Genomic DNA, 56,864 nt, shown 5'->3' with positions numbered 1-56,864 from the left:
CCTGCGCGACGAGCGGGCCACCGCCGAGGCGTTCGAGCGCACCTTCGAGATCCCGTACCCCTCCGTGGAGGACAAGGACGGGGGCGTGCTCATGGCGCTGAGCGCCTACGTGCCGCCGCAGGCCGTGCCGACCACGCTCGTGCTCGACGCCCAGGGGCGGGTGGCCGCCCGCATCCTCGGCATCGCGGACCGCTCCGTGCTCGAGACCCTCCTCGAGGACACGGTGGCCGAAGCGGCATGACGGCTGGCAACCCCTTCGCCGAGATCGTCCTCGACGGCTCCCTCCTCGTCGCGCTGCCCGTGGCGCTGCTCGCCGGCCTCGTCTCCTTCGCCTCCCCGTGCGTGCTGCCCCTCGTGCCCGGCTACCTCGGCTACGTCACCGGCCTGACGGGAGCGGACCTGCAGGAGCAGCGGCGCGGCCGCGTGCTCGCGGGGATCACGCTGTTCGTCCTCGGCTTCTCCGCCGTGTTCCTGGTCATGTCCGTGCTGCTGGCCCAGCTGGGCGCCTACGCCTGGTTCCTGGGGCAGAACTGGATCACCGTGGTCCTCGGCGGCCTCGTGGTGCTCATGGGCGTCGTGTTCCTCGGCGGGGTGTCCTTCTTCCAGCGGGACCGCAAGATCGAAAGCCGCCCACCGCCCGGGCTCTGGGGCGCCCCGCTGCTCGGCGTGACGTTCGGCCTCGGCTGGGCGCCCTGCATCGGCCCCACCTTCGCGGCCGTGCAGGCGCTCGTCTACGTGGACGGCGCCTCGACCGGCAAGGCGGCCGTCCTCACGGTCGCCTACTGCCTGGGCCTGGGCGTGCCGTTCCTGGTGCTCGCCCTCGCCCTGCGCCGGGGCATGGGCGCCATGGGCTTCTTCCGCCGGCACCGCCTCGGCATCCAGCGCGCCGGCGGCGGTCTGCTCGTCCTCGTCGGCCTGCTCATGATGACCGGCGCGTGGACCGCGTTCGTCTCCTGGGTGCAGGCCGAGCTCGTCACCGACTGGGTGATGCCGATCTGAGCACCTCCGACCCGCGAGCCCGCACCGGCAGCAGAAAGGCCGCCATGAGCACCGCAGCGTCCCCGTCGTCGTCGGGCCCCTCGTCCCCGGACCCGTCCGGACTGCGCCCCCCGGACGTCGAGCTCCCCGTCCTCGGGCCCCTCGGGCTGGCCCGGTGGGCCTGGACGCAGCTGACCAAGATGAACACCGCCCTGTTCCTGCTGCTGCTCCTGGCGGTCGCCGCGGTGCCGGGATCGATCTTCCCGCAGCGGATCCAGGACCCGGCGGCGGTCCAGGACTACATCGACAACAACCCCGCCCTGGGGGAGTGGCTGGACCGGGTGCAGCTGTTCGACGTCTTCTCCTCGGCGTGGTTCTCCGCGATCTACATCCTGCTGTTCGTCTCCCTCGTGGGGTGCGTCCTGCCGCGCGCGGCCAAGCACTGGCGGGCGTGGCGGGCCGAGCCCCCGCGCACCCCGCGCCGGCTCGAACGGCTGCCCGAGCACCGCTCCCTCGCCCTGGGCGGGCGCGACGGCGCCGGGGCCCCGGTCCCGGACGACGTCGTCGCCGACGCCGCCCGGCTGCTCAGGAAGCGCGGCTACCGGGTGGCGGTGCGGGACGCCGGCACGGCCGCCCCGTCGGTGGCCGCCGAGCGCGGCATGTGGAAGGAGGTCGGCAACATCGTCTTCCACCTGGCCCTGCTGGGCGTGCTGGTGTCCGTGGCCGTCGGCTCCCTCTTCGGCTACAAGGGCCAGCGGGTGGTCGTGGAGGGCGAGTCCTTCGTCAACACCCTCATCGGCTACGACTCCTTCACCCCCGGCCCCAACTACGACGCCGACTGGCTCGACCCCTTCTCGGTGCGGCTCGACAGCTTCGAGGCCGTGTTCAACCGGGACACCACGGACCCGCGCAGCTACGGGGCGCCCCTGGACTTCACCGCGGAGGTCACGGTGCAGGACGAGCCCGGCGCCGAGCCGCGGCAGGAGGTCCTGAAGGTGAACCAGCCGCTGAACGTGCACGGTGTGAAGAGCTACCTCGTGGGCAACGGCTACGCCCCGGTGGTCCGGGTGACCGACGGCAACGGGGACGTCGCCTTCGAGGGGCCGGTCGTGACCGTGCCCTCCGACGGCGTCTACACGTCCTCGCTCGTGCTCAAGGTCCCGGACGCCCGTCCCGACCAGCTCGGTCTCGTGGGGCTGCTGCTGCCCACCGCCGTGGGCGGGGAGGGCGAGATGCCCCGCTCGGTGGATCCCGGCCTCGCCAATCCCCGGCTGATCCTCTCCGCGTACCACGGGGACCTCGGCCTGGACAGCGGTGAACCGCAGAACGTATACGTGCTCGACGTCGAGCCCCTCACCGAGCTCAACGCCATGACCAACGAGAACGGCGCCATCACGCTCGACGCAGCCAACCCCGTGCACGAGCTGCCCGACGGGAAGGGCACCGTGGAGTTCCTGGACGTCAAGCGCTACGTGGGCCTGGACGTCCACTACGACCCCGGCAAGACGGGCGCGTTCGTCTCCTTCGTCGCGGCCTTCACGGGCCTGCTCATGTCCCTGTTCATCGCCCGGCGCCGCGTCTGGGTGCGTGCGGCGGAGGGCGTCGACGCCGACGGCCGGCCGTGCACGGTGCTGGAGTACGGGCTGCTGGCCCGCGGCGAGGACCCCCGGCTCGCCGCGGAGGCCGAGCGGCTGGACCGGCTCTGGACCGAGCAGTGGCAGGACGCCGGCGTCCGGGACACGGACACCACGACGGCGACCACGGCAGCCACCACGGCAGCGACCACGGCAGCCACCACGACGACGGCATCGACAGGGCCGACGGAATCGACCACGACGACGGCGGCGACCGGAAGCACCGTGCGCGCCGGCGGCCGGTCGGACGCCCGGCCGGACGCCCGGCCGGACAACGAGTGAGAGGATGGGCGGCATGACCGTCAACGAGACACTGGGCGCCTGGAGCGATCTGTTCATGCTCCTGGCGGCCATGACCTACCTGGTGGCCTTCGTGGCCTTCGCCTGGGACCTCGCGTCCCACTCCAAGACCCTGCGCGGGGCCGAGGGCACCGGCGAGCGCGAGCTCGTGGGCGCCGCCGCGGGAGCCTCCGCGGCGGCCTCGGGGGACGCCGCCGAGCCCGCCGACTCCCGGGCGGGCCACGGCGCGGGCCACCGCGGGCGCGGCTACCGCACGAGCGCGCGCTCCGCCCTCGCCGGGCACGTGGCGGACGAGGAGATGCGCTACACCGGTGAGCGCCGTCCCGCCGCCCGCGTGGCCGTGGCCGTCATGGTCCTGGGCTTCGCCGTGCACACCGCCGCCGTGCTCAGCCGGGCCTTCGCGGCCGGACGGGTGCCGTGGGGCAACATGTACGAGTTCTGCACCACGGGCGCCCTGGTCGTCGCGGGCGTGTTCCTGCTGGCCCTGCTGGCCCGGGACCTGCGCTTCGTGGGCTCCCTGGTGGCCGGGCTCGTCGTGATCATGCTCTGCGCGGCCACCATCGGCTTCCCCACCCCGGTGGGGCCGCTGCAGCCCGCCCTGCAGTCCTGGTGGCTGGTGATCCACGTGTCCATCGCCGTGGCTGCCTCCGGGGTCTTCACCATCACGTTCGCGATGGCCGTCCTGCAGCTCCTGCAGGCCCGGCGGGAGCGGGCGATCCTGTCCGGCGACCGGCGCGGCATGGGCTTCCTGGCGATGGTCCCGTCCTCCCAGGCGCTCGAGAACCTGTCCTTCCGGCTCAACGCGGTGGGGTTCGCCTTCTGGACCTTCACCCTCGCCGCCGGCGCGATCTGGGCGGAGCAGGCCTGGGGCCGCTACTGGGGCTGGGACACCAAGGAGGTCTGGACCTTCGTGATCTGGGTGGTCTACGCCGCCTACATGCACGCCCGCGCCACCCGGGGCTGGACCGGCAACCGGTCGGCGTGGCTGTCGATCGTCGGCTACCTCTGCGTGCTCTTCAACTTCACCGTGGTCAACACGGTCTTCGCCGGCCTGCACTCCTACGCCGGGGTCTGACCCTCCGGCCGCCCGCGCCGGGCGACGACGAACGCCCCGCACTCCTCGGTGCGGGGCGTTCGTCGTGGTCGGGTCGCCGGTGGGCCGGTGAGCCGGTTCCACGGTGCGGGTCGGCCGCGCAGGTCGGCTGTGCGGTCGCGTCGTGTCATCGAGCCGTACGGCCGGGCCGTGCGACGAAGCCGTGCGGCGGCCGGTTCCCGGGGGAGCCGTGCGGCTCAGGCGTGCGGCGGCCGGTTCCCGGGGGAGCCGTCGGTGGGTCCGTCGCTGCGGCCGGCGGACGAGCCGCCGGAGGGCCCGTCGTCGGGGCGGTCGCCCGGACTGTCCTGCGGCCCGGTGCCGCCGGCCGCACCCGGACCGCCGTTGCGCCGCAGATCCTCCTCCCACCGCCGGAGCTTCTCGGCCTTCTCCTGCTGCCGGCGGCGCTCCTCGAGGTTGCGCAGGAACTGGGGGTCGTCGTCGGGCCCCCTGCCGCGCACGGCGCGCGACGACTCGGCGGTGCCCTTGGGACGCCCGAAGAACAACCACAGGAGGGCGCCGACGAGCGGCAGGAGGAGGATCACCGCGATCCAGCCGCCCTTGCGGAGACCGCGCATGTCGGTGCTGTCGGTCCGGGCGCACTCGATGAGGGAGTAGACGATCACGCCCACCGCCAAAGCGGCCGCGCCGATGATGAGGATGGCTCTGCCCATGCCGACAATCGTAGGGGAGTTGCCTGGATGCCAGCTCAGCGCCCCGGGAGACCTGTCAGGCGGTCCCGCTAGACTGGGCGCGTGAATTTCCTGAAGTACTCCCTGCTCCGGTTCGCGCTGCTCGTGCTGGCCTTCCTGCTCTGCATGTGGCTGGGCGTCGGGCTGGTCCTGTCCGGGGTCGCCGCGGTGGCGATCTCCTTCGCGGTCTCCTACCTGTTCTTCCCGCGCCTGCACGCCGCCGCGGGGGAGGAGGTCCACCGGTGGGTCGCGCGGGCGCCGAAGCCCCGCAACCGGGTGGCGCTCGAGGACCAGGAGGTCGAGGACGCCTACGTGGACCGGAGGCTGCGCGAGGACGGCCGCGAGGTCTGAGCCCCTGGCCGCTGATTCCTCAGCGGGGGCTCACCACCACTGCCGCAGCAGCACCGCCAGCAGGAAGAGCACGGCCCAGCCCACGTTGAGCACCCCGCACTGCCGGAGCACGGGGATGAGCTGGCGGCGGTCCCGCACCCGCAGCACCGTGGCCACGGGCGCCCACGCCAGCGGCAGGAGCAGCAGCACGAGCAGCATCCACGGGTTGTAGGGCACGAGGAACAGCACCAGTGCGAACGCCACGGCGATCTCCGCGGTGAACACCACCCGGCCCAGCGGGTCGCCCAGCCGCACGGCCAGGGTCCGCTTGCCGACCTCCCGGTCCCCGGGCAGGTCCCGGAGGTTGTTGGCCATCAGCAGGGCGGTGGCGATCAGGCCGGTGGACAGCGCCGCGACGAACGCCTCGAGGTTCAGGGTGCCGGCCTGGGTGAGCGTGGTGCCGAGCACGGCCACGAGCCCGAAGTAGACGAACACGAACACATCCCCGAGCCCGCGGTACCCGTACGGGCTGCGCCCGCCGGTGTAGCCCCACGCGGCGAGCACGGCCGAGAGGCCGACGGGGATGAACCACCACTGGCGGCTCAGCACCACCAGGACCGCGCCGGCCAGCGCGGCGAGACCGAAGCACAGCAGCGCCGCCGCCAGCACCCGCCCCGGCGCGGCCGCCCCGGAGCCCGTCAGCCGCAGGGGCCCCACGCGGTCGTCGTCGGTGCCCCGGATGCCGTCGGAGTAGTCGTTGGCGTAGTTCACGCCGATCTGCAGGAAGAGGGCCACCAGCAGCGCGAGCAGCGCGCGGACGGGGTCGAAGGAGTACAGGGCCTGGGCCGCGGCGGAGCCGGCCACCACGGGGGCGAGGGCCATCGGCAGCGTCCGGAGCCGGGCTCCCTCGATCCACTGGGCTGGCGTGGCCACGGGCTACCTCCGTCGAGAACGACCCGCGCGGGGTGCGGGGTGCGGGATGCGGGCCGCGGTGGGGGTCCGTGGCCGCGAACCATTGTGTCACGGTCCTGCCCCGGCTCCGGGCCGGGCGGGAGCCTCAACCGAGCAGGCGGCCCACGGCGGCGCGGTCCGGTTTCCCGGTGGGCAGCAGGGGCAGCTCGTCCGGCCAGGCCCAGCGCCGGGGCACCGCGGCGGCGCCGTGCCGGGCGCGCACCTGCTCCTCGAGCTCGGCGCGCAGCCGGCGGCGGTCCGTGCCGGGGGCGGCGACGACAGCGGCGCCGACCGCCTGCCCCCACTCGGCGTCCGGCACACCGAGCACCAGGGCCTGGCGCACCGCGGGGTGCTCCGTCAGGGCGGCGGTCACGAGCCCCGCGGCGACCTTGACCCCGCCGGTGTTCACGACGTCGTCGACCCGCCCGTGCACCGTGAGCACGCCGTCGGCGGAGAGCTCGCCGAGGTCGTCCGTGCGGTACCAGCGCGTCCCGGCGGTCTCCCGGAAGTGCCGTGCGGTCTGCTCCGGGTCCCCCGCGTAGCCGGCGGCGACGACGTCCCCGCCGAGCCAGATCCGGCCCGGCCCGGGCCCGCCGCGGCCACCGGGGCGCGGGGCGTCGTCGGCCGCCGCCACGTGCACGGTGACGCCGTCCAGGGGCACGCCGTCGTAGACACAGCCCCCGCAGGTCTCGGACATCCCGTAGGTGGAGACCACCCGGACGTCCGCCGCCCGGGCGGCCGCCAGCAGGCGCGACGGAGCGGCCGAGCCGCCGAGCAGGATCGCGGAGAAGCTCTTCAGCGCGGAGACCGCGTCCCCGTTGCGCACCCCGGACGCCGGCTCCAGGATCCGCTGCAGCTGGGTGGGCACGAGCGACGTGTAGCGCACGGGGTCCTCCAGCTCCTCGGCCGCCGCCGCGAAGGCCTCCGGGGTGAAGCGGGCCGCCGGGTCGAGGACCACGGGGTCCGTCCCGGCGTAGAGGGAGCGGACGAGCACCTGCACCCCCGCCACGTAGTGGACGGGCAGCGCGAGCAGCCACTGGCCCACCCCGCCGGTGCGCACCGCGGTGGCCATCGAGGACGCCGCGAGCGCGTCCCGGGTGAGGACCGTGCGCTTGGCCCGGCCGGTGGACCCGGACGTGCGCACGACGACGGCGGGGCCCTCCCGGCCCAGCGCGCGGGTCAGCGGGGACAGCAGCCGCAGGGGGTCGCCGGCCACGGGCCCGTCGAGGACCACGGCGTCGCCGGGGACGATCAGCTCGGCCATCACGGCCCTCCTCCTCGCGCCGCCGGACGGGTCGTGACCCGCAGCACTGGTCACGGCCCGGCGGCAGGCGGCCTAGAAGTAGTAGGGGAAGCCGGACCAGTCCGGGTCGCGCTTGCCCAGGAACGCGTCCCGGCCCTCGACGGCCTCGTCGGTCATGTACGCCATGCGGGTCGCCTCGCCCGCGAAGACCTGCTGGCCGACCATCCCGTCGTCGGGCAGGTTGAACGCGAACTTCAGCATCCGGATCGCCTGCGGCGACTGGGCGGCCACGTCCCGGGCGGCGTCGATCGCCGCGTTCTCCAGCTCCGCGTGCGGGACGACCTCGTTGACCGCCCCCATCTCGAGCATCCGCTGCGCGTCGTACTCCCGGGCGAGGAAGAAGATCTCCCGCGCCGCCTTCTGCCCCACCTGCCGGGCGAGCAGCGCGGAGCCGTAGCCGGCGTCGAAGGAGCCCACGGTGGCGTCCGTCTGCTTGAACCGCCCGTGCTCCCGGGACGCGATCGTGAGGTCGCAGACCACGTGCAGGGAGTGCCCGCCACCCGCGGCCCAGCCCGGGACGGCGGCGATGACCACCTTGGGCATGGTGCGGATCAGGCGCTGCACCTCGAGGATGTGCAACCGCCCGGCGCGGGCCGGGTCGATGCTCTCGGCGGTCTCGCCCTCGGCGTAGCGGTAGCCGTCGCGGCCGCGGATGCGCTGGTCCCCGCCGGAGCAGAAAGCCCAGCCGCCGTCCTTGGGGGAGGGGCCGTTGCCGGTGAGGACCACGGCGCCCACGTCGGAGCTCATCCGGGCGTGGTCGAGCGCGCGGTAGAGCTCGTCCACGGTGCCCGGGCGGAAGGCGTTGCGGACCTCCGGGCGGTGGAAGGCGATCCGTACCCACGGCAGGTCCCGCAGCACGGCGCCGTCGCCGTCCCGCTCCACGCCGCGGTGGTAGGTGAGGTCCCGGAGGTCCTCGAAGCCCTCGACCGTGCGCCACTGCGCCGGGTCGAAGAGCTCGGAGACCCGCTCGGGGAGGTGGCTGCTGGCGGGGGTCGGGGTCGCGTCGGTCACGGGTCCGAGTCTACGGGGACTTCTCCGTCGGTCTCGAGCAGGGCCCCCGGACCGTCTGCGACGGTGCCGTGGAGGGCGGCCGGGATCGGACCCGAGCCGCGGCCGCGCACGGGCGACCGCTGCCGGCGTCCCGACCGGTCCGCGCCCGCAGCGTCCGCCAGCAGCGCACGCACCTCGTCGGCGGACCCGCACGCCAGGGCCTGCCGTGCGAGGTCCTGCGCACCGGCCAGCGTCACGTCCCGCAGCCGTGCCTTGACGAGGGGCACCTGGGTGGGCAGCACGCTGAGCTCCTCGACGCCCAGCCCGGCGAGCACCACCGCCGCGGCCGGGTCACTGGCGAGGTTGCCGCACACCGCGACGTGCGTGCCCTCGGGCACCTCGGCGCACACCCGCGCCACCAGGTCGAGCACGGCGGGCTGCCGGGCGTCCGCCAGCGCGGAGACCGCGGTGTTGCCCCGTTCGGCGGCCATCGTGTACTGCGCGAGGTCGTTGGTGCCGATGCTCACGAAGTCGAGGCCCTGGGCCACGCGGCGGACGGCCAGGGCCGCGGCCGGGACCTCGATCATGACGCCGACCCTCATCCCCGCCGGACGGCCGCCGATCGCCGCGGAGGCCTCGTCGAGCCGCTCCAGCGCCCACGCCACCTCCTCGGCGGTGCTGACCATGGGGAACATGACGTGCACGGGGTGGTCCCGGGCCACCCGACAGATCGCGGTCAGCTGGTTGCGGAGCACCTCCGGTGCCCGCCGCATGAGCCGGAGCCCGCGCTCGCCGAGGAACGGGTTCGCCTCGTGGGGCGCCGGCAGGAAGGGCAGCGGCTTGTCGCCGCCGACGTCCCAGGTGCGGATGGTCACCGGCCGCCCGGCGAATGCCTCGGCGATCCCGGCGAACGCGGCCGCCTGCGCCTCGACCGACGGGGCGTCGTCCAGGTGGCCGAACAGGACCTCGGTGCGCAGCAGCCCGCACCCCTGCGCGCCGAACGCGACGGCCCGGCCGGCGTCGGCCGGCGTCGTGACGTTGGCGAGCACCGGCACCGGGTGGCCGTCCGCGGTCGCGCCCGGTTCGCGGGCGGTGGCCAGGACGCGCTCGGCCTCGACGGCCCGGGCGGCCGACAGCTCGCGGAGGGAGTGCCGGGTGCTCTCGTCGGGGTCGAGGACGAACCGCCGGGCCCGTGCGTCGAAGCCGACGACGGTGCCGGGTGCCACGGCGGCCGCGGCCGGCCCGGCGTCGTGGTACACCGGGATGCCGCGTGAGCGGGCGACGAGGACGCCGTGACCGGTGTCCCCGCCCGCCAGCGTGACGACGCCCGCGACCCGAAGCGGGTCCAGCGTCGCCGCCGTCGCGGCGTCGAGCTCCGGCACGACGAGGACCACGGGCGGACCCCCGGCCGGGACGGCGTCCTCGGGCGCGCCGGTTCCCGCCAGTGCGGCAAGCACCCGCTGCCGCACGCTGCGGACGTCCTCGGCGCGCGCCCGCAGGTAGGGATCGTCCATCGCCTCGAGCTCTCCGCCCAGCGCGGAGAGCCGGTCCTGCCACGCCGTGGGCGCGGGCGCGCCGGCGGCGATGCCGGCGGAGACGGCGCCGGTCAGCCCGGGGTCGACGAGCAGGGCCTCGTGGGCCTCGAGGACGGCGCCCATCGGGCCGGGGGCTCCGGCGGCGGAACGGCGCAGCGCGGCCAGCTCGGCGAGCGCGCGGGCGACCGCCGCGTCCGAGCGCCGCTGCTCCTCGGCGGGCTCGCCCGGCCGGTAGCCGGAGAGGTCGATCGCGCCGCCCCGCACGACCGCCGGGCCGAGGGCGACATCGACGCCCGACCCGGCGGCGGGCGAAGTGGGCACGACCGTCGGACCGGCTGACCCGGGGGCCGCAGGAGGCGCCGGCCCGGAGGGCCCGTCGCCCCAGGAGTCCGCGGCCAGCGCCCGCACCGCCTCGGTCAACGACTCGGCGCCGGGTCCGGACGCCTCGAAGCGCAGCCGGTCGCCCTGCCGGACGGCGAGCGTCACGAGCCCGGACAGGCTGCGGGCGTCGACCGGACCGCGGCCGGTGCGCAGGTTCGTGACCACGGCGGCCGCGTCGGCGGCCCGCACGAGCCCGACCAGCCGGGCGGCCGGGCGCGCGTGCAGGCCGTGCGGAGTGTCCACGGGCAGCTCGGCGACGACCTCGGGTGCCGCGGGCGGCGCCCTCGTGCCGGCCCCCGTCGGGTCCGTCGCCTCCCCCAGGTGATCCAGCTTGGCGGCCAGTCCGCGGCCGGCCTCCTCGAGCACCGCGTCCAGCGGCGCGCCGGTCGCGGCCGTCACCACGGCCGCGACCAGTCCCTCGACGAGCGGAGCGGGTGACAGGCGGACCCGCTCGGCGACGTCGGGCGGCACGAACTCCCGCGCCATCTCCGCGCTGAGCACGGCGCTGCCGAGGTCGAGGAGCACCAGCACGCCGTCCGGTGAGTCGACGGCGGTGATGGCATCGGCCACCGCGGCGGCGTCCGTGCCGAACCCGTCGCCGGCGCCCGCCGCCACGGCGATCGGCGGGCGCTCCACGACCATCTCGCAGGCCAGCTCGACGGCCGCCTCGGCCAGCGCGCGGCTGTGCGAGACGACGACGATGCCGATCACGGCAGGCTGTCGGCGGCGGACCGCAGCAGCAGCGCCGTGCTGGTGGCGCCCGGGTCCTGGTGTCCGGCGCTGCGCTCGCCCAGGTAGCTGGCCCGCCCCTTGCGGGCCACGAGCGGGATCGTCGCGGCGCAGCCCGCCTCCGCCGCGTCGGCCGCCGCGGACAGCGCGTCGGCGATGCCGGCGCCCCCGGCCACCGCCGCGTCGTACGCGTCGAGTGCCGGCACCAGGGCGTCCACCATCGTCTTGTCGCCCTGCTGGGCCTTGCCCCGGGCGACCACGCCCTCCAGCCCGGCCCGCATCGCCCCGCCCAGCGTGGCGGCGTCGACGGACTGCCCACCGGTCAGCCCACCGCCGACCCGCAGGAAGAACGTGCCGTACAGCGGGCCGCTGGCCCCGCCGACGGTGCTGACCAGGGTCATGCCGGCCTTCTTCAGCATCGCGCCGGCGTCGCCGGCGTCGCCCGCGTCCAGCGCGCCGACGACCGCCCGCATGCCACGGTCCATGTTGCTGCCGTGGTCGGCGTCGCCGATGGCGGAGTCGAGCTCCGTCAGCTCGGCGGCGTGGTCGTGGACGACCTCCGCGAACCTCCGCAGCCAGCGGTCGAGACCCTCGGCGGTGACCTCCGGCATCACATGCCCCAGCGCAGGCCGGGGGTGTTGACCGGCGCGTCCCACAGGCGGACGATCTCGTCGTCCGCGCGCAGCAGGGTCACGGAGCAGCCGGCCATGTCCAGGGAGGTGATGTAGTTGCCGACCAGGCTGCGGGCGACCGGGATGCCGGCCTTCTGCAGCAGCTGCTGCACCTCGGAGTACATGATGTACAGCTCGATCAGCGGCGTGCCGCCCATGCCGTTGAGGAACGCGATCACCGGGGCGCCGCCGGCCGCGGGCAGGTCGGCGAGGACCGGCTCGACGAGCATGGCCGCGACCTCCCGCGCGGGAGCGATCGGCCGCCGTTCGCGTCCGGGCTCGCCGTGGATGCCGATGCCGACCTCGATCTCGTTCTCGTCGAGCTCGAACGTCGGCCGGCCCGCGGCCGGGACCGTGCACGAGGTGAGCGCCATGCCCATGCTGCGCCCCTGCTCGTCGACCCGCCGCGCGATCTCGGCGACCTCGGAGAGCGGACGGCCCTCCTCGGCGGCCGCACCGGCGATCTTCTCCAGCAGCACGGTGACCCCCACGCCGCGACGTCCGGCGGTGTACAGGCTGTCCTGCACGGCGACGTCGTCGTCGGTGACGACCGAGACCACCTCGACATCGTTCTCGGCGGCGAGTTCGGCGGCCATCTCGAAGTTCATGACGTCGCCGGTGTAGTTCTTCACGATGTGCAGGACGCCGGCGCCGCCGTCGACGCCGAGGGTCGCGGCGAGCATCTGGTCCGGCACCGGGGAGGTGAACACCTCGCCGGCGCAGGCCGCGTCCAGCATGCCGGGGCCCACGAACCCACCGTGCATCGGCTCGTGTCCGGAGCCGCCGCCGGACACCAGGCCCACCTTGCCGCGCCGGGGCGCGTCGGCGCGGAAGACGACGCGGTGGGAGTGGTCCACGCGCAGACGGTCCCCGTGCGCCGCCTGCATGCCGAGCAGGGCCTCCCGGACGACGTCGGCCGGGTCGTTGATGAGCTTCTTCATGTGCCCTATCCGATCACTCCGCCGGTGGTCGTGACAACAGTTCCGGACGACTGTGGGGCATTGAGTCCTCGGCGCGCGACGAGAGCACCGTCCCACGGCCGGCCGGCCCCGCGCCCCGGCCCCCGGGACGGCTCCCCGGACGCCGCGCTGACCCCCGCAGTGCCGTCCTCCGGCGGCCGAGACCCTAAGCTCGGAGGATGGCTGACTTCCGGACGAGCACCCTGCACACCACCGCTGTCGGGGACGACGGCGACCGCGTCGTCTTCCTGCACGGCCTGTTCGGCCGGGGCAAGAACTTCACCCGGATCGCCAAGGACCTTCAGCCCGACTTCCGGAGCCTGCTGGTGGACCTGCCCAACCACGGCCGGTCCGAGTGGACGGACCGGGTGGACTACGAGCAGATGGCGGACTCCGTGGCCGAGACCCTGCGGGACGACTTCGCCTCGGAGGGACCGGTCGCCGTCGTCGGGCACTCCCTCGGCGGCAAGGTGGCCATGGTGCTGGCGCTGCGACACCCGGTTCTCGTCTCCCGGCTCGTCGTGGTGGACATCGCCCCCGCCCGGGCCGGGGGCGGCGAGGGCGAGTTCGCGCACCTGCTGGACAGCCTCGCGGCCGTGGACCTGACGGCCGTCGAGCGCCGCTCCGACGCTGACGAGGCCCTCAAGGAACCCATCCCGTGGGACACCACCCGAAGCTTCCTGCTGCAGAACTTGCGCAGGGGCAGGGAGGGCCTCTCCTGGGAGCCGAACCTCGAGCTGCTGCGGTCGAGCCTGGACACCATCGGCGGCTTCCCCGACACCGGGGACGCCGTCTACGAGGGGCCGGTGCTCTGGGTCGCCGGCGGGCGCTCGGACTACGTCCGCGACGAGCACGCACCGGCCATGCGCGGCCTGTTCCCCCGCACGCACCGGGTGACGATCCGCGAGGCCGGCCACTGGGTCCACTCGCAGGAGCCGGAGAAGTTCGCCGAGGTGCTGCGCGGGTTCCTGGCGCGCACCGGGCGCTGACCGCCCTCCCCGCGCGGGCCATGGCCGTTCCGGGGTGTGGCCGTCGCGCGCGGCGGCCGCCGGACCACCAGGAGCGGGCCCCGGACGGCGGTGGGAGACTGGAGACCATGAGTTCCGTCCCCTTCGACCTCGCCCGGATCGGCGCCGGCCTGCCGGTCGCCGGGGTGCTCGGCGAGCTCCGCGCGGCGCTGGCCGGCGGCGTCGCCGTGGTGCAGGCCCCGCCCGGCAACGGAAAGACCACCCTGGTGCCCCCGCTCGTCGCCGACCTGCTGCACGAGCGCACCCCGGACCCCGGGCCCGGCCGGGTGGTCGTCACCCAGCCCCGCCGGGTCGCCGCGCGCTCGGCCGCCCGCCGGCTGGCGCACCTGACCGGGACCCGCGTGGGGGAGCTCGTGGGCCACACGGTGCGCGGCGACCGGCGCACCGGGGCCCGCACGCTCGTCGAGTTCGTCACCCCCGGCGTGCTCCTGCGCCGGCTGCTGCAGGACCCCGGCCTGCCCGGCGTGGGCGCCGTGGTCCTCGACGAGGTCCACGAGCGCGGTCTCGAGTCCGACCTGCTCGTCGGCATGCTGGCCGAGGTCCGGCAGCTGCGCGAGGACCTGGTGCTCGTCGCGATGTCCGCGACCCTCGACGCCCCGCGCTTCGCCGGCCTGCTGGGCGAGGGCGCCCCGGCCCCGGTGGTCGACTGCCCGGCGGCCCTGCACCCGCTCACGGTCCGGTGGGCCCCGGCCCCCGGCCGGCGCACCGACGACCGGGGGGTCACCCACCCGTTCCTCGACCACGTCGCCCGGACCGCGGCCGACGCGCACGCGCAGGCCCTGGCCCGGGACGGCTCCACGGACGCGCTCGTGTTCGTCCCCGGGGCGTGGGAGGTCGCCCAGGTCACCCGGCGGCTGCGGGAGACCTGCCGCGGGACCGAGGTGCTCGAGCTGCACGGCCGGGTCGGGGCCGCCGAGCAGGACCGGGCGACCTCGGGACGCCGGCCGGGGGACCCGCCGCGCGTGGTCGTCTCCACGTCCCTGGCCGAGTCCTCCCTGACGGTGCCGGGCGTGCGCCTCGTGGTCGACTCCGGGCTCTCCCGCGAGCCCCGGCGCGACGCCGGCCGCGGCATGACGGGCCTCGTCACCGTCGCGGCCTCCCGGGCCTCGGCCGAGCAGCGGGCGGGCCGCGCCGCCCGGCTCGGGCCCGGGGAGGTGGTGCGCTGCTACGACGAACGTACCTGGGCGGCGATGCCTCCCCACCTGACGCCCGAGCTCGCGGCCGCCGACCTCACGGGCGCCGCCCTGCTGCTCGCCTGCTGGGGCGCCCCCGGTGGACGGGGCCTGCCCCTGCCGGACCCGCTGCCCGCACCGGCTCTGGCCGACGCCGTCGCCGTCCTGCACGGGCTCGGCGCGCTCGACGACGACGGCCGGGCCACCGCCACCGGCCGGCTGCTGGCGGCGGTGCCCGTGGACCCGCGCCTGGCCCGCGGCCTGCTCGACGGCGCCCGCACCGTCGGCGCCCGGCCGGCGGCCGAGGTCGTCGCGATGGTCTCCGACGACCACCGCCCGCCCGGCGGGGACCTGTCCCGCCTGCTCGCCGAGCTACGCTCCGGGCGGGTCCCGGACGCCCGCCGCTGGGCCGACGAGGCCCGTCGCCTCGAGCGGATCGCCACGGACCCGCCGGCCGCCGGAGCGCTCGGGCAGCCCGTGCCGCCGGCGGCCGGGGACGTCCCCGCCGAGCTCGTGACCGGTGCCGTCGTGGCCCTGGCCCTGCCGGAGCGGGTCGCCCGGAAGGTGGGGGACACGTACCTGCTCGCCTCCGGGACCCGCGCGGGCCTGACTCCCGGGAGCGGCCTCGCGGGCCACGAGTGGCTCGCCGTCGCCGATGTCACCCGGGCGTCCGGGCAGGCCGCCGCCGGGACCGGTGCGCTCGTGCGCGCCGCGGCGGCGCTCGACCGCCCTCTCGCCGAGCGCTGCGCCGAGCACCTGCTCACCGACGAGGTCCGCACCCGGTTCGAGAACGGGCGGGCGAGCGCCCGCCGGGTCCGCGCGCTCGGGGCGATCGAGCTGTCCTCGACCCCCGTGCGGCCCGCCCCGGAGGCCGCCCGGGAGGCCGTGCGCGCCGCCCTGGCCGAGCAGGGCCTCGGCCTGCTCGGCTGGTCGGACGGCGCCGACCGGCTCCGGCGCCGGCTCGCGCTGCTCCACCACCGGCTCGGGGACCCATGGCCCGACGTGGCCGACGCCGCCCTGCTCGACCGTCTCGACGAGTGGCTCGCGCCCGAGCTCGGCGCCCTCGCCGGCGGTGCCCGGGTCGATCTCGCCGCGCCCCTGCGGCGGCTGCTCCCGTGGCCGGAGGCCGCCCGCCTCGACGAGCTCGCCCCCGATCGGCTGGCCGTGGCCAGCGGCTCCCGGGCCCGGATCGACTACCCGGCCGCCGACGACCCCGCCGGCCGGCCCGTGGTCAGCGTCAAGCTGCAGGAGTGCTTCGGGTGGGCGGCGTCCCCGACGGTCGCCGCCGGCCGGGTCCCGGTCCTCTTCCACCTGCTCTCCCCGGCGGGGCGGCCGCTGGCCGTGACCGACGACCTCGCCTCGTTCTGGTCCGGCCCCTACGCCCAGGTGCGCGCCGAGATGCGCGGCCGCTACCCGAAGCACCCCTGGCCGGAGGACCCCTGGACGGCGCCGGCGACCGCCCGCACCGCGCGCCGCTCCTGAGCCCGGTCCCCGAGCCCGGCGTCCGGTCCGTCCCTGAACACCCCCCCGGGCCTCGTGACGGGACCCGTGACGGGGCCTCGTCAAGCCGTCCTGTCACCGGGCCCCGTGCCTGCGGGGGTGGGTGGCGTCCTCCTGTGATCTGGGTTACGGTGGAGCCACCGCACTTGCCGAGCGCGTTGATCCAGCGCGCACGGACCGGCTCGCCCACCTCGCGATCCCCGGCCCGAGGCACGCACCGGCCGGACCCCCGCGACGCGATCGTTCCCGCGGGCCCGGCACCGGTCACGGTTCCGCCGGGCAGCACCTGCCCTCCCCGCACAGGTGCCCCGGCACATCTGTCACACCGCAGCTCGCTGCACCTCACGGAGAACGGGTACGCCCTCATGACTGCCACCTCGATCGAGACCTCGACGACGCCCCCGACCACCTCGTCCCTGCCGCTGGTTCCCCAGGCCGCCGCTCCCGCGGTCGGCCCGGAGCTCGCCCGCTCCTGGCTGCTCGTCAACGGCGCCCAGGCCGAGCGGTTCGCGGCGGCCCGGGCGAGCGCGGCCGACGTCGTCGTCCTGGACATCGAGGACTCCGTGGCGCCCAAGGACAAGGAACGGGCCCGCCGCAACGTCATCAGCTGGCTGGACGCCCAGGACGAGCACGGCGAGCAGCACCACGCGTGGGTGCGGGTCAACGGCTTCGGCACCCAGTGGTGGGAGGAGGACCTCCGGGCCCTCGCCGGCGTCCGCGGCCTCGACGGCGTCATGCTGGCCATGGTCGAGTCCCCGGAGCACGTCACCCGCACCGCGGAGCTGCTCAAGGACACGAGGATCGTCGCGCTCGTCGAGACGGCCCGCGGCGTGCAGCACCTGCAGGCCATCGCCGGCGCCCGCTCCACGTACCGCCTCGGCTTCGGCCTGGGCGACTTCCGGCGCGACACGGGCTTCGGCGAGAACCCCATGACGCTGGCCTACACGCGCTCGCAGTTCACCATCGCCTCCCGGGCGGCCAACCTCCCCGGCCCCATCGACGGGCCCGCCGTCGGTGCGCTCGGCCCGAAGCTCGCCGAGGCCACGTCCGTGACCCTCGAGTTCGGCATGACGGGCAAGCTGTGCCTGATGCCGGAGCAGACCGCCACGGTCAACGAGGGCCTGAGCCCGTCCCTGTCCGAGCTGTCCTGGGCCACCGAGTTCCTCCAGGAGTTCGACGCCGACGGCGGGGAGATCCGCAACGGCTCCGACCTGCCGCGCCTCGCCCGCGCCAAGAAGATCCTGGGCCTGGCCGGCGCCTTCGGCCTGAGCATCCCCGAGGGCTACGACGTCCACTTCGAGGCGCCGACCGACACGTACCACTGCTGATCCGGTGGTGAGGGGCCGGCACCCGGCCCCGCCCCCGCGCGGGAGCGCACCCCCTCCCGGCGCGGCCGACGGACCGGTGGGTGCCGTGCAGACACGGCGCCCACCGGTCCTTCCGTCTCCGGATCCCTCCGCCGGCCTGGGCGGGGCGGGGCTGCCGGACTAGATTCGACACCGTGCAGACTCACCGCCCCGCCCCGCAGCCCGCCGCGTCCCGGCCCCTCCGCCGGTGGCCGAGGACGGCCGTCCCGATCGCCCTCTCCGCAGCCCTCCTCGCCACCGGCTGCTCGGTGCTCGCGCCCGACGACGGACGCGAGACCGCCGAGCGGGTCGCCGCCGCCCTGAGCGCGGGCAGCGCCGAGGAACTGGGTTTCGGCGACGTCGAGGGCCCCTCCGCCCAGGAGCAGTACGAGCGGATCACCGCGCGGCTCGGGGAGGCCGCCCCGGCCGTCGAGGTCTCCGCGGTCGAGGACACCGGGGAGGAGGGACGGCACGAGGCCACCCTGTCCTGGTCCTGGGACCTCCCGGGCGTCGATCAGGACTGGGCGTACGACTCGAGCCTTCCGCTGGTCCGCTCGGGAAGCGGGGAGTGGGTCCCCGAGTGGTCGGCGGGCGTGGTGCAGCCGGGCCTGGAGGAGGGCGAGGCCCTCCGCGCCCGGACCGTGGCCGCGGACCGCGGCGACATCCTCGGCGCGGACGGCGAGGTCCTGGTGACGGAGCGCCCGGTCCGCCGGGTCGGGATCGACCGGTCGCAGCTCGACGGGGCGGACCCGGGCGCGGCGGCCCGCCGGCTCGCCGCGGCCGTGGACATCGACGCCGACGCCTACGCCGAGTCCGTCGAGCAGGCCGGGCCCGAGGCGTTCGTCGAGGCCGTCCCGCTGCGGCTGGAGGACTTCCGGGAGCTGGACGCGCAGGAGATGGAGGCGGTCCCGGGCCTGCTCGTGGTCGAGGACGAGCTGCCGCTGGCACCCTCCCGCGGTTTCGCCGCCGACCTGCTGGGCGGGGTGGCCGAGGCGACCGCCGAGGACCTGCAGGCCTCCGGCGGGGAGCTGGCGGCCGGTGCGCTGGTCGGCCGCGGGGGCGTCCAGGAGCGCTTCGACGAGCGGCTGCGCGGCGCCCCCGGCGTGGTCGTCGAAGAGGTCGTGCCGGGCGACGACGGCGTGCGGCCGTCCACCGGCGAGCCGCTGTTCGAGGTCCCGGCGGAGGCCGGCGAACCGGTCACGGTGAGCCTGGACCGCGGACTCCAGGCCACCGCCGAGGAGCTGCTGGCCGGGATCGAGTCCCCGTCCGCCGTCGTGGCGATCCGCCCCTCCACGGGCGAGCTCGTCGCCTCGGCCAACGGGCCGGGCTCCGAGGGGTACTCCACCGCGCTGCTGGGCCGGTACGCGCCCGGCTCCACCTTCAAGGTCGTCACCGCCCTGGGGATGCTCCGGGAGGGCGACACCCCCGGGACGGTCGTGCAGTGCCCGCCGTCCACGACCGCGGCGGGCGTGCGGATCGACAACGTCGAGTCCTATCCGGCCGAGTTCACCGGGTCGATCACCCTCACCGAGGCCCTCGCCCACTCCTGCAACACCACCTTCGTGGACCAGCACGACCGGATCGACCAGGCGGAGCTGGCCGGGGCCGCGGCCGCGCTCGGGCTCGGGGTGCCCACGGAGCTGCCGGTGCCCGCGTTCTGGGGCGAGGTCCCGCAGGAGGAGCCGCCGGCCCAGCACGCCGCCGCGATGTTCGGGCAGGGCCGCACGCTCGTGTCCCCGCTGAGCATGGCCAGGCTCACCGCCTCGGTCGCCGCCGGAGAGCTCGTCACCCCCCGCCTCGTCAGCACCGAGGGCCTGCCCGAGGACGGGGCCACGGCCGGGCCCGGCCCGGAGGAGCCCCTGACCGCCGAGGAGGCGGAGCAGCTGCGCACCATGATGCGGGCCGTCGTCTCCTCCGGGCACCTGGGCGTGCTGCAGGAGCTCGAGCCGGACACCGCGATCGGCAAGACCGGCACCGCCGAGTTCGGCGACGAGGACCCGCCCCGGACCCACTCGTGGGTGATCGCCGAGCACGAGGACCTCGCCGTGGCCGTCTTCGTCGAGGACGGCGACCTGGGCTCGGTCACCGGGGGACCCCTCATGCGGGACTTCCTGGCGGCGGCCTCCGCGTCCCGCGCCGGCTGAGGCGCGCCGCGGACACGGTGTCCCAGGCCCTTCCCCGCCCCGCGCCGCTGGCCCAGGATGGAGACGTACCGTCCGCCGCCGCGGACCGCCGAACCCGTCAGGAGCTCCCCGTGCCCGAGACCGTGCTCACCACTCCCACGAGGACCAAGATCGGCGTGGTCGGCGCCGGCTCCGTCGGCTCGTCCCTGGCCTACGCGGCCCTCATCAAGGGCGTCGCGCAGGAGGTGGCCCTCTACGACCTCGCGGGCGACCGGGTCCGCGCCGAGGGCCTGGACCTGGCCCACGGGGCCATGTTCACCCCCAGCTCCCGCGTCACCGGCTCCGACGACGTCGCCGTGCTGGCCGGCTCGGACATCGTCTTCGTGACCGCCGGGGCCAAGCAGCGGCCCGGACAGACCCGGATGGAGCTGGCGGGCGCCAACGCCGCGATCCTCGAGCAGCTGATGCCGCGCCTGGTGGAGCAGGCGCCCGAGGCCGTGTACGTCCTCGTGACCAATCCGTGCGACGTGCTCACGGTCATCGCGCAGAAGCTCACCGGCCTGCCCCCGGAGCGGGTGATGTCCTCCGGGACCGTGCTGGACACGTCACGGCTGCGGTGGCTGCTGGCGGAGGAGGGCGGGGTGTCCACCACGAGCGTGCACGCCACGATCGTCGGCGAGCACGGGGACACCGAGTTCCCCCTGTGGTCGAACGCGAACATCGGGCAGATCCCGCTGCGGGACTGGACGGTGGAGGGACGCCGGCCCTTCACCGACGAGCGGCTGGACGAGATCACGCACCGGACGATCAACGCGGCGTACACGGTGATCCAGGGCAAGGGCGCCACCAACTACGCGATCGGCCTGGCCGGGGCGCGCGTGGCCGAGGCGGTGCTGCGGGACGAGCACGCCGTGCTGCCGGTCTCCACGGTCCTCGAGGACTACCGGGGGATCAGCGGGGTCGCCCTGTCCGTGCCGTCGGTCGTCGCGCGGCGGGGCGTCGTCGAGCGCCTGGTCGTGCCCATGGACGAGCAGGAGCTGGCCATGCTGCACCGCTCGGCCGAGGCGATCCGGGCCACCCTGGCCTCGATCGGGTACTGACCGCCGAGCAGGCGCCGGCCCGCGAGGAGTGAGCGGTCCGTGAACGGCGACGGGGCCCGAACCGGTGTGCGGAACGGGCCCCGGTGCTGCGGCGCGACAGGTCAGCGGGCGGCCATCTCGTCCTGCGCCGCGTGGGTGAGGCGCACGGCGTCGTCGAACTCGCGCTCGACGTCCTCGTCGCGCCGGTAGGTGGCCTGCGAGACCAGCACGGCGGACACGAGGCTCACGATGAAGCCCGGGATGATCTCGTAGAGGTCGGCCCACGGGGTCACGGTCCACACGAACACGGTGACCGCGCCCAGGACCATGCCCGTGATCGCGCCCAGGTCGGTCAGCCTGCGCCAGAACAGGGACAGGATCACGATCGGGCCGAACGAGGCGCCGAAGCCGGCCCACGCGAAGGCCACGAGACCGAGGATCGTGTTGTTCTGCTCCCAGGCCAGGAACACCGCCACGAGGGCGACGGCGGCCACGCCCGCGCGGCCCATCCACACCTGCTTGCGCTCGGACGGGGACTGCTTGACGGTCAGCTTGTACAGGTCCTCCACCAGGGCGGAGGAGGAGACGATGAGCTGGGAGGAGACCGTGGACATGATCGCCGCGAGCACGGCCGCCAGGACGAAGCCGGCGACGAGGGGGTGGAAGAAGAGCTGCGCGAGGTCCAGGAACACGGACTCGGGGTCGGTCGGGCTCTCGTCCGGGCGGTTGCCGTAGTAGGCGACGCCGACCAGGGCGGTGGCGATCGCCCCGATGACGCTGAGCACCATCCAGGCCATCCCGATCCGGCGGCCGGTCTTGGCGTCGGAGGGGGAGCGCATGGCCATGAAGCGGACGATGATGTGGGGCTGGCCGAAGTAGCCGAGGCCCCACGCCAGGGCGGAGATGACACCGATGGCCGTGGCCCCGGACACCATGGAGAGGGCGTCGGGCTGGACGGCGCGGATGCTCTCGGCCATCTGCCCGAAGCCGCCGACGTTGATGATCCCGACGACCGGGACCATGACCAGGGCGACGAACATGAGCAGACCCTGGGCCACATCGGTGTAGGTCGCGCCCAGGAAGCCGCCGAAGAGGGTGTAGGCGATGGTCACGCCGACGACCAGGAGCAGGCCGGCGTGGTACGTCGAGCCGAAGGACGACTGGAAGAACAGCCCGCCGGCGACCATGCCGGAGGAGACGTAGAACGTGAAGAACACCAGGATGATCAGCCCCGAGGCGATGCGCAGCAGCCGGGTCCCGCCCTTGAGCCGGTTGTCCAGGAAGGACGGGATGGTGATCGAGTTGTGCGAGACCTCGGTGTAGGAGCGCAGCCGGGGCGCGATGAACTTCCAGTTGACCCACGCGCCGATGACCAGCCCGAAGGCGATCCACGCCTCGACCAGACCGGAGAGGAACACCGCGCCGGGCAGGCCGAGGAGCAGCCAGCCGGACATGTCGGAGGCCCCGGCGCTGAGCGCGGCGACGCCCGGCTTGAGGTTGCGCCCGCCGAGCATGTAGTCGTCGAGGTTCTTCGTCCTGCTGTTGGCGTAGAGGCCGATCGCTATCATGGCGGCGAAGTAGATGACGATCGCGAACGTCTGGGGCAGCTGGTCGGGCATGGATTCCTTTCCGCCCGGCGCCGGCCGGGTGGAGCGCAGCGTCCAGGAGGGTGGGTGGGACAAAGGACCCACAGGACCTTACGCGCGCTCCCGGGCAGTGGCCAGCCACGACGGGTGCAGGGAGCCCGGACCGGCGGCCCGCGGGGCCGGCTCAGGCGTCGTCGTGCGCCTGCAGGAACTCGTAGACCTCGCGCTCGTCGACACCGGGGAAGGCGCCCTCCGGCAGGGCCGCGAGCACGTGCGAGTGCGCCCGGGTGTTGGGCCAGGCGTGGCCCGCCCACACCCGGCTGAGCTCCTCGGGCGGGCGCCGGCAGCACGAGGGGTCCGGGCACGTCGACACGGTGCGGTGCGGGGTGTCGCGGCCGCGGAACCAGCGGGCGTCGGTGAATGCGACGCCCACGCCGATCGAGAACACGCCCTGGCTCGAGAGCTCCGTGCGCGTGGAGCACCAGTACGTGCCGGAGGGCGTGTCGGTGTACTGGGCGAACGCCGTGAACTGGTTGGGCTGGTCGAAGACGGTGCGCCCGGACCACTTGCGGCAGGAGATCTGGCCCTCGATCGCCCCGGTGTGGTCCGTGGGGAACGCCAGGCCGTTGTTCTCGTAGGCCTTGTGGATCACCCCGGACGAGTGCACCTTGTGGAAGTGGGTGCGGATGCCCAGGTGCCGGGTCGCGAGGTTCGTGAAGCGGTGGCCCGCCGTCTCGTGGGAGACGGCGAAGCGGTCCTTGAGGTCCTCCAGGAACAGGTCCCGGTTCCGCTTCGCCTCGAGCAGGAACGGGACGGTCTTGTCCTCCGGCAGCATCACCGCCGCGGCGAAGTAGTTGGTCTGCACCCGCTGGGCGAGGAACTCGGCGTAGTCCTTGGGCGGCTCGTGGCCCAGCACCTGGTGCCCCACGGCCTGGAGCAGCACCGCGCGGGGGTCGTGGTCCGCCCGCGGGCTCTGCACCAGGTAGATCCGCCGGTTGAGCAGGTCGGTCACCGAGCGGGTCGAGTGCGGGAGGTCGGTGACGTGGTGGATGCTGTAGCCGAGCTTGCCCACCATCTCCGAGATCACGGAGTTGGACACGGGGCCCGAGGAGTAGCCGCCCAGCGTCAGCAGCTCCTTGGCGGCCTGCTCCAGGTCCGGGAAGTAGTTGTCCTGCTCCCGCATGAGCCGGCGCAGCTGCACGTTGGCCCGGCGGGCCTCCTCCGGGGTGGCCGAGTTCTTCTCGAGGGCCTCGGCCAGCCGCTCCTGCAGGGCCACGAGCGCCTCGAGCACCTCGGTGGACAGGGCGGAGCTGACCCGGACGGTCGGCAGCCCCAGCTGCTCGTAGAACGGGGAGCGCTGGGCGCGCTCGAGCTGGATCTCGAGCGCCTCGCGCCGGGTGCCGGGCTCGGCCCCGAGCAGGGCGTCCACGCTCGTGCCCAGCACCTCGGCGAGGCGCCGCAACAGGCTGAGCCGGGGCTCGCGCCGCCCGTTCTCGATCACGGACAGCTGCGACGTGGCCGTGCCGGCCCGGTCGGCGAGCTCGGCGAGGGTCAGCCCCCGGTCCTTGCGCAGGGACCGGATGCGCCGGCCGAGACCGATGAGATCGGTGCTGCCGGCGGGCTCGGTCGACGTCGGTCCCTCGGTGCCCCAGGCATTGGTCGTCATTTCTTCACCATATGCGAAGAACATCGAAAATTCACCCAGAAATGTGGGTTCACCCGGTCTGAACTGGGGCAAAGTGGGATGTGTCACCACGGAGGAGTGAACTTCCCGGTGACCCCGCAGCCGAAGCACCCGTTCTCGGACAACTCAACGAGGAGCCGACATGTCCTACCCCAACGCCCCCAAGACCGCCGACGAGATCCGCCACGAGTGGGACGCCGATCCCCGCTGGGCGAACATCACCCGCGAGTACACGGCGGAGGAGGTCGTCCGCCTGCGCGGGTCGGTGCAGGAGGAGATGACCCTGGCCCGACGCGGCGCGGAGCAGCTGTGGGAGAAGCTCCACACCGAGGACTTCGTCAACTCCCTGGGCGCCCTGACCGGCAACCAGGCGGTCCAGCAGGTGAAGGCCGGTCTCAAGGCCATCTACCTGTCCGGCTGGCAGGTCGCCGGCGACGCGAACCTCGCGGGCCAGACCTACCCCGACCAGTCGATCTACCCCGCGAACTCCGTCCCCGCGGTCGTGCGGCGGATCAACAACGCCCTCATGCGCGCCGACCAGATCGAGCACTCCGAGGGCATCAGGACCGTGGACGACTGGCTGGTCCCGATCGTGGCCGACGCCGAGGCCGGCTTCGGCGGCTCGCTCAACGCCTACGAGCTCATGAAGTCCATGATCGCGTCCGGCGCGGCCGGCGTGCACTGGGAGGACCAGCTGGCGTCCGAGAAGAAGTGCGGCCACCTGGGCGGCAAGGTGCTCATCCCCACCCAGCAGCACGTCCGCACCCTCAGCGCGGCCCGGCTCGCGGCCGACGTCGCCGACGTCCCCTCGCTGATCATCGCCCGCACCGACGCGGAGGCGGCCACCCTGATCACCTCCGACGTCGACGACCGCGACAAGCCGTTCGTCACCGGCGAACGCACCGCGGAGGGGTACTACAAGGTCCGCAACGGCCTCGAGGCCTGCATCGCCCGCGGCAACGCGTACGCCCCGTACGCCGACCTGCTGTGGATGGAGACCGGCACCCCGGACCTCGAGCTGGCCAAGAAGTTCGCCGAGGGCATCCACGCGGAGCACCCCGACCAGATGCTCGCCTACAACTGCTCGCCGTCCTTCAACTGGAAGAAGCACCTGGACGACGACACGATCGCCAAGTTCCAGCGGGAGCTGGGCGCGATGGGCTTCAAGTTCCAGTTCATCACCCTGGCCGGCTTCCACGCCCTGAACTACTCGATGTTCGACCTGGCCCACGGCTACGCCCGCAACCAGATGACGGCCTACGTGGAGCTGCAGGAGCGGGAGTTCGCGGCCGAGGAGCGCGGCTACACCGCCACCCGGCACCAGCGCGAGGTCGGCACGGGCTACTTCGACCTGGTCTCCACCGTCCTCAACCCGGAGTCCTCCACCACGGCGCTGGCCGGGTCCACGGAGACCGCCCAGTTCTGAGCCGGACGGCCGCGACCGGCCGGGGGCCCGAGAGGGTCCCCGGCCGCGCCGCATCCGACGACGACCCGCTCCGGCCCGCTCCGGAGCCGCTCCACCCGATCTCCCAGGACACTCTTCAGGCGAGGAACCAGCCATGATGACCATGACCAGCAACCCCGTGACGATCAACGGCGTGACCCTCACCGGTCACCACGTGCCCCGGCAGAACAGTGTGCTCACCCCGGACGCGCTCGGCTTCCTGGCAGCCCTGCACCGCGAGTTCGAGCCCCGCCGGCGGGAGCTGCTGGCCGCCCGCGAGGAACGGCGCAAGGCGATCGCCCGCGGCACCGACCCCACCTTCCTGCCGGAGACGCGGAAGATCCGCGAGGACGACTCCTGGCGCGTGCCGCCGCCCCCGCCCGGGCTCGAGGACCGCCGCGTGGAGATCACCGGCCCCACCGAGCGGAAGATGACCATCAACGCGCTCAACTCCGGGGCGAAGGTGTGGCTCGCGGACATGGAGGACGCGAACACCCCGCACTGGACGAACGTGGTCACCAACCAGCTCAACCTGATCGACGCGCTCGAGGGGACCATCGAGTTCACCAACCCGGACGGCAAGAAGTACGCACTGAAGAACAAGGACGCCCGGGCCAACCCGACCATCGTGGTGCGCCCCCGGGGGTGGCACTTCGAGGAGAAGCACCTGTCCGTGCGGGACGAGCCCATCGCGGGCGCCATCGTGGACTTCGGCCTCTACTTCTTCCACAACGCGCGCCGGCTCAAGAAGCTCGGCCTGGGCCCCTACTTCTACCTGCCCAAGACCGAGTCCCACCAGGAGGCGCGGCTGTGGCACGACATCTTCAGCCGCGCGGAGTCCCTGCTCGGGGCGGACCGCGGCACCATCCGCGCCACGGTGCTGATCGAGACGATCACCGCGGCCTTCGAGATGGAGGAGATCCTGTACGAGCTCGGGGAGCACGCCGCGGGACTCAACGCGGGGCGCTGGGACTACATCTTCTCGATCATCAAGAACTTCCGGACCCGCGGGCCCCGCTTCATCCTCCCGGACCGCAACGCCGTGACCATGACGCAGCCGTTCATGCGGGCCTACACCGAACAGCTCGTGCGGGCCTGCCACCGCCGCGGGGCGATGGCCATCGGCGGGATGGCCGCGTTCATCCCCTCCCGCCGGGACGAGGAGGTCAACCGCACCGCCTTCGAGAAGGTCCGCGCGGACAAGACCCGCGAGGCCGACGACGGCTTCGACGGGTCCTGGGTGGCCCACCCCGACCTGGTCCCCGTGTGCCGCGAGATCTTCGACGCGGTGCTCGGCGACCGGCCGAACCAGCTGGACCGGCTCCGCGAGGACGTGGTGCCCGACGACAAGGCGCTCATCGACATCGCCTCCGCGACGGGCAAGATCACCGAGGCGGGGATCCGCGGCAACATCGAGGTGGGGATCCGCTACATCGAGGCGTGGCTGCGCGGCAACGGCGCGGTGGGCATCCACAACCTGATGGAGGACGCCGCGACCGCGGAGATCTCCCGGTCCCAGATCTGGCAGTGGGTGAACAGCCGCGCCATCACGGACGAGGGCGAGGAGATCACCCGGGACTGGGCGCAGGAGCTGCTGGAGGAGGAGTTCGCGAAGATCGAGCGCACCGAGGGCGACCGCTTCGACGACGCCCGCTCCATCTTCGAGGAGGTGGCCCTGGGCGACGACTACCCCGCGTTCCTGACCACCCCCGCCTACGAGCGGTTCCTGGCCGAGCCCGAGGACCCGCACACCCCCGAGGAGGCCGGGACCTCCGCGCCCTCGCGCGCCTGAGCGGCCCACCGGGCCGGGTCCACGACCCAGGGCTCCCGGGGCAGGACGTCCTCGTCGAAGACGGCGAGGACGTCCTGCGCCGTCCGGACCGGGCCCGGGAGGCGCAGCGACGCGGCCATCCAGCCCAGCACCTCCTCGACGCCGTGTCCCGCCGCCGCGAGCTCGGCGAGGGTCACGGCGCCGTCGCGCTTGGCGAGGCGCTGCCCGTGCGCGTTGAGCACGAGCGGGACGTGCACCCACTCCGGCTCGCCCAGACCGAGCACCGAGACCAGGTACGCCTGCCGGGGGGTGGAGGCCAGCAGGTCGTCCCCCCGGACCACCTGGTCCACGCCCTGGTGGGCGTCGTCCAGGACCACCGCGAGGTTGTAGGCGGGGCGGCCGTCGTTGCGCAGCAGCACGAAGTCGTCGACGAGGCCCGTGTACTCCCCGGCCCAGCGGTCCACGACCGTGCGGGAGCGCACGTCCGCGCGCAGCCGCACCGCGGGGGGCCGCTCGCGCCGGCGCCGCGCCCGCTCGGCGTCGTCGAGGTCCCGGCACGTGCCCGGGTAGGCGCCCGGGGCCCCGTGCGGCGCGCTCGCGGCCGTCCGGATCTCCCGGCGCGTGCAGTAGCACTCGTAGGTGCGCCCCGCCGCGGTGAGACGCGCCACCACGGCCCGGTGCTCGGCCTCCCGCGAGGACTGCAGCAGCGGCGGGCCGTCCCAGTCGAGGCCCAGCCGGGCGAGGTCCGCGAGCTGCCGCTCGGCCGCCCCCGGCCGCACCCGGTCGATGTCCTCGACGCGCAGGACGAAGCGCCGGCCCGTCGAGCGCGCGAGGGCCCACGCGAGCAGCGCCGTGCGGAGATTGCCGAGGTGGAGGTCCCCCGAGGGGGACGGAGCATAGCGGCCGGCGCCTCCGACCGCACGGTCCGAGGACGGAGTGGTCATGGTGGTCAGGATAGCCAGCGGCGGTCGGTACCCTGGTCGGGTGGCGCGCATCAACGAACTCCGCGACGGCGTCTTCGCCGTGAGCACGGACAACTGGAGGCTGAACTCCGGTGTCGTGCTCGGGACCCGCCGCGCCCTGGTGATCGACACGGGCGCGGGCCCGCGCCAGGCCCGGGAGATCCTGGAGGCGGTCCGCTCGCTCACCGGCCTGCCGCTGACGGTGGTGAACACCCACGCCCACTACGACCACTTCCTGGGCAACGCCGTGTTCCAGCGCGCCGGAGCCGAGGACTTCTGGGCCCACCGCGGCTGCGCGGCGGCGATCCGGGCGCACGGCGACTTCCAGCGCTCCTTCGTGGGCACCCACGAGCCCGAGATGGCCGCGGCCGAGGGACCGGACACCCGTCTCGTCGTGCCCAACCGGCACCTGCCGGGCACGGGCAGGCGTCCCGCCCTGACCCGGGTGGACCTGGGGGAGCGGGCGGCGGTGCTCTTCTCCTTCGGCCCGGGACACACCGACAACGACCTCTGCGTGGGCGTCGACGACGTCGTCTTCACCGGGGACCTCGTGGAGCAGGGCTCCGACCCGGACTTCGACGACTCGTACCCGCGGGGCTGGGCCACGGCCCTCGAGAGCCTGGCCGCCCTCGACCGGTACCAGGTCTTCGTCCCCGGCCACGGCAACCCCGTGGAGCGCGGCTTCGTGCTCCAGCAGGCCCGGCTCATGCGCACGGCGATCGAGCGCGTGGACGCGAGCGAGGCCGCCGCGGCGCAGCCGGACGGCATGCGCCCCGTGACGGCCTCGATGTTCCGCCTGCCCTACAACGCGGGGGCGGCGCGGATCCTCCTGGACCGACTCGAGCGGATCAGGGCCGAGGACGCCGCGACCGAGGAGCTTGCAGCGCTGTCAGTGCCGCTGCCGCCAGCAGACTGACGCCGAGGATCGCCGCGCACGCCGCGACCGCCGCCCAGCCCCCGCCCGGGACGCGCAGGGCCGCCCACAGCGGCAGCAGACCGACCAGCAGGGCCCCCGCGCCGGAGACGGCCAGGAGGGCGGTCAGGCCCCCGCCGGGCACGGGGCGCTCCACCGGCCCGGTCAGGCGCAGCACGAGGCCGCCCAGGGCCGCCCAGCCCGCCACGACCAGCAGGGCCGCCACGACGTCCGAGGGCCGGTGCCAGCCGTTCAGCAGCGTGGCCACCCCGGTCGCGGTCGTGGCCCCCGCCCCGAGCAGTGCGACGAGCGGCCGGGACGGGGCGGGCGCCGCGAGCAGCACCACCGCGACGGCGGCGGCGGCGGCGGCCGTGTGCCCGGACGGGAAGGAGTTCACGGCGGCCTCCTGGATCCCGAGGTCCGGCTTCTCCAGCAGCACGCGCTTGAGCAGCTGGACCGTGAGGTTGGACAGCACGACCACCGCCGCCCCGACCACCGCCGGGGCGAGGCGCCGGGAGCGCGCGGCCAGGACCGCGAGGCACACGGCCGAGACCGCGCCCACCACCCACGGGACCGAGTCGAGCAGCTGGGCGGCGCGGTCGGAGAGGTCGGGGAAGGCGCGGCTCGCCTGGCGCAGGGCCAGCTCGTCGAGCCACTGCCCGGTAGCGGTGGTCAGCGCCACGACCCCGACCAGCGCGGCCGACGCCCACAGGGCGGCGGCGCCGAACAGGTGGCCCAGGACCTGCAGGACGGTGGGGACGGGACGGCGGGCGGTCGTGGTCATCGAGCTCCTGGGCGGTGGTGCGGATCGTCGGGGTGCCGGCAAGGCCGCGGCCGTGCCGGCACCCGCGGAGCCCTCATCATTCCACGCACGGATCGGAGCGCGCTGAGAGGCGCCCTCTAGGCTGGGAGCATGCTCCCCGCCGTGGCCCTGCCCCCGCTCGACGACCTGCTCGCGCACGCGCACGTCGTCGCCCTGCCGATGCGGGTGCGCTTCCGCGGCGTCGACGTGCGCGAGTCGGTGCTCCTGCGCGGCCCCGCGGGGTGGGGGGAGTTCGGCCCGTTCCCCGAGTACGGGGACGCCGAGGCCGGCGCCTGGCTCCGCGCCGCGGTCGACGCCGCGTGGCACGGCTTCCCGGCGCCCCGGCGCACGAGCATCCCCGTCAACGCGACCGTGCCCGCCGTGCCGGCGGCCCGTGTCCGGGAGGTGCTCGCCGGGTTCGGGGGCGGGGTCCGCGCCGTGAAGGTCAAGGTCGCCGAGCGCGGCCAGGACCCGGGGGACGACGACGCGCGGGTCGCGGCCGTGCGGGCCCTGCTGCCGGAGGCCGAGCTGCGGGTGGACGCCAACGGCGGGTGGGACGTGCCCACGGCCCTCGCGGCCCTGGAGCGGCTCGGGCGGCACGGACTCGCGTACGCGGAGCAGCCCGTGCCCACGATCGAGGGCCTCGCCGCCGTCCGGGAGGGCCTCGCCGACCGTGGCGTGCCGGTGCTCGTGGCCGCGGACGAGTCCGTGCGCAAGGAGGACGACCCGCTCGCGGTGGCCCGGGCGGGCGCCGCCGACCTGCTCGTGGTCAAGGCCGCCCCGCTGGGCGGCGTGCGCCGCGCCCTGGACGTGGTCGCCCGGGCCGGCCTGCCGGCGGTGGTCAGCTCCGCCCTGGACACCTCGGTGGGCATCCGGGCGGGGCTCGCGCTCGCCGCCGCCCTGCCCGAGCTCCCGTACGCCTGCGGGCTCGGGACCGTGTCCCTCATGCGGGCGGACGTCCTGCGGGACCCGCTGCGGCCGGTCGGCGGGATGCTCGAGCTGCGGGACGCGGTCCCGGATCCGGCGCTGCTGCAGCGCCACGCCGTGCCCGCGGACCGGCGCCGGTGGTGGCTGGCGCGGCTGCGCCGCGTGCACGCCCTGGCGGGGGCCGCCCCTCAGCCCTGAGCCACGTCCCCCAGCACCTCGGCCCGGAGCCGGTCCAGGTCCACGGGCTCCCCCTCGTGCAGGTCGTGGCGCCGGACCCACGCCCGGGCGGCGCGCCACACGTCGTCGCAGCCGAGCTCCATGTCGGGGTGGGCGGCGCCGATCCGCGTCTGGGCCGTGTGCTCGGGGTCGTCACCCGTGAAGGAGAAGACCGCCACGGGGCTGCAGGCGAGCCCCACGACCCCGCGGACGGAGGCGATGATCCGTCCGTGCAGGCAGTCCCCCGGGTGGAGGTCCCACGCGCGGCGGACGCTCAGGCAGTCCACGCCCGCGCGCCGGTACCGGCGCGCGCCGGGCTCGTGCGGAGCGGGTTCCCCGTGGTCCCGCGGGGACAGCAGTCCCACCTCTGGTTCCGTGTGCATCGCGCGCCTCCTTCGCCCGTGACCGGACCGGCACTGCCGCCGCGGCGGCACGGCCCGTGGGCGGACGGTGCAGAAGGAGGGGGGTCTTCCGAAAGTTCCCGGTCACGGTCCGGGCGCTGGACGGATGGGACGGCCTGACGGCACGAGCATCCCAGAACCGGGGCCGCCGCGGAATCCGCCGGCACATTGTTTCTTCGAGTGAACACGCCCGGCTCCCGGGCACGCCGGCCGCGGGCCAGTCGCCGCCGGCCGTCACACAGAGGCAGCCCCTGACCCGGTCGGCGCGGCGCCCTCCCCGGCCGGTCACCGTCCGTTAACGTGTGCTTCACCTCGGCGCCCCCCGGGCCCCATGCGGCGGTGGTGCAGTGGACTCGCATCCGATACCTGCGGCCGCGGACGTCCGTGGCCCCGACCGTCCGGGAGAGCCATGACCGACACCGCCAAGCGCCCCTTCCTCCCGCTGCTGGGCCACACCCGTGGCAAGCGCAGCCCCGTCACGTGCCGGCTCAAGTGCGGCAGCGCCTGCGCCGGTCCGGAGTGCAACACCTCCGGCAACGTCTACTTCCGCGACATCGCGAGCGCCGCCCTGTCCCGGCGCTCCGCCCTGGGCCTGGGCGCCGCGGCGGCCGTCACGGTCGGCGTCGTCGGCGCCACCCCGGAGGCCGCCCAGGCCCACGGTCGCGGACGCTCCGGGCTGTCCTTCGCGCCCATCGCCCCCGTGCCGAACACCGTGGACGACCTCACGGTCCCCGAGGGCTACGACTGGTCCCCGATCATCCGCTGGGGCGACCCCCTGTTCGCCGACTCCCCGGAGTTCGACCCCTACGCGCAGACCCCCGAGGCCCAGGCACGCCAGTTCGGCTACAACTGCGACTACCTGGACGTCCTCCGGGACCGCGGCGGGCGCAGCGGGGTGCTCGTGAACAACCACGAGTACACGAACGAGAACCTCATGTTCCCCGCCGAGCAGCAGGACGACGTCCAGCGGGTGGCCCGGGTGGCCATGGCCGCCCACGGCATGTCCGTCGTGGAGATCGCCCGCACCGGTCCCGGCCGGCCCTGGTCCTACGTGCGCGGCGGCGCCCGGAACCGGCGCATCACGATGAGCACCCACTTCCGGGTGGACGGGCCCGCGGCGGGCTCCGACCTGATGACCACGGAGGCCGACCCCACCGGAGCCCTGGTGCTCGGCACCCTCAACAACTGCGCCGGCGGCACCACCCCGTGGGGCACGGTCCTCTCCGGCGAGGAGAACTTCAACCAGTACTTCAGGGGCAACGGCTCCGCCGAGCAGAAGCGCTACGGGATCGCCGCCGAGGCGCCGAGCAGGCGCTGGCACGAGGTGGACCCGCGCTTCGACTCGACCCTGCCGGGCTACGAGAACGAGCCGCACCGCTTCGGCTGGATCGTGGAGATCGACCCCCAGGATCCCGGGTCCACCCCCGTCAAGCACACCGCCCTGGGCCGCTTCAAGCACGAGGGCGCCAACGTGCGCGTGGCCGAGGACGGCACCGTGGTGGCCTACTCCGGCGACGACGAGCGCTTCGACTACCTCTACAAGTTCGTCTCCGCCCAGAGGTACGTCGAGGGCGACCGCGCGCACAACATGACGCTGCTCGCCGAGGGCAACCTGTACGTCGCGAAGTTCACCGGGGACACCGAGGCCGAGATCGACGGCTCCGGCCGGCTGCCCTCCGACGGCGCGTTCGACGGCTCCGGCGAGTGGCTGCCGCTGGTCGTGGACGGGGAGTCGGCCGTGGACGGCATGTCCGCCCAGGAGGTCCTGGTGTTCACCCGTCTGGCCGCGGACCGGGCGGGGGCCACCAAGATGGACCGCCCCGAGGACGTCGAGCCCTCCCCGCACACCGGCAAGGTCTACGTGGCGCTGACCAACAACACCGACCGCGGCACTCCGGGCAAGGCCGGCCCGGACGAGGCCAACCCGCGCACCCAGAACCGCGACGGGCACGTGCTCGAGCTCACCGAGCGGAACAACCGCGCCGCCGCCCTGGAGTTCGACTGGAACCTGCTGATCGTGGCCGGGGACCCCTCGAAGAACGCCTCGGCCTACTTCTCCGGCTTCCCAGTGGAGAAGGTCTCGCCGATCTCCTGCCCGGACAACCTGGCCTTCGACTCGGAGGGCAACCTGTGGGTCTCCACCGACGGCGCCCCGGGGACCATCGGCTACGACGACGGACTGTTCAAGGTGGGGCTGTCCGGGCGCGAGCGCGGCAGGGTCCAGCAGTTCCTCGCCGTGCCGCAGGACGCCGAGACCTGCGGGCCCGTGATCCACGACCGCGAGCGCATGGTCTACGTGGCCGTGCAGCACCCGGGCGAGGACGGCTCCTTCGAGGAACCCCGCTCCTACTTCCCGGACTACGTCGTGGAGACCCGCCAGGGCGAGGGCGAGTGGTCCCTGCCGCGCCCGTCCGTGGCACAGGTCTTCGCCGTGGATCGCGACGGCGAGCCCGAGTTCCCCGGCGCGATCCACGACCGGCCGGGCCAGGGCCGCAACCAGCACAAGCGGCGCAAGAACGGCGAGCGCGGGCCCCGCTACCGCGGCTACAGGGGCAAGGCCTCCGCGGAGACGAAGACGGCCGCGAGGATCGCCTCCCGCGCCTACTGAGCCCCGCCTCCGGAGCACACCGGTCCCCGGCCCGTCCCACGGCGTGCCGGGGACCGGTGCGTTCCCGGACTACCCTGGTCTCCTGTGACCACACCGTCCCTCGACACCGCCCGCACCGTCCTGGAGGAGCTCGTCGCCGCCGGGATGCGGCACCTCGTCGTGGCCCCCGGCTCCCGGTCCGCGCCGCTGGCCTACGCCGCGGCGGCCGCCCAGGCCGCCGGGGCGCTCGAGGTCCACGTGCGGGTGGACGAGCGGGGCGCGGCGTTCACCGCCCTCGGCATCGCGCGGTCCACCGGCCGGCCGGCCGGGGTGCTCACCACGTCGGGCACGGCCGTGGGCAACCTGCTGCCCGCCGTGCTGGAGGCCGACCACGCCGAGGTGCCCCTCGTGGTGCTCTCCGCCGACCGCCCGCCGGAGCTGCGGGGCACCGGTGCCAACCAGACCACCCGTCAGCCGGGGATCTTCGGCGACCACGTGCGCACCGCCGTGGACCTCCTCCCCGGTGACGACGTGCCCGCCCGCCTCTCGGGGGTCCTCGCCGCCCTGACCGGCCGGGGACCGCGAGGATCCCGGCCGCCGGGACCGATCCAGCTCAACGTGGCCCTGCGCGAGCCGCTGCACCCCGCGCCGGAGGACGGCCCGGTGCTCGCGGCCCGGGCGCGGCTGCTGGCGGCCCGGGCGGGGGCGTCGACGGACCCGGGCCCGAGCGCGGTGGCGGCCGGACCCGTCCGGGCCCCGCTGCCGGACGCCGGGACGGCGCGCTCCGTCGTCGTCGCCGGTGACGGCGCCGGGCCGGACGCCGCCCGCTTCGCCGAGGCGTGCGGGCTGCCGCTGCTCGCGGAGCCCTCGTCGAACGCGCGGAGCGGCCCGCACGCCGTGGGGGCCTACCGGCTGCTGCTGGACTCCCCGCTGGGCCGGCGGATCGAGCGCGTCCTGCTCGTGGGCCGGCCCACGCTCTCCCGCCCGGTCGGTGCCCTGCTCGCCCGGGAGGACGTCGCCACCGCGGCCGTGCGGCCCGTCCCCGTGGCGTGGTACGAGCCCGGCCGGCGCCGCGAGCGCGTGCTCTCGAACTGGGCCGAGGCGGCCGCCTTCACCGGTCGGGGCGCACCCGGCTGGGCGGACGCCTGGCGGGAGGCGGGTGCCGCCGCGGACGGCGCCGTCGCCCGGCTGCTCGCCGCCGAGCCACCGGGGCGGGCCACCGGGCCGGCCGTGGCCGCCGCGGTGTGGGAGGCCTGCCGGCGGGACGGGACCGTGCTGGTGGCCGGCTCCTCGAACCCGGTGCGGGACCTGGACCTGGCCGCCCGGCCCGGCCCCGGCTCCCCGCTCGTGCTCGCCAACCGGGGGCTCGCCGGGATCGACGGGACGGTGGCCACGGCCACCGGCGCGGCGCTCGGCGGCGGTCGCCCGGTCCGCGCCCTTCTGGGCGACCTGACGTTCCTGCACGACGTCTCGTCCCTGCTGCTGGGCCCGGGAGAACGCGAGCCCGACCTGCAGCTGGTGGTCCTCAACGACGGCGGCGGGGGGATCTTCACGACCCTCGAGCACGGGGCGCTGGGGGAGCAGGAGGAGTACCGGGCGGTCGTGGAGCGGTTCTTCGGCACTCCGCACGAGGCCCGGCTCGACGCGCTGTGCGCCGGCTACGGCGTGGCCCACCGGCGTGCGGCCGGCGTCGCCGAGCTCGAGCAGGCGCTCGCCGCGCCCGTGCGGGGGCGCTCGGTCGTGGAGGTCGTGGTGGACCGGCGCGGGCTGCGGGACCTCCACGCCCGGGTCCGGGCCGCCGTCGCGCAGGCCACCGCTGAAGCCGCAGTGCAGGACACGGCGCTGGTCACGGGACAGGGCACGGCGCAGGACACGGCTCAGGGCGCGGCTCACGCCACCGCGCAGGGCGCCGTGCAGGACACTCCTCGGGCCGCGGACGAGCGCTGAGGGGCCCGAGCCTCCCGGCGCCGCCGGGCCGAAGGACGCTGACGGGCCCCGCCCCCCTCGCGAAGGGGGGACGGGGCCCGTGAGCGGTGCCGGGGGGCTCAGCCTCGGACGCGAGTCGTCCCGCGCTCGGCGGAGACTTCCGGGTGCCGCGCGGCGAGCTCCTCCACCTGGTGCTCGGCCTCTTCCAGCTTGCGCTGGTGGGGCACGACGAGGGTGACCAGCGCGCCGAGCAGGGCCACGCCGGCGAAGACGTAGAACGCCTGGGGGCCGCCGAAGCCGGCCGCGGCGAGCCAGCCGCCGATGATCGGGCCGAAGATGCCGCCGAACCGGCCCATGCTGGCGCAGAAGGCCACGCCGGCGGCCCGGGCGTTGGTGGTGTAGTAGTTCGACTGGAACCCGTAGACCAGGACCTGGGTGCCGATGGTGCCCACGCCGGCCACGGCGATGAAGAGGAACAGCAGCGGCAGCGGGAAGCTGAACGTCATGAGGATCAGGGCGATCGCGGCCAGCGCGAAAGTGGTGGCGATCATCCGCTGCGGGCCGGTGCGGTCCGCGAGACGGGAGGCCAGCAGACCGCCGACCAGGGCGGACCCGTTGAGCACGAGGACGAAGTACAGCGGGCTGAGGCTGTGGCCGTAGCCCTTCATGATGACGGCCAGCCAGGTGTTGAGCCCGTAGGTGAGCAACAGCCCGCAGAAGGACATGAAGCCCAGCAGGATCGAGGCGAGCGCGAACTGCTTGGAGAACACGGCCGCGTAGCCGGTCCTGCGCGGAGCGGCGCCGACCTGCTGAATGACCTGCTCCTCGAGCAGCGGGACGCCGGTCCGGAGGGCGACGGCCTCGGCCCGCTCGGACTGGCCGCGGGTGAGCAGCCAGCGCGGGGACTCGGGGAGCTTCCACAGCATGAGCGGGACCAGCAGGACGAGGGGGAGCGCCCCGATCATGAAGAGGCCGCGCCAGCTCAGGTCGGTGAGGAAGGCGATCCCCATGACGGCGGCGAACACGCCGCCGGCGGGGATGCCGGAGTAGACGATGCCGTTGTAGAACTGGCGGCGGCCGGCGGGGGCGAACTCGGCCATGGTGGCGCCGGCGGTGGCGATCACGAGGCCGAGGCCGATTCCGGTGAGGAAGCGCATCGCGCCGAAGGCGAGCACGCTGGTGGTGAGCGCGGTGACGAACATGCCGACCGAGAACCAGGCCACACCGGTGATCAGCAGCCGGCGGCGGCCGAAGAAGTCGCCGATGGCCCCGCAGACGAGCGAGCCGATGAGCACGCCGATCAGGGCGTAGGAGCCCACCAGGCCGGCGACGGCCGGCTCCAGGTTCCCGATCTGCGTGGGATCGGCGAGCAGGCCCGGCAGGACCACGCCGTAGACGACGAGGTCGTAGCCGTCGAAGAGCAGGGCGAGGCAGATGATGAACGCCACGAAGCGGGCGGTCTTCTGCTCGAGCTGCGGATTCTCCGCGATGATGGTGTGTGGTTGGGTCATGTTCCCCGGGACCTCTCTGGGCGGCGCGTGGACAAGGCAGGAAGCGGGGGAGACCGGCGGTGCGTCCCCTGGCTGCGTCCAGCGTGACAGAGCTGTGATCCGGGTCATATGAGGCAAAGACCTAGGGATCCACCAGGGGGGAACTCATCCGCCTGGAATATCGATGCCCTCAGGACGGACTGCCCTGGATATGAGTCCGGGTCCGTCGTCCGGGGACGACGGACCCGGACCGCGCCGGGTCACTGCTCCGGTGCCTGCACCTGGGTGGGGTTGAGCACGCGGGAGAGGAACGCCTGGGTGCGGGACTCGCGCGGGTTGCGGATCAGCTCCGCGGCGGGACCCTCCTCGACGACCACCCCGCCGTCCATGAACACGACCTTGTCGGCGACGTCGCGGGCGAACTCCATCTCGTGGGTGACCACGAGCATCGTCATGCCCTCGGCTGCGAGGTTGCGCATGATGGCGAGCACGTCGCCCACGGTCTCGGGGTCCAGGGCGGAGGTCGGCTCGTCGAAGAGCATGAGGGCAGGGTCCATCGACAGGGCCCGGGCGATCGCCACGCGCTGCTGCTGCCCGCCGGAGAGCTGGTCGGGGTAGCTGTCCGCCTTCTCGGCCAGGCCCACGCGCTCCAGGTTGCCGCGGGCGACCCGCTCGGCCTCGGCCTTGTCCCGCTTGAGCACCTTGAGCTGGGCCACGGTGCAGTTCTCGAGGACGTTCAGGTGGGGGAACAGGTTGAACTGCTGGAAGACCATGCCCACGTGCCGGCGCATCCGGTCGACGTCGGCCTCGGGGTCGGTGACCTCGAAGTCACCGATCGTGATCCGGCCCTGCTGAGGGGTCTCGAGCAGGTTGACGCAGCGCAGCAGCGTGGACTTGCCGGAGCCGGAGGGGCCGATGAGGCAGACCACCTGGCCGGCGCCCACGCTGAGGGAGATGCCCTTGAGGACCTCGAGGGAGCCGTAGGACTTGTGCAGGCCCTCGATGACGACGGAGGCCGCGTCCGCGAGGCCGTCGGCGCCGCCGGGCCCGGACCGGGGAGTGGGGGAGGATGCAGTGCTCACAGTCAGGCTCCTAGGACTTCTTCATGCGGTCGGTCTTGGACTCGAAGCGGCGGGTCAGGATGCCCAGCGGCACCGTGATGATCAGGTAGCAGACACCCGCCACCACCAGCGGGGTGAGGCCGGCGCCGGCCCCGGAGATCGCCTCGCGGCCGTACTTGGTGAGTTCGTACTGGCCCACGCCCATGCCCAGCAGGTAGACCAGGGAGGAGTCCTTGGTCAGCAGGATCACCTCGTTGGTCAGCGGCGGCAGCACGATGCGCAGGGCCTGCGGGATGACGATCGTGACCATGGCCCGGGCGTGGGACATGCCCAGGGAGCGGGCGGCCTCGTACTGGCCCTTCGGCACGGCCTGCAGGCCCGCCCGCAGCGACTCCGCGATGTAGGCGGCGGCCACGAGGCCCAGGGCGATCATGACCGTGACGTAGTGGTTGAAGCGGAAGCCGAAGGCCAGCGGGATGCCGTAGCCGAAGGCGAGGAAGACCAGCAGGGCGGGCACGCCGCGGAAGAACTCGATGTAGAGCGTGGCCAGCCAGCGGTAGGGCGCCACGGACGAGAGCTTCATGAGCGCGAGGACCACACCGCCGGTGAGGCCGACCACGAAGCCCAGCAGCGTGTAGATGAGGGTGTTCTTCAGTGCCACGGCGATGATGCCGGGGAACTGCTGGGCCGCGATCTGCGGGTTGAACACCTTCTCGACGAGCAGCGGCCAGTCGGCGATCGCGATCAGCGTGATGAGGACGAGGATCAGGACGGCGTACTGGACGCCGCGGGAGAGGCGTGCTCTCTGGTGCATGGTCATGGCCATGGGGTGGTCCGTTCTGGGTGGTACGGGCGGGCGGTGACGTGGCCGGCGCCCCCGGTGCGGGGCGCCGGCCCGGTGGTCAGTTCTCCTGGACGGGGATCCACGTCTCGACGATCTGCTCGAGCGTGCCGTCCTCCTCGATGCGGTCCAGGGTGGCGTCGACCGCGCCGAGCATCGCCTCGTCGCCCTTCGCCACGGCCACGCCGAGCTGGTCGTCGAGGGCCGCGGTCTCCTGGACCACGAAGTCCGGGTCGTCCTGGGCGTGCTGGGCGATCGCGGTGACGTCGTCGAGCACCGCGTCCACGGCGCCGGTGCTGAGCCCGGTGAACAGCGTGGTGGCGTCCTCGAACTGGACGGCGTTCAGGCCGAGCTCCCGGGCCTGGGTCTCGCCGACCGTGCCCTGCATGACCCCGACCCGCACCTGCTCCTCGCGGGCGGCGTCGATGGAGTCGACCCCGTCCTCGCCGTCGGTCACGAGGCCGACCTCGTTGTCGTAGTAGGGGTCGGAGAAGTCCATCACCGTCTGCCGCTCCTCGGTGATGGAGAGGGCGGAGATCGCGACGTCGCACTGGTCGGTCTCGAGGGCCGTGCCGGACTGGATCGACTCGAAGGCGAGGGTGACGTTCTTCATCTCCACGCCGAGGTCCTTCGCGATCTCCCGGCCGAGGTCCATGTCGAGGCCGACCATCTCGCCGCCCTCCTCCATCTCGAACGGCGGGTAGTTGGACTCCGAGCACACGGTCAGGAACCCGGGCTCCACCAGGGCCACGGCGGGGGACGCGGTGGCCCCCGCGGTCTCCCCGCCGCCGTCCCCGGCGTCCCCGGAGGGGCCCTCGGACGTGCAGGCGGTCAGGGCGAGGGCGGCGATCGCGGACAGCGCTGCCAGGGCGGGCGCGCGGGACGGGCGGGTCGTCGGACGGGGCATGCGGGGTTCCTCCGGTGGGAGCAGTGGTCGTCGGCGCGGTCGGGCCGGCCACGGGGCCGGCCCTGCGGGGCGGTGACCCCGACCGTGTTCGGGGACCAGGATACGGTGCGATCCCCGCGCCCGGCTCAGCCCGCCGACAGCCCCGGGGCGGGCACGAGGCGCTCCGGCGCCCCGGCGGCCCGCTGCCCCAGGGCCTGGAGCATGGGCCGCAGCTTCGCCCAGGTCTCGGCCAGCTCGGACTCGGGGTCGGAGGCGGCCACGATGCCGCACCCGGCGTAGAGCCGGACCGTGCGCTCGTCCTCCTGCACCGCCCCGCGCAGGGCGATGCCCCAGTCCCCGTTGCCGGCGGCGTCGAGCCAGCCGACGGGGCCCGCGTACAGTCCCCGGTCCATCTGCTCCAGCTCCGGGATCGTGGCGGCGGCCGCGGCCGTGGGCGTCCCGCACACCGCGGCGGTGGGGTGCAGTGCCTCGGCGAGCTCGAGGGAGGACGGCGGGTCCCCGGCCGGGCCCGGCCGCAGCGCCGCGGTGACGTCCGAGGCGAGGTGCCACACGTTGGGCAGCTCGAGGATGAAGGGCTCCGGGGAGGTCGTGACGGCGTCCGTGTAGGGGGCCAGCGACGCCTCGAGGGAGTCGATCGCGAACCCGTGCTCGTGCTGCTGCTTCTCGGACTCGCCGAGCACCCGCGCGGCGTACTCGTGCGGGTCCTCGTCCGGGGGCGCGGCGTCCCGGTCCAGGGTGCCCGCGAGCACGCGGGCGTGGGCGACGCCGTCGAGGACCCGCACGAGCATCTCGGGGGTGGCGCCCATCAGCCGGCCCCTGCCCGCGGGATCCCCGCCGAAGCCCACGCAGTACGTCCAGCACTGCTCGTAGCGCCGGGCGAGCTCCCGGACCACGGCCACGGCGTCCAGCGGGGCGTCCGTGCGCGCCACGACGTCCCGGGCCAGCACCAGCTTCTCCAGCCGGCCGGCGCGGATGCGCTCCACGCCGTCGCGCACGACCTCCGTCCACTCGTGCTCGCCCAGCGTGCCGGAGGACAGCCGGACCACGGCCGGCGCCGCGGGCGGCTCGCTCGGGGCGGGCGCGCGGCCGGGGGCGGAGCCGACCCGTCGCAGCCAGGCGGCCGCGACGTCGTCGGCGCTCAGCGCGAAGGGGACCCCGGGGGCCGCGGCCACTATTAGGCTCGCCCACGCGACGTCGTCCCGGCGGCCCACGAGCAGCTCCGGGACGACGAGCCCGGAGTCCACGGCGGAGCCGGTCGCGAACGTGAAGGCGCCGAAGGCCGCGAGCCCGGTCCCCGGCACCCCCACGCGATCCTCGACGACGGCGGCAGCCGCCAGGTCGTCCCACCACACGCGCGCGGCCGTGAACCGGTCCGCGCCGCGCACCGTGTGCTCGGCGGCACGGCCCCAGGCCACGAGGCCGCCCCCGTCCACGGTCCAGGTGAGCAGGTCCGGCCCGACCAGCAGCTCCCGCAGGTCCGGGAGGTCCGCGGGGTCCGCGCCCAGTGCGGACAGCGGCACCGTGAGGGCGTGCAGCACAGGAACAGGCGGGACGGCTGCGGGATCGGCTGCGGGGTCGGTGGAGGACATCGCCCACCAGTCTAAGCCGCCCGCCCGACAGCCCCGGGCCGGGCCGTCGCGGACGCAGCCGCCGGGCAGGGGGCGTGGAGGAGGCGCGGGGACGGCGCAGGGGGAGCGACCCCGGCGGGGGCGTCGGAGCGAGGTGCGACAATGACCGGGTGAACCGAGCAGACCTGACCAAGCAGCCGCACGAAGTCTCCGCCATGTTCGACGACGTGGCGCCGCGCTACGACCTCGTCAACGACATCCTCTCGCTGGGGCGGACCCGCGGCTGGCGCAGGGTCGTCGCGGAGGCGGTCGGCGCCGTTCCGGGGGAGAAGGTCCTGGACCTCGCCGCCGGGACCGGGACCTCGTCCGAGCCGTACGCGGACGCCGGGGTCGACGTCGTGGCGGCGGACCTCTCGCTCGGGATGCTCGAGGTGGGCCGCGCCCGCCGCCCCGACATCGAGTTCGTCCAGGCCGACGCCACGCGGCTGCCTTTCGCGGACGCGTCCTTCGACGCCGTGACGATCTCCTTCGGGCTGCGCAACATCCAGGACTACCGCCGCGCGCTCGCCGAGATGCTGCGGGTCGCCCGCCCGGGCGGCCGGCTCGTGATCTGCGAGTTCTCGACCCCCACGGCGGCCCCGCTGCGCACCGTCTACACGGAGTACCTCATGAAGGCGCTGCCCGGGATCGCCGCGCGCGCGGCGTCCAACCCGGAGGCCTACCGGTACCTCGCCGAGTCCATCGCGGCGTGGCCGGACCAGGAGGACCTCGCCGCCGAGATCCTCGCGGCCGGCTGGACCGGCGTGCAGTACCGCAACCTCACCGGCGGCATCGTGGCCGTGCACCGGGCCGTGAAGCCCGCCGCGGACGCCCCCGCCCGATGAGGGCCCTCGTCCTCGGCGGCGGGCCGGCCGGCGCCACCGCCGGGTACTGGCTCGCGGCGCACGGGATCGAGGTCACCGTCCTGGAGAAGACCGCGTTCCCGCGGGAGAAGGTCTGCGGCGACGGGCTGACCCCGCGCGCCGTGCGCGAGATGCGGCTCATGGGCCTCCCGCACGGGCCCGAGCTCGGCTACGCCCGCAACCGGGGGCTGCGGCTCGTGGCCCGCGAGCGCAGCGTCGAGGTGCCGTGGCCCGAGCTGAGCGACTTCCCGCCCTACGGGCTCGTGCGCACCCGGCTGGGCTTCGACGAGCAGCTGGCCGGGCACGCCCGCGCCGCCGGGGCCCGGGTGCTCGAGCGCCGGGCCGTGACCGAGGTGCTGCGCGACGGCTCCGGCCGGGTCGTCGGCGCCCGCGCCAACGTCCTCGACGCCGACGGGCGGCGCACCGGCGAGACCGAGGAGCACCGCGCCGACGTCGTGCTCGCGGCCGACGGCACCTCCTCCCGCACCGCGGTGTCCGCCGGGCTGCACAGGCGGGACGACCGGCCGATGGGGGTGGCGGTGCGCGCCTACTTCGAGTCCCCGCGCTCGGACCTGGACTGGATGGAGGGCTGGCTCGAGCTCACCGACGGCACCGACCCGCACCGGGCGCTGCTGCCGGGCTACGGCTGGGTCTTCGGCGTCGGGGACGGCACCGCCAACGTGGGGCTCGGGATCCTGGACACCTCCCCGGCGTTCGGGGCCCTGGACTACCGGAAGGTGCTCGCCGACTGGACCGCGTCCATGCCCGCCGAGTGGACGTTCGACGAGGAGCACCGCCGCGGCCGCGTGCTGGGCGCGGCCCTGCCGATGGCCTTCAACCGCACCCCGCACCATGTCCCGGGGATGCTCCTGCTGGGCGACGCCGCGGGCCTCGTCTCCCCGTTCAACGGGGAGGGCATCTCCAACGCCATGGAGTCCGCCCGCTACGCCGCCGAGCACGTCGTGGCGGCCGCGGCCGCCAACGGCCCTGCCCAGCGGGAGCTCGTGCTCGCCGGCTACCCCGACCGGGTGCGGCAGGAGTGGGGCGCCCACTTCACGCAGGGCCGGGTCCTGGCCCAGCTGATCGGCAGCCCCGCCGTGATGAAGGCCGCCGTGCGCACCGGAATGGCCATGCCCGCGCTGATGCGCTTCGTGGTCCGGGTCATGACGGAGCTCTCCGACCGTCCCGCCGCCACGTGGGAGGACCGCGTGGTCTCCCTCCTGGACGCCCTGACGCCCGCGACCGGCAACACCCGCCCCCCGAAAACTCGCTAGAGTGGTGGACCGTGACTGAATCCTCCTCCTCGAGCGCCGACGGCCCCGCCGCGGGTCCGGGCACCGATCAGGTGAAGCTGCCCGCCGGCTTCGACCTCATCGCGTCCGACGACCGGCTGGGCCCGGTCGTGCTGGGGTCGCTCGCCCGGATCGAGGAACGGCTGGACGAGGCGGTGCGCAGCGCCGACCACCTGGCCGACGTCACCTCCCGCCACCTGCTCCAGGCCGGCGGCAAGCGCGTGCGTCCCCTGCTGACCGTGCTGGCCGGGGAGATCGGCGGCGGCATCAACGACGCCGTCCTCGAGTCCGCGGCCGTCGTCGAGCTCACGCACCTGGCGACCCTCTACCACGACGACGTCATGGACTCCGCGCCGCTGCGCCGCGGCGTCGCCACCGCGCAGACCGTGTGGGGCAACTCGGTGGCCATCCTCACCGGCGACCTCATCTTCGCCCGTGCCTCGTCGATGGTCTCCGAGCTGGGCCAGCGCGCCCTCAAGATCCAGGCGGACACGTTCGAGCGGCTCGTGCTCGGCCAGCTGCACGAGACGGTCGGCCCGCGCGACGGGCAGGACCCGCTGGAGCACTACCTCGACGTCCTCTCGGGCAAGACCGGCTCCCTCATCGCGGCGTGCGGTCACTTCGGCGCCGTCCTGGCCGGGGCCGAGCAGGACGTCGTGGACGTCATGGTCGAGTACGGGGAGAAGGTCGGCATCGCCTTCCAGCTCGCCGACGACGTGATCGACGTGACCGGGGAGGACGAGGTCTCCGGGAAGTCGCCGGGCACCGACCTCCGCGAGGGGGTGCCCACCCTGCCGGTGCTCATCCTGCGCCGGATGGCGGGGGACGGGGACGCCGAGGCGGTGCGCGCCCTCGAGCTCCTCGACGCCGACCTCACCTCGGACGAGGCCCTGGCCCGGGCCGTGGCGGCGGTCTCGGCGCACCGGGCCACGCAGGAGGCGTGGCGGATCGCCCGGCAGTGGGCCGATGCGGCCATCGCGTCGCTCGAGCCCCTGCCGGACTCGGTGGCCAAGCGCGCGCTCGTGGCGTTCGCCCACGCCGTCGTCCACCGCGAGGCCTGAGCTCGCACCGCTCCGCGGGTCAGCGGTGTGTCGCAGCGCTCGGACGGACTAGCCTGAAGCCGTTCGCAGACCACTTCCCGCACCCGAGGACGACCATGACCACACAGTCCCCACCCGGCCGTGCCGCCGCGCCCCGCGAGGCGTTCTCCAGCCGCACGGTCTTCATCTTCGCCGCGATCGGCTCCGCCGTCGGCCTCGGCAACATCTGGCGCTTCCCGTACATCGCCTACGAGAACGGCGGTGGAGCGTTCATCATCCCGTATCTCGTGGCACTGCTGACGGCGGGCATCCCGCTGCTGATGCTGGAGTACGGCGTCGGCCACCGCTTCCGCGCGTCGGCCCCGCTCGCCTTCCGCCGCCTCCACCCGAAGACCGAGTGGATCGGCTGGTGGCAGATGGGCATCAGCTTCGTCATCGCCGTCTACTACGCCGTCATCCTGGGCTGGGCGATGCTCTACACGTTCTTCTCGTTCAGCAAGGCGTGGGGAGCGGACCCCGGCACGTTCTTCCTCGCGGACTTCCTGCAGGTCTCCGAGGAGGTCACCGTCGGCTTCGACTTCGTGCCGAGCGTGCTCATCGCCACCGGCGTCGCGTGGCTGGCCCTGCTCGTCGTGCTGCTGCTGGGCGTGCAGAACGGGATCGGGAAGGTCAACCTGATCCTCATCCCGCTGCTGGTGCTCATGTTCCTCGTGATCGTCGTCATCGCCCTCACCCTGCCGGGAGCCACGGACGGGCTCAACGCCCTGTTCACCCCGAACTGGGCCGCGCTGGGCAACAGCGCCGTGTGGGTCGCCGCGTACGGCCAGATCTTCTTCTCGCTGTCGGTCGGCTTCGGCATCATGATCACCTACTCGTCCTACCTCAAGCCGAAGACGGACCTCACCAGCTCCGGACTCGTGGTGGGCTTCGGCAACTCCAGCTTCGAGATCCTGGCCGGCATCGGAGTCTTCGCGGCGCTGGGCTTCATGGCCTCGACGGCGGGCGTGGCGGTGGACGAGGTGGCGACCTCCGGCATCGGCCTCGCCTTCATCGCGTTCCCCACGATCATCTCCCAGGCACCGTTCGGCACCCTCATCGGAGTGCTGTTCTTCGCCTCGCTGACGTTCGCCGGCTTCACCTCCCTCGTGTCGATCGCCGAGGTGGTCGTGGCGGCCGTGCAGGACAAGCTCGGCCTGCGCCGCCGCACCGCGGTCGTGGCCGTCGTGGTGCCCATGGCGATCATCTCCCTGGCGCTGTTCACCACCACCACCGGCCTGAACCTGCTGGACGTCACGGACAACTTCGTCAACCAGTTCGGCATCGTCGCCGCGGCGCTGGTGTCCGTGATGCTGCTGACGGCCGGCTTCTCCGCGCTGCCCACGCTGCGGGACCACCTCAACTCGGTGTCCTCCTTCAAGCTGGGCCGCACGTGGATGGTCGTGGCGGGAGGGATCACCCCGATCGTGCTGGGCTACATCCTCATCGACACGCTGACCACCACCATCGCGGAGGGCTACGGCGGAATGCCCACGTGGTTCGTCAACACGTTCGGCTGGGGCATGGCCGCGGGCCTGGTCGTGCTCGCGCTCCTGCTCTCGAAGGTGCCGTGGCCGGCCGCCTCCCGGGCGAACGAGCTCAGCCCGTCCCCGGCGATCCTCGACGCCCACGTCGACCGCCACCGGTTGCGCGGGGACCAGCCGCTCTCCCGCTGGTCGGACACCGCCCTGCGCACCCCGGCCCTGGACCAGGACTTCTCCTACCGCACCGTGGAGGGGGGTGCCGAGGGGACCTCCGGCCGGCACGCCGCCGAGGGGAACGGCACGGACGCGCCCACCACGGGCAGCGCTCCGGCGCCCTGGACGAGCCGCCCGACCGCTACCGACACCCCGTCCCGTCCCGAGGAGGACCACCGATGACCACGTCCGCCGTCATCATGCTGATCGTCGCCATCGTCACGGTCTGGGGCGGCTTCATCGCCGCCGTGGTCCACCTGCGGCGCACCCCCGAGGTCCCGGACGACGACCAGGGCTTCGGCGCGGAGGACTACCCCCGCACCACCTGACCCCGTCCCTGCCCCCCCCCGGCAGGAGCAGGAGGGCTCCCGGCGCCGCACGGTGCCGGGAGCCCTCCTGCGCGTTGCAGGCCCTCGCCCCGGCCTCGGGAGGGGGGCGATGGGTCCTGACCGGGCGGCTCAGGCGCGGCGGACCCGCGGGGCGCGCACCGCGTCCAGCACGAGCAGCAGCACCGCGAGCCACACGAAGCAGAAGCTCACCCAGCGCACCACCGGCATCTGCTCGCCGAGCACGAGCACGGCCAGCAGGAACTGCATGATGGGCGTCAGGTACTGGATCATGCCCACGGTGCTCAGCGGCAGCCGGCTCGCCGCGGCGCCGAAGAAGATCAGCGGCACGGCCGTGATCACCCCGGCGGCCAGCAGCAGCAGCGCGTGGCCCGTTCCCTCCGTGCCGAAGGTCAGCGAGCCGTCCGCCGCGAGCACCGCCACGACCACGGCCGCCACGGGAGTCAGTGCCATCGTCTCCACGGTCAGGGTCACGACGGCGGGAAAGGACCCGCCCACCCGGTTCTTGACCAGCCCGTAGAGGCCGAAGGAGAAGGCGAGGCCGAGGGACAACCAGGGCACGCTGCCGTAGAAGGCGGCCATGACCACGACCGCGACGAAGCCGATCCCCACGGCCGTCCACTGCAGGGCCCGCATCCGCTCCCGCAGCACCACCACGCCGAGCAGGATGGCCACGAGCGGATTGATGAAGTAGCCCAGGGAGGCCTCGATGGTGTGGCCTGTGGTCGTCGCGACCACGTAGAGGAACCAGTTGATCCCGATGAGCAGGCCCGCGAGAGCGAGCGCAGCCAGGGTGCGGGGGGAGTGGAGCGCCCGACCCAGCGCACCCAGCTGCCGTGTGAGGGCCAGCAACGCCAGGCAGAACACCAGGGAGAAGAGCACGCGCAGCGCCACGATCTCCAGGGGGGTGGCCGGCTCCAGGACGACGAAGTAGAGGGGCAGCAGGCCCCAGATGCCGTAGGCCCCGAAGCCGGCCAGCAGACCGGCCCGGGTCCTCGACTGCTCGTCGGGATCCGGGCCGGGCGCGGTGTTGTATGCGGCGGTCACGCTCGAGGGTACCGCCGGGGATCAGAGGCCGAAGAATCGGCTGAAGAAGCCCTTCTTCCGATCGCCCTGCTCCTCCTCGGCGGTCTCCTCGCCCTCCACCACCGGCTCCGTCCCGGCGCTGCCCGGGACGCCGGGACCGGCCACGACCTCGCGCTCCACCTCGCGCTCGACCGTCGGCTCCTCGACGGGCTCCCGGTGCTGCGCGGTGGCGGGCTCGGGCACCTCCTCGGGGGCCGGCCGCACTGGCTCGGGGCCGGGCACCACCGTGGTGCTCACGCGGCCCGGCCGCACGTCCCGGTCCGAGGGCTCCTGGTCGAACGGGAGATCGGCTTCGGCGGCACCGGCGTGCGCGGCCGCGGGCTCCTCGGCCTCCCGGGGCTGCTCGACCGGCTCGGGCTGCTCCCGTGCGTGCTCCGTCTCGACGAAGTCGGGCACCTCGATCGGCTCGGGCTGCTCCTGCGGGGCCTCCGCGGGCACCGGGGCGCGCCGCGGCTCGGCCTCCTGCCGGGCGGCCGTGGCCTCGGCGGCGGCGCGCTCCTGGCGCAGGGTGGCGGCGCGGTCCCGCGCGTCGGCGGCCAGGTCCACCAGGATCTCGGGACCCACGGCCGGCTCGGCCGGCTCGACGCCGGAGATCTGGTGGTCGTCGAACCAGAACCGCTGCGCGCCGTCCCGGACGGTCACCACGCAGGTGGCCGCGGTGTCCCACTCGATGTGGGCGCCGCGCAGCTTGGCGTAGGAGTCGACGGCGAGGTTGTGGTCCACCGCGGTGTCCGTGGTCAGGGCCTCGGCGATGACCCGCATCATCCGCTCCACGGTGAGCTCGGGCAGCTCGAACTCGGGCCCGTCCAGCAGCAGCCACGCGGTGACGCCGCCGCCCGCTCCCGCGGGGTAGTGCGCGTACACGCCCGTCACCGCCTTGGCCGCCAGGGTCAGCCGGCGGGCCAGGCCCTCCGCCACGGGCAGCTCGTCGGTGGACAGCTCGTCCACGCCCAGCCGCTCCCCGGCCTCGCGGGCCTGGACCGCGGCGGAGACCACCTCGGCCGGGAAGTGGCCCAGCTCCTGCCAGGACCAGATCCAGGACCCGCGGGAGGCGGACTCGGTGCCCAGCAGGTAGGGGGTCAGCGTCACGGGGGGCTCGGTCTGCAGGGTGAACGCCGGCGCGGAGAAGTCGACGTCCCACCCGGCGCCCTGGGTCAGCTCGGCCAGCCTGGCCTGGTACTCGGTGGAGATGAAGATCGACTCGTCGATCAGGTCCTGCAGCGTTTTCGTCATGCGTCCAGGCTAGCAACCCTCGCGGGTGCGGAAGCGTCACCGCGGGCGTCGCCCGGTGCGTCGGCGGGGTGCCGGACGGCGGGTGCGCCCGCGGCGGCCGGGGACCGCTTGGGTAGGGTGGGGTCGAGACCTCCGGGGCCGGGCGGCGCCGCGTCCGGCCCCGCGCCCGCCCCGTGACCACCACGATCCGAGCAGGCCCCCCGCGGGCCGGGAACGAGCCACCGCATGAGCGAGACCCCCGCCACCCCGCCCCCCGGACCGGAGCGGCAGGAGCTGCTGAACACGATCGGCTCGTGGGTGCTCTCCGTGCTGCGCACGGAGCCGGGATGGGACCGGATGGTCGTGGACCTCAAGTTCCAGGACGGGCGCGTGCACCTGCGCGTGCGCGAGCAGCGCGGCCAGGAGGTGGTGCCCGGCACGGCCGGGCCCATCAAGGAGGACAGCGCCGTCATCCCCGCCGTCGAGCAGCTGCGGGAGAACGTCCACGTCCCGGGGCGCGGGACGTGGTTCACCGCCACGGTCGTGATCCTCGCCGAGGGCTGGCCCAAGCCGACCCACCGGATCGGAGGGACCTACGACCTCGACGGCGAGCCCCGCCAGTGGGGGACCGAGGGGCCGTTCACGGCCCAGGACGTCCTGGCGCACCTCGAGCGCTTTCCCCGCACCCGAGCCCGGATCCCGGCGTGGGCCGCCGAGCTCGCCCAGCGGGACGGCGTCGAGCTGCCGGCCCTCGCCCCGGGCGCCGAGCAGCCGGCCGACCCCAAAGGGGTCGTCCACCCCCTGGTGCGGACGGCCGTCGACCGGTTCGCGAGCGCACCGGACAACAAGGCCATGATCGAGGTCATCCGCCAGTGCATGGCGGGCTTCCTGCTGCTGGACGTCACGGCCAGTGACCTCGTGGAGGGCCCGGGCGGGGAGACCGTGGGGCCGGAGTCCACCCTGCGCGTCCAGACCCTGCGGGAGCCGGACGGGACACGGTCGCTCGCCGCGTACACCTCGGCGGCGGAGGCCCAGGCCATGTTCGACCGCCACCACCCGGACGGGGGGAAGCCCGTGCTGCTGCGCGAGTCCGCCGTGAAGGTCCTCAAGATGCTCGCTGACGACCCGCAGCACGACCACCTGGTCATCGACCCGGCCCGCCAGGGCTGCCGGATCAGCCGGCCCCAGGTCGAGTGGGCGATGCGGGCCCCGCGCAACGACGCCGTGAAGACCGCGATGCTCGAGAACAACATGTCGCAGCTGCTCGCCGGGCTCCTGGCCGCGGACGCGGTGCTGCTGCTCGGGGCGCGCGTGCAGGACGGGCGGGCCGTGCCCGTCTACGCGAAGCCGCAGGAAGAGGGCGCCGCGCCGGACACCCTCATGCTGTTCACGTCCGCGCCCGAGATCGCCGCGCTGGACACCACCCTGGAGGTCCGTTCCGCACCGGCCCGCCAGGCGCTGCGCTTCGCCCTCGACGCCGGGGCACGGAGGATCAGCATCAACGCCCGCCCTCCGGTGGCCACGCTGACCGCCGACCAGCTCCGCGACCTCCTGGCCCTCGTGGAGACCGAGCCGGGGCGGGCGGGGGCCGCCGGCGGCGGGACCGAACAGGGTCCGGCCGGGAGCTGAGACCGGGCGGGCCGGTCAGCCCGTGGTGGGGGAGGCCTGCGCGGGGACCGGCCCGGCCGCGAGGCAGTCGGCGCAGATGCCCTGGTAGACGACGTCGGCGGTGAGCAGCTGCATGCCGTGGTGCTCGGAGGGCGTGAGGCACGGGGCGTGGCCGACAGCGCAGTCGACGTCGGCGACCGTTCCGCAGCGCACGCAGTACGCGTGGTGGTGGTTGTCCCCCGTGCGGGTCTCGTACCGGGCCGGCGACGCGGGCGGCTCGAACTTGCGGAGCATGCCGACGGTCGTGAGGTCGGAGAGGACCACGTAGACGGACTGGAGCGTGATCGCCGGCAGCACCGTGCGGACGTCCGCGAGGACGTCGTCTGCGGTGGAGTGCGGGCGGCGGTCCACCGCATCGAGGACGGCCAGCCGCTGCTTGGTGACCCGGCGGCCGTGGGAGCGCAGCAGGTCCGACCACGCGGTGGCCCAGGCGGTGTCCGGTGCGGGGCGTTCCGTTGTCTGCATCCTTCCACCGTAGCGTTATCACGATGGACTCACAATAGCGGTGCTCGTCCGTGCCCAGTGCGTACGTCATGGTCAACCCCTCGTGACCGTTCTGGTCGCATCGGCGGTCATCGGCTTTCACCGGTCTCTGACCTGCGCATACGATGTGCGCGGGGGATGGGGATCCGGCACCGCCGTCGTGGCGTGCTCGCCCGCGGGCCGGACGGGACGTTCCCGAAGCTCTTTCTCGCCGAACGACCGCGACCACCACGGAGACACACATGACGCGTCCTGCCCACGCCCGCTCGAACGGCCCCACCGGCGAGTCGGAGGCGTCCCGCGACGACGTCCTCCTCGACGCCGTCCACTCCGGGGACGCCGACGCCTTCGGGGTGCTGCGGGAGAGGTACCACGGCACTGCCCTCGCGGTGGCGCGGTCGCGGACCGGCAGCGCGGAGGAGGCGGAGGGCGTCGCCGCGGCGGCTCTCGGGCGGATCGAGCAGATCGTCGGCGAGGGCGGGGGGCCCCGTGCCTTCCTCGGCGCCTTCGTCGTGTGGATGGTCGGGCGGGAGGCCGACGGCGGCACGCGGCCGGTCGCGCTGCCGGACGATCCCGCGGACCCCGCGTCCCTGGTCCGGGTCTTCAGCGGCCTGCCCGCCGAGTGGCAGAACTTCCTCTGGCGCACCGAGGTGCTGGGCCACAGCGCCCGCCGGGCCGCGGCGGCGCTGGGGCTCGGCGCGGTCGCTGCCGCCGGTCTGCATCGCGACATGGTCCGGGGGCTGCGGGGGCTCTACGGCCGGGCGGCGGCGGACCGGGTGGCGGGAGCGGACTGCGCGGAGTTCTCCGGCGAGCTGCCCCACTTCGTCCGCGGCACCCGCGGGCAGCGGAGCCGGCGGGACGTCAAGGCGCACCTGGACGGGTGCGCGCGCTGCACCGCCGAGTACCTGAGCCGTCAGGACGTCGGGACGGGCCTGCGCACCTGGACGCTCCCCGTCCTGGCCGGCCTGCCGCTGTGGGGAACCGAGGCCCTCGAGCTCACCAACAGCATTGCTGGTGCCGAGCCCGGCGCGGCCGCCGGAGCCGGTGCCGGGAAGGGCGCCGCCGCGGCCGGTGCGGGCGTTGCCGCGGGGGTCACCGCCGCCGGGGCGGGAGCCTCCGTTTCCCGCACGGACGGTGCCGCGGGGACCTCCCCGTGGTCGGGCCGCAGGGCGAAGGTCCTCCTGGGCGCCGGGGCCCTGGCGACCGCCGTGGCGGTCGCCGCGGTGGCCGTGTCCGGCGGGGAGGACCCCGTCCCGGGCGCCGGCAGTCTCGCCGCCGAGCAGGCGCCGCGCACCGCCGAGGACCTGGAGAGGCCACGCGCGGACGACCCGGCGGCCGGAACCGAGGACGCGGACGACGACGCCGCGGCCGGAGTCTCCGCGTCGGGGCGCGACGGGAGCTCGTCCGGGTCGGACGGCGCCGCGGTCGAGCAGGACCCGCCCGGCGCTCCGGTCGGAGCCCCGGTCGACGCCGCGGCCGGAGCGCTCCAGGGCGGTGCCGGGCCGGAGGCCGCGGCGCTCGTGGCCGACGCCGACCGCAGCGGCGACGCCGCGGGCGGGGCGGCGGTCGACGCCGACGGTGTCCCTGTGGACGCGTCGGATCCCTCCGGGGGCGGCGGGGCCGCCCGGCCGGGGACGGGCGAGGGACGGCCGGCTTCCGTGCCGGGCGGGTCCCGGACCACCGAGGCCGGCACGCCCGGCGCGGCGTCGACCGGTGGCGCGGCGCGGGACACGTCCACCGGGGGCGCTCCGGTGAGCGCTCCGCCGGCAGAGAAGGCGGACGCTCCCTCACCGGCGCGGGGCCCGCGCAACCCTTCACCCACGCCGGCGCTGGAGGGCTCCCTGCCGACTGTGACCCCCAGTCCCGCCCCGTTCCAGGCGCCGGTGCCCCCGGCCCTGACCATCGGTCCTCCCAACGATCCCGCGCGTCCCGGTGCCGCTCCCGGACACGGACGCCAGCGCGCGGACCAGGGGGCCGACACCCGCCGCGAGCACTCGCGGCGACAGCGGGAGTCCGGCTGGAGCGACGCCCGGTCCTCCGAGCGGGGGCACGCCGGTCGTCATGACCGCGACCACCACCGGGGTCAGGACGGCAAGCCCGGTCGCCCCCACCGGGGCGGCGATCATCGGGGGGACCACACCCACCGCTGAGCGCAGGTCCTCGCCGGCGCCTCCAGGCACCCCGGCGCCGTCCGGCAGCCCTGTGTTACGAACGGGAACCCCTCGTGACAGGCGAGCGTGCCGGGCCCCGTCGAGGCGCTCTACCATGGGTTCGGGGGACCGGGGGGTCCACAGTCCGAGAAGCCGCGCGCCGTCGGCGTGCGCGTCGTCATCGTCATGCCGGGGGCCGCGACCTCGCGGCACCGCTCCCGGGTCGCCCGCACCGCAAGGTGTCCGAGCGTTCCCGAGACCGACGGAGATCCCATGACGCGCACGACCGAGGCGCTCGCCCAAGGGCGCACCCCGCGCACCGACGAGGAGCTGCTCGCCGCGGTGCGGGCGCAGCACCCCGACGCCTTCCCGGACCTGCGGGACCGGCACTGGCACACCGCAGTGGTCGTGGCCCGGCTCCACACGCCGAGCCGCCAGGACGCGGAGCAGCTGGCGGGCACGGCCTTCGACCAGGTCCTCGCGGAGATCGGTGACGCGGGCGGCGACGAGGACGGTCCGGGGGTGTTCCTGCGGGCACGGCTGGTCGCCGTCGTCGGCCGGGCCGGCGTGGAGCGGGACGGCGCGGCCGGGACGGTCGCCGGCATCTACCTCGGCCTCCCGGCGTCCTGGCAGGCCGTGCTGTGGCACCTCGAGATCGAGGCCCTCGGACTCGAGCGGACGGCCGCGGTGCTCGGGCGGAGCCCGGCCGCCACCACCGCGCTGCACCTCGAGGCCCGCGCCGGGCTGCGGGCCGCCTACCGCCGGACCCGGCAGGACCTCGCGACCCTCCCCGGGTGCGCGGACTGCGCGGCCGACCTCGGGGCCTTCGCCGACGGCGGCCTGTCCGCGGAGCGGACGCAGGCCGTGCAGCTCCACCTCGTCGAGTGCCCCCGCTGCACCGCCGACCACCTGTACCTCCAGGACACCGAAGCAGGCCTGCGCGGCTGGCTGCTGCCCGTGCTCGCCGGGGTGCCGCTGTGGGGCCACCGGACCGACGAGCTCGTGGAGCTGGTCCGGACCGCAGGGCGGATGAGCGCCGGACGCCTGGGGGCGGCTCCGGGCACCGACGTGGCCGGAGGCGCCCTCGCCGCCGTCCACGTCACCCGGCGGGGCCGGAAGGTGCTGGTCGGCGCCGGCGCCCTGGCGGCCGCCGCGGCGCTCGCCGGAGTCGCCGTGACGGGCTTCGGCGGTCTCGGTGACGGGACGACACAGGCCGCAGGACGCGTCGGCGGCTCCGGCGCGACGACACCCTCCGCCTCCGCGCCTCCCATCCCCTCCGGGGCCGACGACGACGCGGTGACGACGGCCCGCGGTTCCGGTGCCGCGGTGTCCCGCGGCGCCCGCGGGGTGCTCTCCCTGCCGACCTCCGAACCGTCCCCCGGTCCCCTGACCGAAGCCGCGGCCGAGGCCCGGACCGCCCGCGCGGTCGGGACGATCACCGCCGCCGCCACGGCGGACGGGACGGCCGCCGGCTCGGGGCAGGCCGGCGCCGAGCCCGGTGCGTCGACCGGCCGTCGCACCGAGGCGGCCCCCCGCACACCGGGGAGCATCCAGGTCGACGCCCGTGCGCCGCGGCCCGCGGCGCCGGGCGCAGAGCCGTCGGGCGCGCAGTCCTCGGGCGGCGGCGCCACCGGCGGCTCGCCGGCAGCCGGTGGCGGGGGCAGCGCTCCCGCGTCGCCGCCCGCGGGCAACGGCGGCATCCCGCCCGGGGACACGCCGCTCGAGCAGCCCCCGGCGGCTGAGACGCCGGCGCTCGGGGACACCCCGGTCGAGCAGCCCCCGGCGGCTGAGACGCCGGCGCCCGAGGATCCGGTCGTTGAGACGCCCGTAGAGCTCCCGGCGACGGAGACTCCGGTGATCGAGGCGCCGGTGACCGGGTCTCCCGGGGCCGAGGCCCCGGCGACGGATGCCCCCGCGACCGTGCCTCCGGCGACCGTGCCCCCCGCTGACGAGGGTCCGGCGATCTGAGCACCCGTGCCGGTGACGCCGCCGGCACCGGTGCCGGCGGTGTCACCGCTCCCACGCCCGGCGGGTGACCGCGGATCGCGCACACCCGCGGAACGACAGGAGGCTCGGAGCCGGCTGGGAGATCTCTGGACCTCGCCCGGCCCGGGAAGACGGGCGCCGCCGGCGGAGTTGTGCCCAACGGAAGACTCGCGTCCCCGATGAAGGAGCCACACCCGCGATGCACAACCACAACAACGGGCTCAAGACCGTCCTGCTCCTCGGCGGCTTGTGGGCGGTGCTGCTGGCCATCGGATGGGTCGTGGCGAGCGGGACGGGAAGCAGCGTCTTCATCTGGGTCTTCGCTCTGATCGGTCTGGCGTCCACGGCGTACAGCTACTGGAACAGCGACAAGCTCGCGCTGCGCTCCATGCGCGCCATCCCGGTCACCGAGCAGCAGGCACCCGGGTACTACCGGATCGTGCGGGAGCTGTCGCAGCGGGCGGACCAGCCGATGCCCCGCCTGTTCATCGCCCCGACGATGAGCCCCAACGCGTTCGCCACCGGGCGCAACCCGGAGAACTCGGCGGTGTGCGTGACCGAGGGCATCCTCCAGATGCTCGACGAGCGCGAGCTGCGGGGCGTGCTCGGCCACGAGCTGATGCACGTCTACAACCGGGACATCCTCACGTCCTCGATCGCCGCGGCCGTGGCCGGCATCATCACGTCGGCCGCGCAGTTCCTCCAGTTCACGGCCATCTTCGGCGGCGGGCGGGGCGAGGACCGCGGCAACCCCCTGGTGGGGCTGCTCCTGGCCTTCCTGGCGCCGCTCGCCGCGACCGTCATCCAGCTCGCGGTCTCCCGCACACGCGAGTACGACGCCGACGAGGACGGCGCGCAGCTCACAGGGGATCCGCTCGCGCTGGCTTCGGCCCTGCGCAAGATCGAGATGGGCGCGACCGCCCGGCCGCTGAACCCCGCCGACCAGAAGCTCGTCAACACCTCGCACCTCATGATCGCCAACCCGTTCCGGGGCGGCGGTGCGGCAAGCCTGTTCCGTACCCACCCACCGACCGCGGACCGTGTGGCCCGGCTCGAGGGCATGGCGGGGATCGGCCGCCGCTGATCCG

The 56,864-nt window shown here is 74.6% G+C and carries 45 protein-coding genes (1 of these 45 cut by a window edge); 25 read left to right on the top strand and 20 right to left on the bottom strand.

What is annotated here, in order from left to right; translation table 11 throughout:
- The 4 genes in view from ACYVM4_RS12720 to ccsB are tightly spaced (at most 44 nt apart) and all read left to right on the top strand, a layout consistent with a single transcriptional unit that may run on beyond the window.
- Nucleotides 1-241, top strand: the 3' end of a protein-coding gene (locus ACYVM4_RS12720) for a TlpA family protein disulfide reductase (RefSeq protein ID WP_460668779.1). The gene continues 380 nt to the left of window position 1, outside the view; the window shows 241 of its 621 coding nt (coding positions 381-621); its start codon lies off the left edge, out of view; its stop codon occupies nucleotides 239-241.
- Nucleotides 238-999 (top strand): cytochrome c biogenesis CcdA family protein, encoded by a 762-nt coding sequence (locus ACYVM4_RS12715; protein ID WP_368820530.1) that lies wholly within the window; start codon nucleotides 238-240, stop codon nucleotides 997-999. The genes ACYVM4_RS12720 and ACYVM4_RS12715 overlap by 4 nt, the downstream gene beginning before the upstream one ends.
- A gap of 44 nt (nucleotides 1,000-1,043) precedes the next feature.
- The gene (gene resB, locus ACYVM4_RS12710) at nucleotides 1,044-2,894 is read left to right on the top strand and encodes a cytochrome c biogenesis protein ResB (RefSeq protein ID WP_460668778.1); all 1,851 of its coding nucleotides are present in this window, start codon (nucleotides 1,044-1,046) and stop codon (nucleotides 2,892-2,894) included.
- A gap of 13 nt (nucleotides 2,895-2,907) precedes the next feature.
- Nucleotides 2,908-3,987 (top strand): c-type cytochrome biogenesis protein CcsB, encoded by a 1,080-nt coding sequence (gene ccsB, locus ACYVM4_RS12705; RefSeq protein ID WP_460668777.1) that lies wholly within the window; start codon nucleotides 2,908-2,910, stop codon nucleotides 3,985-3,987.
- A gap of 215 nt (nucleotides 3,988-4,202) precedes the next feature.
- Here ccsB and ACYVM4_RS12700 read toward each other — a convergent pair whose 3' ends face one another.
- The gene (locus ACYVM4_RS12700; protein WP_368820525.1) at nucleotides 4,203-4,676 is read right to left on the bottom strand and encodes a PLDc N-terminal domain-containing protein; all 474 of its coding nucleotides are present in this window, start codon (nucleotides 4,674-4,676) and stop codon (nucleotides 4,203-4,205) included.
- Between the two features lie 81 nt (nucleotides 4,677-4,757).
- Here ACYVM4_RS12700 and ACYVM4_RS12695 point away from each other — a divergent pair, with 81 nt between their 5' ends.
- Nucleotides 4,758-5,045, top strand: coding sequence for a DUF4229 domain-containing protein (locus ACYVM4_RS12695; protein ID WP_368820523.1), 288 nt, complete (start codon nucleotides 4,758-4,760; stop codon nucleotides 5,043-5,045).
- Between the two features lie 30 nt (nucleotides 5,046-5,075).
- Here the strand turns inward: ACYVM4_RS12695 and ACYVM4_RS12690 are convergent, their stop codons facing one another.
- From ACYVM4_RS12690 to dhaK, 6 genes are all read right to left on the bottom strand, one after another.
- Nucleotides 5,076-5,957 carry a 1,4-dihydroxy-2-naphthoate polyprenyltransferase gene (locus ACYVM4_RS12690; protein ID WP_460668776.1) on the bottom strand — a complete coding sequence of 294 codons (882 nt, stop codon included), beginning with the start codon at nucleotides 5,955-5,957 and terminating at the stop codon, nucleotides 5,076-5,078.
- Nucleotides 5,958-6,081: 124 nt separating this feature from the next.
- Entirely contained in the window at nucleotides 6,082-7,239 is a 1,158-nt protein-coding gene (locus ACYVM4_RS12685) for an AMP-binding protein (RefSeq protein ID WP_460668775.1), read from the bottom strand.
- 72 nt (nucleotides 7,240-7,311) lie between these two features.
- Nucleotides 7,312-8,289 (bottom strand): 1,4-dihydroxy-2-naphthoyl-CoA synthase, encoded by a 978-nt coding sequence (locus ACYVM4_RS12680; protein WP_368820519.1) that lies wholly within the window; start codon nucleotides 8,287-8,289, stop codon nucleotides 7,312-7,314.
- The gene (gene ptsP / locus ACYVM4_RS12675; RefSeq protein WP_460668774.1) at nucleotides 8,286-10,895 is read right to left on the bottom strand and encodes a phosphoenolpyruvate--protein phosphotransferase; all 2,610 of its coding nucleotides are present in this window, start codon (nucleotides 10,893-10,895) and stop codon (nucleotides 8,286-8,288) included. Before ptsP ends, ACYVM4_RS12680 begins: the two co-directional genes overlap by 4 nt.
- Nucleotides 10,892-11,524, bottom strand: coding sequence for a dihydroxyacetone kinase subunit DhaL (gene dhaL, locus ACYVM4_RS12670; RefSeq protein ID WP_460668773.1), 633 nt, complete (start codon nucleotides 11,522-11,524; stop codon nucleotides 10,892-10,894). Before dhaL ends, ptsP begins: the two co-directional genes overlap by 4 nt.
- Entirely contained in the window at nucleotides 11,524-12,525 is a 1,002-nt protein-coding gene (dhaK, locus tag ACYVM4_RS12665; RefSeq protein WP_368820516.1) for a dihydroxyacetone kinase subunit DhaK, read from the bottom strand. Before dhaK ends, dhaL begins: the two co-directional genes overlap by 1 nt.
- Nucleotides 12,526-12,722: 197 nt before the next feature.
- Between dhaK and ACYVM4_RS12660 the strand changes: the two genes are divergently transcribed.
- The 5 genes from ACYVM4_RS12660 (at nucleotide 12,723) to ACYVM4_RS12640 (ending at nucleotide 20,812) form a co-directional block, all read left to right on the top strand.
- Nucleotides 12,723-13,532 (top strand): alpha/beta fold hydrolase, encoded by an 810-nt coding sequence (locus ACYVM4_RS12660; protein ID WP_368820515.1) that lies wholly within the window; start codon nucleotides 12,723-12,725, stop codon nucleotides 13,530-13,532.
- 107 nt (nucleotides 13,533-13,639) lie between these two features.
- The gene (gene hrpB / locus ACYVM4_RS12655; RefSeq protein ID WP_460668772.1) at nucleotides 13,640-16,225 is read left to right on the top strand and encodes an ATP-dependent helicase HrpB; all 2,586 of its coding nucleotides are present in this window, start codon (nucleotides 13,640-13,642) and stop codon (nucleotides 16,223-16,225) included.
- A 383-nt stretch (nucleotides 16,226-16,608) separates the two neighbouring features.
- Nucleotides 16,609-17,571 (top strand): HpcH/HpaI aldolase/citrate lyase family protein, encoded by a 963-nt coding sequence (locus tag ACYVM4_RS12650; RefSeq protein ID WP_460668771.1) that lies wholly within the window; start codon nucleotides 16,609-16,611, stop codon nucleotides 17,569-17,571.
- 173 nt (nucleotides 17,572-17,744) lie between these two features.
- Nucleotides 17,745-19,733, top strand: coding sequence for a penicillin-binding transpeptidase domain-containing protein (locus ACYVM4_RS12645; RefSeq protein WP_460668770.1), 1,989 nt, complete (start codon nucleotides 17,745-17,747; stop codon nucleotides 19,731-19,733).
- 110 nt (nucleotides 19,734-19,843) lie between these two features.
- A complete protein-coding gene (locus ACYVM4_RS12640) occupies nucleotides 19,844-20,812 on the top strand; it encodes an L-lactate dehydrogenase (RefSeq protein WP_460668769.1) in 969 nt (322 codons plus the stop codon).
- A gap of 101 nt (nucleotides 20,813-20,913) precedes the next feature.
- Here ACYVM4_RS12640 and putP read toward each other — a convergent pair whose 3' ends face one another.
- The gene (gene putP / locus ACYVM4_RS12635) at nucleotides 20,914-22,410 is read right to left on the bottom strand and encodes a sodium/proline symporter PutP (protein WP_460668768.1); all 1,497 of its coding nucleotides are present in this window, start codon (nucleotides 22,408-22,410) and stop codon (nucleotides 20,914-20,916) included.
- A 151-nt stretch (nucleotides 22,411-22,561) separates the two neighbouring features.
- Nucleotides 22,562-24,043 carry a helix-turn-helix domain-containing protein gene (locus ACYVM4_RS12630; protein ID WP_460668767.1) on the bottom strand — a complete coding sequence of 494 codons (1,482 nt, stop codon included), beginning with the start codon at nucleotides 24,041-24,043 and terminating at the stop codon, nucleotides 22,562-22,564.
- 160 nt (nucleotides 24,044-24,203) lie between these two features.
- Between ACYVM4_RS12630 and aceA the strand changes: the two genes are divergently transcribed.
- Together aceA and aceB are read left to right on the top strand one after the other, a co-directional pair.
- On the top strand, nucleotides 24,204-25,487 hold the full coding sequence (aceA, locus tag ACYVM4_RS12625; protein ID WP_368830493.1) for an isocitrate lyase: 1,284 nt from the start codon (nucleotides 24,204-24,206) through the stop codon (nucleotides 25,485-25,487).
- Nucleotides 25,488-25,623: 136 nt separating this feature from the next.
- Nucleotides 25,624-27,297 carry a malate synthase A gene (aceB, locus tag ACYVM4_RS12620; RefSeq protein ID WP_460669075.1) on the top strand — a complete coding sequence of 558 codons (1,674 nt, stop codon included), beginning with the start codon at nucleotides 25,624-25,626 and terminating at the stop codon, nucleotides 27,295-27,297.
- Here aceB and gluQRS read toward each other — a convergent pair.
- The gene (gene gluQRS / locus ACYVM4_RS12615; RefSeq protein ID WP_460668766.1) at nucleotides 27,219-28,220 is read right to left on the bottom strand and encodes a tRNA glutamyl-Q(34) synthetase GluQRS; all 1,002 of its coding nucleotides are present in this window, start codon (nucleotides 28,218-28,220) and stop codon (nucleotides 27,219-27,221) included. The two genes, aceB and gluQRS, sit on opposite strands and share 79 nt — an antisense overlap.
- Nucleotides 28,221-28,260: 40 nt before the next feature.
- Here gluQRS and ACYVM4_RS12610 point away from each other — a divergent pair, with 40 nt between their 5' ends.
- The gene (locus tag ACYVM4_RS12610; protein ID WP_368820504.1) at nucleotides 28,261-29,154 is read left to right on the top strand and encodes an MBL fold metallo-hydrolase; all 894 of its coding nucleotides are present in this window, start codon (nucleotides 28,261-28,263) and stop codon (nucleotides 29,152-29,154) included.
- On the opposite strand, the gene ACYVM4_RS12605 is transcribed toward ACYVM4_RS12610, so the two are convergent.
- Nucleotides 29,087-29,935, bottom strand: coding sequence for a phosphatase PAP2 family protein (locus ACYVM4_RS12605; RefSeq protein WP_460668765.1), 849 nt, complete (start codon nucleotides 29,933-29,935; stop codon nucleotides 29,087-29,089). The two genes, ACYVM4_RS12610 and ACYVM4_RS12605, sit on opposite strands and share 68 nt — an antisense overlap.
- Nucleotides 29,936-30,064: 129 nt before the next feature.
- Here ACYVM4_RS12605 and ACYVM4_RS12600 point away from each other — a divergent pair, with 129 nt between their 5' ends.
- Entirely contained in the window at nucleotides 30,065-31,078 is a 1,014-nt protein-coding gene (locus tag ACYVM4_RS12600) for an o-succinylbenzoate synthase (RefSeq protein WP_460668764.1), read from the top strand.
- Here ACYVM4_RS12600 and ACYVM4_RS12595 read toward each other — a convergent pair.
- On the bottom strand, nucleotides 31,069-31,479 hold the full coding sequence (locus tag ACYVM4_RS12595) for a hypothetical protein (protein ID WP_368820500.1): 411 nt from the start codon (nucleotides 31,477-31,479) through the stop codon (nucleotides 31,069-31,071). The genes ACYVM4_RS12600 and ACYVM4_RS12595 overlap by 10 nt on opposite strands.
- A 427-nt stretch (nucleotides 31,480-31,906) precedes the next feature.
- On the opposite strand from ACYVM4_RS12595, the gene ACYVM4_RS12590 reads away from it, so the two are divergent.
- Nucleotides 31,907-34,105, top strand: a complete 2,199-nt coding sequence (locus tag ACYVM4_RS12590) for a PhoX family protein (protein WP_460668763.1) — start codon at nucleotides 31,907-31,909, stop codon at nucleotides 34,103-34,105.
- An 84-nt stretch (nucleotides 34,106-34,189) separates the two neighbouring features.
- Entirely contained in the window at nucleotides 34,190-36,031 is a 1,842-nt protein-coding gene (menD, locus tag ACYVM4_RS12585) for a 2-succinyl-5-enolpyruvyl-6-hydroxy-3-cyclohexene-1-carboxylic-acid synthase (protein WP_460668762.1), read from the top strand.
- Between the two features lie 98 nt (nucleotides 36,032-36,129).
- On the opposite strand, the gene ACYVM4_RS12580 is transcribed toward menD, so the two are convergent.
- The 5 genes from ACYVM4_RS12580 to ACYVM4_RS12560 all read right to left on the bottom strand — a co-directional run bounded on the left by ACYVM4_RS12580 (nucleotide 36,130) and on the right by ACYVM4_RS12560 (nucleotide 41,898).
- Entirely contained in the window at nucleotides 36,130-37,521 is a 1,392-nt protein-coding gene (locus ACYVM4_RS12580; RefSeq protein ID WP_368820496.1) for an MFS transporter, read from the bottom strand.
- Between the two features lie 239 nt (nucleotides 37,522-37,760).
- Complete coding sequence (locus tag ACYVM4_RS12575) at nucleotides 37,761-38,582, bottom strand: amino acid ABC transporter ATP-binding protein (RefSeq protein WP_460668761.1); 822 nt, start codon at nucleotides 38,580-38,582, stop codon at nucleotides 37,761-37,763.
- 10 nt (nucleotides 38,583-38,592) lie between these two features.
- Nucleotides 38,593-39,387 carry an amino acid ABC transporter permease gene (locus tag ACYVM4_RS12570; RefSeq protein WP_368820494.1) on the bottom strand — a complete coding sequence of 265 codons (795 nt, stop codon included), beginning with the start codon at nucleotides 39,385-39,387 and terminating at the stop codon, nucleotides 38,593-38,595.
- A 76-nt stretch (nucleotides 39,388-39,463) separates the two neighbouring features.
- The gene (locus tag ACYVM4_RS12565) at nucleotides 39,464-40,309 is read right to left on the bottom strand and encodes an ABC transporter substrate-binding protein (RefSeq protein WP_368820492.1); all 846 of its coding nucleotides are present in this window, start codon (nucleotides 40,307-40,309) and stop codon (nucleotides 39,464-39,466) included.
- A gap of 125 nt (nucleotides 40,310-40,434) precedes the next feature.
- A complete protein-coding gene (locus ACYVM4_RS12560) occupies nucleotides 40,435-41,898 on the bottom strand; it encodes an isochorismate synthase (RefSeq protein WP_460668760.1) in 1,464 nt (487 codons plus the stop codon).
- A 149-nt stretch (nucleotides 41,899-42,047) separates the two neighbouring features.
- On the opposite strand from ACYVM4_RS12560, the gene ACYVM4_RS12555 reads away from it, so the two are divergent.
- The 5 genes from ACYVM4_RS12555 to ACYVM4_RS12535 all read left to right on the top strand — a co-directional run bounded on the left by ACYVM4_RS12555 (nucleotide 42,048) and on the right by ACYVM4_RS12535 (nucleotide 47,173).
- The gene (locus tag ACYVM4_RS12555; RefSeq protein WP_368820490.1) at nucleotides 42,048-42,761 is read left to right on the top strand and encodes a demethylmenaquinone methyltransferase; all 714 of its coding nucleotides are present in this window, start codon (nucleotides 42,048-42,050) and stop codon (nucleotides 42,759-42,761) included.
- Entirely contained in the window at nucleotides 42,758-44,053 is a 1,296-nt protein-coding gene (locus tag ACYVM4_RS12550) for a geranylgeranyl reductase family protein (RefSeq protein WP_460668759.1), read from the top strand. The genes ACYVM4_RS12555 and ACYVM4_RS12550 overlap by 4 nt, the downstream gene beginning before the upstream one ends.
- A gap of 11 nt (nucleotides 44,054-44,064) precedes the next feature.
- Nucleotides 44,065-45,132 carry a polyprenyl synthetase family protein gene (locus ACYVM4_RS12545; RefSeq protein ID WP_460668758.1) on the top strand — a complete coding sequence of 356 codons (1,068 nt, stop codon included), beginning with the start codon at nucleotides 44,065-44,067 and terminating at the stop codon, nucleotides 45,130-45,132.
- 95 nt (nucleotides 45,133-45,227) lie between these two features.
- On the top strand, nucleotides 45,228-47,027 hold the full coding sequence (locus ACYVM4_RS12540; RefSeq protein WP_460668757.1) for a sodium-dependent transporter: 1,800 nt from the start codon (nucleotides 45,228-45,230) through the stop codon (nucleotides 47,025-47,027).
- Nucleotides 47,024-47,173: a methionine/alanine import family NSS transporter small subunit gene (locus ACYVM4_RS12535; RefSeq protein WP_368820487.1), complete on the top strand. Its 150-nt coding sequence runs from the start codon at nucleotides 47,024-47,026 to the stop codon at nucleotides 47,171-47,173. The genes ACYVM4_RS12540 and ACYVM4_RS12535 overlap by 4 nt, the downstream gene beginning before the upstream one ends.
- Before the next feature lie 129 nt (nucleotides 47,174-47,302).
- On the opposite strand, the gene rarD is transcribed toward ACYVM4_RS12535, so the two are convergent.
- Together rarD and ACYVM4_RS12525 are read right to left on the bottom strand one after the other, a co-directional pair.
- Nucleotides 47,303-48,238 (bottom strand): EamA family transporter RarD, encoded by a 936-nt coding sequence (rarD, locus tag ACYVM4_RS12530; RefSeq protein WP_460668756.1) that lies wholly within the window; start codon nucleotides 48,236-48,238, stop codon nucleotides 47,303-47,305.
- 21 nt (nucleotides 48,239-48,259) lie between these two features.
- Nucleotides 48,260-49,510 carry a DUF6882 domain-containing protein gene (locus tag ACYVM4_RS12525; RefSeq protein WP_460668755.1) on the bottom strand — a complete coding sequence of 417 codons (1,251 nt, stop codon included), beginning with the start codon at nucleotides 49,508-49,510 and terminating at the stop codon, nucleotides 48,260-48,262.
- A 225-nt stretch (nucleotides 49,511-49,735) separates the two neighbouring features.
- On the opposite strand from ACYVM4_RS12525, the gene ACYVM4_RS12520 reads away from it, so the two are divergent.
- Nucleotides 49,736-51,118 (top strand): SseB family protein, encoded by a 1,383-nt coding sequence (locus ACYVM4_RS12520; RefSeq protein WP_460668754.1) that lies wholly within the window; start codon nucleotides 49,736-49,738, stop codon nucleotides 51,116-51,118.
- Between the two features lie 15 nt (nucleotides 51,119-51,133).
- Here ACYVM4_RS12520 and ACYVM4_RS12515 read toward each other — a convergent pair whose 3' ends face one another.
- Complete coding sequence (locus tag ACYVM4_RS12515; RefSeq protein ID WP_460668753.1) at nucleotides 51,134-51,622, bottom strand: Fur family transcriptional regulator; 489 nt, start codon at nucleotides 51,620-51,622, stop codon at nucleotides 51,134-51,136.
- Nucleotides 51,623-51,882: 260 nt separating this feature from the next.
- Between ACYVM4_RS12515 and ACYVM4_RS12510 the strand changes: the two genes are divergently transcribed.
- The 3 genes from ACYVM4_RS12510 to htpX all read left to right on the top strand — a co-directional run bounded on the left by ACYVM4_RS12510 (nucleotide 51,883) and on the right by htpX (nucleotide 56,860).
- Complete coding sequence (locus tag ACYVM4_RS12510; protein WP_460668752.1) at nucleotides 51,883-53,790, top strand: zf-HC2 domain-containing protein; 1,908 nt, start codon at nucleotides 51,883-51,885, stop codon at nucleotides 53,788-53,790.
- Between the two features lie 273 nt (nucleotides 53,791-54,063).
- A complete protein-coding gene (locus tag ACYVM4_RS12505) occupies nucleotides 54,064-55,758 on the top strand; it encodes a zf-HC2 domain-containing protein (RefSeq protein WP_460668751.1) in 1,695 nt (564 codons plus the stop codon).
- 217 nt (nucleotides 55,759-55,975) lie between these two features.
- A complete protein-coding gene (gene htpX / locus ACYVM4_RS12500) occupies nucleotides 55,976-56,860 on the top strand; it encodes a zinc metalloprotease HtpX (RefSeq protein ID WP_460668750.1) in 885 nt (294 codons plus the stop codon).
- Nucleotides 56,861-56,864 lie beyond the last annotated feature (4 nt).

This window comes from Kocuria himachalensis (assembly GCF_054784195.1).
This window is presented reverse-complemented; position numbering and strand designations above follow the sequence as displayed.

What these genes read in the sequence shown, in the direction of transcription:
- ACYVM4_RS12515 (WP_460668753.1), bottom strand. Translation starts at nt 51,622, where the DNA reads ATGCAGACAACGGAACGCCCCGCACCGGACACCGCCTGGGCCACCGCG.
- ACYVM4_RS12700 (WP_368820525.1), bottom strand. Translation starts at nt 4,676, where the DNA reads ATGGGCAGAGCCATCCTCATCATCGGCGCGGCCGCTTTGGCGGTGGGC.
- ACYVM4_RS12510 (WP_460668752.1), top strand. Translation starts at nt 51,883, where the DNA reads ATGACGCGTCCTGCCCACGCCCGCTCGAACGGCCCCACCGGCGAGTCG.
- ACYVM4_RS12540 (WP_460668757.1), top strand. Translation starts at nt 45,228, where the DNA reads ATGACCACACAGTCCCCACCCGGCCGTGCCGCCGCGCCCCGCGAGGCG.
- ACYVM4_RS12605 (WP_460668765.1), bottom strand. Translation starts at nt 29,935, where the DNA reads ATGACCACGACCGCCCGCCGTCCCGTCCCCACCGTCCTGCAGGTCCTG.
- hrpB (WP_460668772.1), top strand. Translation starts at nt 13,640, where the DNA reads ATGAGTTCCGTCCCCTTCGACCTCGCCCGGATCGGCGCCGGCCTGCCG.
- aceA (WP_368830493.1), top strand. Translation starts at nt 24,204, where the DNA reads ATGTCCTACCCCAACGCCCCCAAGACCGCCGACGAGATCCGCCACGAG.
- ACYVM4_RS12660 (WP_368820515.1), top strand. Translation starts at nt 12,723, where the DNA reads ATGGCTGACTTCCGGACGAGCACCCTGCACACCACCGCTGTCGGGGAC.
- dhaK (WP_368820516.1), bottom strand. Translation starts at nt 12,525, where the DNA reads ATGAAGAAGCTCATCAACGACCCGGCCGACGTCGTCCGGGAGGCCCTG.
- ACYVM4_RS12570 (WP_368820494.1), bottom strand. Translation starts at nt 39,387, where the DNA reads ATGGCCATGACCATGCACCAGAGAGCACGCCTCTCCCGCGGCGTCCAG.
- ACYVM4_RS12525 (WP_460668755.1), bottom strand. Translation starts at nt 49,510, where the DNA reads ATGACGAAAACGCTGCAGGACCTGATCGACGAGTCGATCTTCATCTCC.
- ACYVM4_RS12590 (WP_460668763.1), top strand. Translation starts at nt 31,907, where the DNA reads ATGACCGACACCGCCAAGCGCCCCTTCCTCCCGCTGCTGGGCCACACC.
- ACYVM4_RS12520 (WP_460668754.1), top strand. Translation starts at nt 49,736, where the DNA reads ATGAGCGAGACCCCCGCCACCCCGCCCCCCGGACCGGAGCGGCAGGAG.
- ACYVM4_RS12560 (WP_460668760.1), bottom strand. Translation starts at nt 41,898, where the DNA reads ATGTCCTCCACCGACCCCGCAGCCGATCCCGCAGCCGTCCCGCCTGTT.
- putP (WP_460668768.1), bottom strand. Translation starts at nt 22,410, where the DNA reads ATGCCCGACCAGCTGCCCCAGACGTTCGCGATCGTCATCTACTTCGCC.
- ACYVM4_RS12715 (WP_368820530.1), top strand. Translation starts at nt 238, where the DNA reads ATGACGGCTGGCAACCCCTTCGCCGAGATCGTCCTCGACGGCTCCCTC.
- ACYVM4_RS12685 (WP_460668775.1), bottom strand. Translation starts at nt 7,239, where the DNA reads ATGGCCGAGCTGATCGTCCCCGGCGACGCCGTGGTCCTCGACGGGCCC.
- ACYVM4_RS12565 (WP_368820492.1), bottom strand. Translation starts at nt 40,309, where the DNA reads ATGCCCCGTCCGACGACCCGCCCGTCCCGCGCGCCCGCCCTGGCAGCG.
- ACYVM4_RS12505 (WP_460668751.1), top strand. Translation starts at nt 54,064, where the DNA reads ATGACGCGCACGACCGAGGCGCTCGCCCAAGGGCGCACCCCGCGCACC.
- ACYVM4_RS12630 (WP_460668767.1), bottom strand. Translation starts at nt 24,043, where the DNA reads ATGACGACCAATGCCTGGGGCACCGAGGGACCGACGTCGACCGAGCCC.
- ACYVM4_RS12550 (WP_460668759.1), top strand. Translation starts at nt 42,758, where the DNA reads ATGAGGGCCCTCGTCCTCGGCGGCGGGCCGGCCGGCGCCACCGCCGGG.
- htpX (WP_460668750.1), top strand. Translation starts at nt 55,976, where the DNA reads ATGCACAACCACAACAACGGGCTCAAGACCGTCCTGCTCCTCGGCGGC.
- resB (WP_460668778.1), top strand. Translation starts at nt 1,044, where the DNA reads ATGAGCACCGCAGCGTCCCCGTCGTCGTCGGGCCCCTCGTCCCCGGAC.
- dhaL (WP_460668773.1), bottom strand. Translation starts at nt 11,524, where the DNA reads ATGCCGGAGGTCACCGCCGAGGGTCTCGACCGCTGGCTGCGGAGGTTC.
- ACYVM4_RS12595 (WP_368820500.1), bottom strand. Translation starts at nt 31,479, where the DNA reads ATGCACACGGAACCAGAGGTGGGACTGCTGTCCCCGCGGGACCACGGG.
- ACYVM4_RS12600 (WP_460668764.1), top strand. Translation starts at nt 30,065, where the DNA reads ATGCTCCCCGCCGTGGCCCTGCCCCCGCTCGACGACCTGCTCGCGCAC.
- gluQRS (WP_460668766.1), bottom strand. Translation starts at nt 28,220, where the DNA reads ATGACCACTCCGTCCTCGGACCGTGCGGTCGGAGGCGCCGGCCGCTAT.
- ACYVM4_RS12535 (WP_368820487.1), top strand. Translation starts at nt 47,024, where the DNA reads ATGACCACGTCCGCCGTCATCATGCTGATCGTCGCCATCGTCACGGTC.
- ccsB (WP_460668777.1), top strand. Translation starts at nt 2,908, where the DNA reads ATGACCGTCAACGAGACACTGGGCGCCTGGAGCGATCTGTTCATGCTC.
- ACYVM4_RS12580 (WP_368820496.1), bottom strand. Translation starts at nt 37,521, where the DNA reads ATGACCCAACCACACACCATCATCGCGGAGAATCCGCAGCTCGAGCAG.
- ACYVM4_RS12650 (WP_460668771.1), top strand. Translation starts at nt 16,609, where the DNA reads ATGACTGCCACCTCGATCGAGACCTCGACGACGCCCCCGACCACCTCG.
- aceB (WP_460669075.1), top strand. Translation starts at nt 25,624, where the DNA reads ATGACCATGACCAGCAACCCCGTGACGATCAACGGCGTGACCCTCACC.